The sequence below is a fragment of the Deltaproteobacteria bacterium genome (genome assembly GCA_016223005.1).
GTDB lineage: Bacteria > Desulfobacterota > GWC2-55-46 > UBA9637 > GWC2-42-11 > JACRPW01.
Genome location: JACRPW010000043.1, coordinates 1 through 46,703, shown reverse-complemented (window position 1 = coordinate 46,703; position 46,703 = coordinate 1). Strand labels below are relative to the sequence as shown.

47 protein-coding genes and 1 pseudogene are annotated in these 46,703 nt (G+C 39.7%); 27 read left to right on the top strand and 21 right to left on the bottom strand.

The genetic code is table 11. The features are described 5' to 3' along the window. The 5 genes from HZC45_05115 to HZC45_05095 form a co-directional block, all read right to left on the bottom strand. On the bottom strand, positions 1-578 hold a 578-nt coding region (locus HZC45_05115), incomplete at its 3' end, for a cytochrome C554 (protein ID MBI5682529.1). A gap of 163 nt (positions 579-741) precedes the next feature. Beyond that, entirely contained in the window at positions 742-2,022 is a 1,281-nt protein-coding gene (locus HZC45_05110) for a 4Fe-4S binding protein (GenBank protein ID MBI5682528.1), read from the bottom strand. 124 nt (positions 2,023-2,146) lie between these two features. Then, complete coding sequence (locus HZC45_05105) at positions 2,147-2,551, bottom strand: metalloregulator ArsR/SmtB family transcription factor (protein ID MBI5682527.1); 405 nt, start codon at positions 2,549-2,551, stop codon at positions 2,147-2,149. A gap of 40 nt (positions 2,552-2,591) precedes the next feature. Beyond that, complete coding sequence (locus HZC45_05100; GenBank protein ID MBI5682526.1) at positions 2,592-3,272, bottom strand: molecular chaperone TorD family protein; 681 nt, start codon at positions 3,270-3,272, stop codon at positions 2,592-2,594. Between the two features lie 48 nt (positions 3,273-3,320). Continuing rightward, positions 3,321-3,656: a winged helix-turn-helix transcriptional regulator gene (locus tag HZC45_05095; protein ID MBI5682525.1), complete on the bottom strand. Its 336-nt coding sequence runs from the start codon at positions 3,654-3,656 to the stop codon at positions 3,321-3,323. A gap of 251 nt (positions 3,657-3,907) precedes the next feature. Between HZC45_05095 and HZC45_05090 the strand changes: the two genes are divergently transcribed. The 3 genes and pseudogenes from HZC45_05090 to HZC45_05080 all read left to right on the top strand — a co-directional run bounded on the left by HZC45_05090 (position 3,908) and on the right by HZC45_05080 (position 7,472). Beyond that, positions 3,908-4,843, top strand: coding sequence for a UDP-3-O-acyl-N-acetylglucosamine deacetylase (locus tag HZC45_05090; protein ID MBI5682524.1), 936 nt, complete (start codon positions 3,908-3,910; stop codon positions 4,841-4,843). 148 nt (positions 4,844-4,991) lie between these two features. Next, positions 4,992-6,246, top strand: a pseudogene (locus HZC45_05085) (FAD-dependent oxidoreductase). 2 nt (positions 6,247-6,248) lie between these two features. Then, positions 6,249-7,472, top strand: coding sequence for an aspartate kinase (locus tag HZC45_05080; protein MBI5682523.1), 1,224 nt, complete (start codon positions 6,249-6,251; stop codon positions 7,470-7,472). Between the two features lie 63 nt (positions 7,473-7,535). Here the strand turns inward: HZC45_05080 and HZC45_05075 are convergent, their stop codons facing one another. The 4 genes from HZC45_05075 to HZC45_05060 all read right to left on the bottom strand — a co-directional run bounded on the left by HZC45_05075 (position 7,536) and on the right by HZC45_05060 (position 10,245). Further along, positions 7,536-8,048: a DUF2062 domain-containing protein gene (locus HZC45_05075; GenBank protein MBI5682522.1), complete on the bottom strand. Its 513-nt coding sequence runs from the start codon at positions 8,046-8,048 to the stop codon at positions 7,536-7,538. After that, positions 8,049-8,390 (bottom strand): phage holin family protein, encoded by a 342-nt coding sequence (locus HZC45_05070; GenBank protein ID MBI5682521.1) that lies wholly within the window; start codon positions 8,388-8,390, stop codon positions 8,049-8,051. Continuing rightward, positions 8,387-9,157, bottom strand: coding sequence for an inositol monophosphatase (locus tag HZC45_05065; protein MBI5682520.1), 771 nt, complete (start codon positions 9,155-9,157; stop codon positions 8,387-8,389). The genes HZC45_05070 and HZC45_05065 overlap by 4 nt, the downstream gene beginning before the upstream one ends. A gap of 110 nt (positions 9,158-9,267) precedes the next feature. Next, the gene (locus HZC45_05060) at positions 9,268-10,245 is read right to left on the bottom strand and encodes a sensor domain-containing diguanylate cyclase (protein MBI5682519.1); all 978 of its coding nucleotides are present in this window, start codon (positions 10,243-10,245) and stop codon (positions 9,268-9,270) included. A gap of 212 nt (positions 10,246-10,457) precedes the next feature. Between HZC45_05060 and HZC45_05055 the strand changes: the two genes are divergently transcribed. From HZC45_05055 to HZC45_05025, 7 genes are all read left to right on the top strand, one after another. After that, complete coding sequence (locus HZC45_05055) at positions 10,458-11,819, top strand: DUF1015 domain-containing protein (GenBank protein MBI5682518.1); 1,362 nt, start codon at positions 10,458-10,460, stop codon at positions 11,817-11,819. Next, positions 11,797-12,438, top strand: coding sequence for a methyltransferase domain-containing protein (locus HZC45_05050; GenBank protein MBI5682517.1), 642 nt, complete (start codon positions 11,797-11,799; stop codon positions 12,436-12,438). Before HZC45_05055 ends, HZC45_05050 begins: the two co-directional genes overlap by 23 nt. Continuing rightward, positions 12,435-13,880 carry a M48 family metalloprotease gene (locus tag HZC45_05045; GenBank protein MBI5682516.1) on the top strand — a complete coding sequence of 482 codons (1,446 nt, stop codon included), beginning with the start codon at positions 12,435-12,437 and terminating at the stop codon, positions 13,878-13,880. Before HZC45_05050 ends, HZC45_05045 begins: the two co-directional genes overlap by 4 nt. Positions 13,881-13,959: 79 nt before the next feature. Continuing rightward, on the top strand, positions 13,960-14,340 hold the full coding sequence (gene modA / locus HZC45_05040; GenBank protein ID MBI5682515.1) for a molybdate ABC transporter substrate-binding protein: 381 nt from the start codon (positions 13,960-13,962) through the stop codon (positions 14,338-14,340). Continuing rightward, positions 14,330-14,626, top strand: a complete 297-nt coding sequence (gene modA, locus HZC45_05035) for a molybdate ABC transporter substrate-binding protein (GenBank protein MBI5682514.1) — start codon at positions 14,330-14,332, stop codon at positions 14,624-14,626. The genes modA (HZC45_05040) and modA (HZC45_05035) overlap by 11 nt, the downstream gene beginning before the upstream one ends. A gap of 2 nt (positions 14,627-14,628) precedes the next feature. After that, entirely contained in the window at positions 14,629-15,285 is a 657-nt protein-coding gene (gene modB / locus HZC45_05030; GenBank protein ID MBI5682513.1) for a molybdate ABC transporter permease subunit, read from the top strand. Between the two features lie 60 nt (positions 15,286-15,345). Then, positions 15,346-16,497 (top strand): ABC transporter ATP-binding protein, encoded by a 1,152-nt coding sequence (locus HZC45_05025; GenBank protein MBI5682512.1) that lies wholly within the window; start codon positions 15,346-15,348, stop codon positions 16,495-16,497. Between the two features lie 125 nt (positions 16,498-16,622). On the opposite strand, the gene HZC45_05020 is transcribed toward HZC45_05025, so the two are convergent. After that, the gene (locus HZC45_05020; GenBank protein ID MBI5682511.1) at positions 16,623-18,314 is read right to left on the bottom strand and encodes a beta-propeller fold lactonase family protein; all 1,692 of its coding nucleotides are present in this window, start codon (positions 18,312-18,314) and stop codon (positions 16,623-16,625) included. A gap of 27 nt (positions 18,315-18,341) precedes the next feature. Next, positions 18,342-19,277, bottom strand: coding sequence for a cytochrome c (locus HZC45_05015; GenBank protein MBI5682510.1), 936 nt, complete (start codon positions 19,275-19,277; stop codon positions 18,342-18,344). A gap of 348 nt (positions 19,278-19,625) precedes the next feature. Here HZC45_05015 and HZC45_05010 point away from each other — a divergent pair, with 348 nt between their 5' ends. From HZC45_05010 to HZC45_05000, 3 genes are read left to right on the top strand one after another with little or no spacing between them, the layout of a single operon-like run. Further along, positions 19,626-20,780: a branched-chain amino acid ABC transporter substrate-binding protein gene (locus HZC45_05010; protein ID MBI5682509.1), complete on the top strand. Its 1,155-nt coding sequence runs from the start codon at positions 19,626-19,628 to the stop codon at positions 20,778-20,780. Beyond that, the gene (locus HZC45_05005; GenBank protein MBI5682508.1) at positions 20,781-22,262 is read left to right on the top strand and encodes a DUF3391 domain-containing protein; all 1,482 of its coding nucleotides are present in this window, start codon (positions 20,781-20,783) and stop codon (positions 22,260-22,262) included. Between the two features lie 45 nt (positions 22,263-22,307). Beyond that, on the top strand, positions 22,308-22,979 hold the full coding sequence (locus tag HZC45_05000) for a metal-dependent hydrolase (protein MBI5682507.1): 672 nt from the start codon (positions 22,308-22,310) through the stop codon (positions 22,977-22,979). On the opposite strand, the gene HZC45_04995 is transcribed toward HZC45_05000, so the two are convergent. From HZC45_04995 to HZC45_04965, 7 genes are all read right to left on the bottom strand, one after another. Next, positions 22,944-23,525, bottom strand: coding sequence for a YdcF family protein (locus HZC45_04995; GenBank protein MBI5682506.1), 582 nt, complete (start codon positions 23,523-23,525; stop codon positions 22,944-22,946). The two genes, HZC45_05000 and HZC45_04995, sit on opposite strands and share 36 nt — an antisense overlap. Continuing rightward, complete coding sequence (locus tag HZC45_04990; GenBank protein MBI5682505.1) at positions 23,525-24,043, bottom strand: CDP-alcohol phosphatidyltransferase family protein; 519 nt, start codon at positions 24,041-24,043, stop codon at positions 23,525-23,527. Before HZC45_04990 ends, HZC45_04995 begins: the two co-directional genes overlap by 1 nt. Further along, positions 24,040-24,666 carry a DUF799 family lipoprotein gene (locus HZC45_04985; GenBank protein MBI5682504.1) on the bottom strand — a complete coding sequence of 209 codons (627 nt, stop codon included), beginning with the start codon at positions 24,664-24,666 and terminating at the stop codon, positions 24,040-24,042. Before HZC45_04985 ends, HZC45_04990 begins: the two co-directional genes overlap by 4 nt. Positions 24,667-24,679: 13 nt before the next feature. Beyond that, on the bottom strand, positions 24,680-25,390 hold the full coding sequence (locus HZC45_04980; protein ID MBI5682503.1) for a hypothetical protein: 711 nt from the start codon (positions 25,388-25,390) through the stop codon (positions 24,680-24,682). A gap of 1 nt (position 25,391) precedes the next feature. Next, entirely contained in the window at positions 25,392-26,336 is a 945-nt protein-coding gene (gene miaA / locus HZC45_04975) for a tRNA (adenosine(37)-N6)-dimethylallyltransferase MiaA (protein ID MBI5682502.1), read from the bottom strand. Between the two features lie 157 nt (positions 26,337-26,493). After that, positions 26,494-28,269, bottom strand: coding sequence for a DNA mismatch repair endonuclease MutL (gene mutL / locus HZC45_04970; GenBank protein MBI5682501.1), 1,776 nt, complete (start codon positions 28,267-28,269; stop codon positions 26,494-26,496). A gap of 193 nt (positions 28,270-28,462) precedes the next feature. Continuing rightward, the gene (locus tag HZC45_04965) at positions 28,463-28,681 is read right to left on the bottom strand and encodes a hypothetical protein (GenBank protein ID MBI5682500.1); all 219 of its coding nucleotides are present in this window, start codon (positions 28,679-28,681) and stop codon (positions 28,463-28,465) included. 108 nt (positions 28,682-28,789) lie between these two features. Here HZC45_04965 and queF point away from each other — a divergent pair, with 108 nt between their 5' ends. The 3 genes from queF (at position 28,790) to HZC45_04950 (ending at position 32,772) form a co-directional block, all read left to right on the top strand. Beyond that, positions 28,790-29,149: an NADPH-dependent 7-cyano-7-deazaguanine reductase QueF gene (gene queF, locus HZC45_04960; protein ID MBI5682499.1), complete on the top strand. Its 360-nt coding sequence runs from the start codon at positions 28,790-28,792 to the stop codon at positions 29,147-29,149. Between the two features lie 279 nt (positions 29,150-29,428). Next, on the top strand, positions 29,429-30,007 hold the full coding sequence (locus HZC45_04955; protein ID MBI5682498.1) for a hypothetical protein: 579 nt from the start codon (positions 29,429-29,431) through the stop codon (positions 30,005-30,007). A 266-nt stretch (positions 30,008-30,273) separates the two neighbouring features. Then, positions 30,274-32,772, top strand: a complete 2,499-nt coding sequence (locus HZC45_04950; protein MBI5682497.1) for a mannose-1-phosphate guanyltransferase — start codon at positions 30,274-30,276, stop codon at positions 32,770-32,772. A gap of 32 nt (positions 32,773-32,804) precedes the next feature. On the opposite strand, the gene HZC45_04945 is transcribed toward HZC45_04950, so the two are convergent. After that, a complete protein-coding gene (locus HZC45_04945) occupies positions 32,805-33,482 on the bottom strand; it encodes a TIGR04282 family arsenosugar biosynthesis glycosyltransferase (GenBank protein ID MBI5682496.1) in 678 nt (225 codons plus the stop codon). Positions 33,483-33,558: 76 nt separating this feature from the next. On the opposite strand from HZC45_04945, the gene HZC45_04940 reads away from it, so the two are divergent. From HZC45_04940 to HZC45_04925, 4 genes are read left to right on the top strand one after another with little or no spacing between them, the layout of a single operon-like run. After that, on the top strand, positions 33,559-36,825 hold the full coding sequence (locus HZC45_04940) for an AsmA-like C-terminal domain-containing protein (GenBank protein MBI5682495.1): 3,267 nt from the start codon (positions 33,559-33,561) through the stop codon (positions 36,823-36,825). 2 nt (positions 36,826-36,827) lie between these two features. Continuing rightward, positions 36,828-38,102 carry a DNA helicase UvrD gene (locus HZC45_04935; protein ID MBI5682494.1) on the top strand — a complete coding sequence of 425 codons (1,275 nt, stop codon included), beginning with the start codon at positions 36,828-36,830 and terminating at the stop codon, positions 38,100-38,102. Next, complete coding sequence (cobM, locus tag HZC45_04930) at positions 38,099-38,911, top strand: precorrin-4 C(11)-methyltransferase (GenBank protein ID MBI5682493.1); 813 nt, start codon at positions 38,099-38,101, stop codon at positions 38,909-38,911. The genes HZC45_04935 and cobM overlap by 4 nt, the downstream gene beginning before the upstream one ends. Next, the gene (locus HZC45_04925) at positions 38,880-39,272 is read left to right on the top strand and encodes a VanZ family protein (protein ID MBI5682492.1); all 393 of its coding nucleotides are present in this window, start codon (positions 38,880-38,882) and stop codon (positions 39,270-39,272) included. The genes cobM and HZC45_04925 overlap by 32 nt, the downstream gene beginning before the upstream one ends. Before the next feature lie 143 nt (positions 39,273-39,415). On the opposite strand, the gene HZC45_04920 is transcribed toward HZC45_04925, so the two are convergent. Beyond that, entirely contained in the window at positions 39,416-39,565 is a 150-nt protein-coding gene (locus HZC45_04920) for a hypothetical protein (protein MBI5682491.1), read from the bottom strand. A 261-nt stretch (positions 39,566-39,826) separates the two neighbouring features. Between HZC45_04920 and HZC45_04915 the strand changes: the two genes are divergently transcribed. Genes HZC45_04915 through HZC45_04885 form a run of 7 tightly spaced genes read left to right on the top strand, consistent with a single transcriptional unit; the run spans position 39,827 to position 46,087 of the window. Further along, on the top strand, positions 39,827-40,540 hold the full coding sequence (locus HZC45_04915) for a creatininase family protein (GenBank protein MBI5682490.1): 714 nt from the start codon (positions 39,827-39,829) through the stop codon (positions 40,538-40,540). Further along, a complete protein-coding gene (locus HZC45_04910) occupies positions 40,537-41,580 on the top strand; it encodes a DUF2914 domain-containing protein (protein ID MBI5682489.1) in 1,044 nt (347 codons plus the stop codon). The genes HZC45_04915 and HZC45_04910 overlap by 4 nt, the downstream gene beginning before the upstream one ends. A 27-nt stretch (positions 41,581-41,607) precedes the next feature. Next, positions 41,608-42,261 carry an HAD-IA family hydrolase gene (locus HZC45_04905; protein ID MBI5682488.1) on the top strand — a complete coding sequence of 218 codons (654 nt, stop codon included), beginning with the start codon at positions 41,608-41,610 and terminating at the stop codon, positions 42,259-42,261. A 19-nt stretch (positions 42,262-42,280) separates the two neighbouring features. Further along, positions 42,281-43,591, top strand: coding sequence for a tRNA (N(6)-L-threonylcarbamoyladenosine(37)-C(2))-methylthiotransferase MtaB (mtaB, locus tag HZC45_04900; GenBank protein MBI5682487.1), 1,311 nt, complete (start codon positions 42,281-42,283; stop codon positions 43,589-43,591). Beyond that, entirely contained in the window at positions 43,569-44,282 is a 714-nt protein-coding gene (rnc, locus tag HZC45_04895; protein ID MBI5682486.1) for a ribonuclease III, read from the top strand. Before mtaB ends, rnc begins: the two co-directional genes overlap by 23 nt. 7 nt (positions 44,283-44,289) lie before the next feature. Continuing rightward, entirely contained in the window at positions 44,290-45,114 is an 825-nt protein-coding gene (locus tag HZC45_04890) for a radical SAM protein (GenBank protein ID MBI5682485.1), read from the top strand. Next, on the top strand, positions 45,101-46,087 hold the full coding sequence (locus tag HZC45_04885) for an ABC transporter ATP-binding protein (GenBank protein ID MBI5682484.1): 987 nt from the start codon (positions 45,101-45,103) through the stop codon (positions 46,085-46,087). Before HZC45_04890 ends, HZC45_04885 begins: the two co-directional genes overlap by 14 nt. 243 nt (positions 46,088-46,330) lie before the next feature. Here HZC45_04885 and HZC45_04880 read toward each other — a convergent pair. Next, on the bottom strand, positions 46,331-46,703 hold a 373-nt coding region (locus tag HZC45_04880), incomplete at its 5' end, for a DUF4143 domain-containing protein (protein MBI5682483.1).

Below are 46,703 nucleotides of genomic sequence, written 5' to 3'. Positions count from 1 at the left end.
TTTTCAAAGTCAAATTTATATTTTGCATCCACTTTTGGCGTGAATGGGGTAAACGGCTCCTTTGCGCCCGGCTGACCTTCAAAATTCATATGACATTTTTTACAGGCTGCTTCATAGTCAAAATTCTGCCCATTATCAACCAGTTTTTGCCTTGGGCTGGGTTTTTGGGATGCCTTAAATGCCTTCCCTGCATCGCTGTGGTCTTTTCTATAAACACTGCCTGCCCCATGACATGATTCACAGCCTATATTTCCAAAATACTCTGCATCTTTTCCAGACATACTTGCCTTATAACCACCCCTTTCGCCAAACCCTGTTGTATGACAGGTAAGACAATCTTTCTCCTGAGTATAGTCCTTTTCAGGGTCCAGTTTTGCTTTCTTCTTTTCTTCCTTGCGCTCCCCTGGTTTCAGTGAGTGCATTGCCTTGGCATGTTTTGTCTCTAACCATGCGTCTTTCTGGCTCTTATGACATCCTCCGCATTTCTTGTAGCCCTCATAAGCCCCTGCTGCTGCAAGAACCTCTTTTGCTGCAAAAAGTGTAATTACTGCAAAAATTGAAATCAAAAATCTCTTCATCTAATATAATCCTCCTTTTTTTAATTTACTGCATAGAAACCTTTGAAAAATACTGTTTCTCTGTCATTCCCGCGAAGGCGGGAATCCAGAAGTCTTTGATTTTAAAGAACACTGGATTCCCCGGATAAACCGGGGAATGACGAACTTGCTGGTTTTTAAAAAATCACTGCATATCTTGCTGACTGAAAATTGCGTTAAAAAACATATCATCACTATCTTTTCTTTTCTTGCAGATGAGGCATCCTTCCATACCGTCTTCTGGATAAAACACCCTGTTGCAGGAAGGACATTTTTTGCTGACTTTGCTAAACAGGGTTTGGACACTGCCTGACGCAAAATCAGATAGATTTATATCCTTTACAAGGCTCATTGCATCTTCAGGGCAGAGTTCTGCGCACTGTTCACAGCCCATGCAAAGCGACATATTAAAATCGAGCCTTACCTCTCCTGTTTCATCATCTGTTTCCGCTTTTTGCTCAACTTTTGCTAATGCCCCTGTTGGACAGAAAAGATTGCAGTCATTGCACAATGTGCAGTCATCATCTATCCTTATACTATGAACAGGAAAACTGCCATCTTTAATCTGATTAGATTGAACAATGTTTTTTTCTTTACCTAATATCTCAAGAAGGATTTCCCTTCTCTCTGGAACATCACCTGCTTTCTTCCCACCCCCTTTCTTTCTATTAGTCTTACCCACAACCCTCTCTACCGCCTTTTCTACAGCCTTTTCCCTGAAAAAGTGCAGGAGTTCCCTCCTTGAATATTCAGGTTCAGGGGTTATGGTTTTTATGTTATTTTTTTTGTTTTTTCTGAATGATAGGATTGACTTCTTGTTTTGATTTTGGTCTGGTGTCTGAAGTCTGAAGTCTGAAGTCTGAAGTCTATCTTCATACCCCATCGCCCCCAAAAGACTTGAGGCATAAGACATGGTCTTTTCAATAGTCTTTCTGCCGTGTTTGAATGAACAGTCACCACATCGGGTTAAGTCAAGGTAAATATTCCGCGTGCCTGAAAGGACTAAAGATATGAGATGTGATTCTTTTAATATAGCAAGACAGGGAAGATTGATGAAGATTGCAGATTGCAGATTGCAGATTGCAGATTTAGAATCCTTTGAACCAAGGGAACAGCCAATAGTTAAGAAAATTTCGGATTGCGGATTTCGGATTGCGGGTTGAGGGGTAATACTGGTAGTGTTTTCAGGCAGTGCTGCCATAAGCCTGCTTAAGAGTTCTCTGTCAGTTAACCCTTCCATTTCCAGGGCGCTTGTGGGACAGACAGTTGTGCATACGCCGCAACCGACACATTCTTCTGCCTTAACAATCAGTTGAGAGTCTTTAAAACTTATGCAACCCTCAACAGGACAGGCTTCAACACACAAACGGCAGTCAGCCTTTTTGTAAAGCCATGATTGGCATCTATCAGGTGTAAAATTTATCATTGACGGTTTTGTAAAAAGTCTTTAAAAATTACATTTGTTAAAAAGGTATAATAATTAAAAATGCAAACTGCTTTTTTGACTCTTTACAAACCTATCAATCAGGAAAATATTCCTGTTTAGTAAACTAACATTTACACTCTGTTCTGCTATTCTTTTCTGTTTTGGAAGTATTACAACATTTCGTATCTATAGTCATACCTAATAAAGAAGCCTCGTCCTTTTTCTTGAGCATCCTTTCACTATCGTTTTTTAACTGCCTTACACTCACCCTCAATTCTTTCAGACATTTTAAGAGAGGTATATAAGATTTATCCTTTGATAATGAATAGTAAACCCAAAGCCCGTTTCTTCTATTATGAACAAGCCCCGCATTTTTAAGATATGTAAGATGTCTTGATATTTTTGATTGACCTGTTTCCAAAACATCCATAATATGGCATACGCATAGTTCGCCTTCGTGCAGCAGGTTTAATATCCTTAGTCTTGTCTCGTCTGAAAGCGCCTGATATATTTTAGTAATCTTTTTCATATATCTGTTTATGCGGATATGGATATATAAATATTTTTTATCATGTTGTCAAGGATATTTTGTCCGCAGACTCTATCCTATTTTGCTTGCTGTCAATCAGGTCTTCCTTTTCCAGTTCCAGAAAACATCTTGTAAGTTTAGCCGCCTCTTTATAAAACGGATGAAAGGCGCATAGAGCCATATCCTTTAAAAAGGCAAATGCCCATTTATCCAGATGTTCTGTAAAAAATTCTTTTTGCAAGCCGCTCCACTCCCCGGCGGTCTTTTCATCATTGTTTTTCCATGCCTCTGCCTCTTTATCCGCAAGATAACCCATAAACTCCAATTCCATACCAAGATGGTCAGAAAATATTTTGTTTTCATCTTTTACAGTTAGACCGCATCTTTTATAAAACGCCCTTACCTGCGCCTCAGGCTCCTGACATAACATCCCTTTCAAACGCGCTGATTCATAAGGCGGAATGCCGCCTCCGACAATAAAGAGAGCCGCATATTCTGTTGCAAGTTCATCCAGAAATTTTGTCTCGTCAGAGAAATTAGAAAGAACCTTGCCAAAATCAACGTCAAGACCATTTAATAATTCCAGCATCTCTTTTTTCTTGAGGACAGCCAAAAATTCAGGAGAAACCTCTTTCAAATAAAACTTTGAAATAAGATGATAAACACCTGCTCTGCTTTTTGCGATAGTTGACGGGTCAGATTTCTCAATAACTTCAGGCATGAATTCTCCTATGATTTATGTCCCTCAAGGCTTTAGCCTTGAAAAATTTTAACAGCACGACTCTTCGCGCGACTTCTCTTTGTTTAGTCTTTTTATATCCTCATCCAGTTCTATGACATCTTTTCTTAATTCTTTAAGACATTTTATTACTGGTTGGCATAATCCATCATCTGGCAGTGTATAGTAAACCCGAAGCCCGTCTTTTTCACTATTAACCAAACCCACATTTTTAAGATAAAATAGATGGCGGGATATTTTAGCCTGCTGAATCCCAAGGACCTCTGCTATACGGTTAACACACAGCCTTTTACCCTGAAGGATATTTACTATCCTTATTCTTGTTCCATCAGACAGGGCTTTATATATCTGTATGACCTTTTCCATAGATTTGTATATACGCATGTGCGTATATAGTATATTACAATAATGATGTCAAGAGATTTTTAAAAAATTTTTACAAGCGTATCAAAAAAGAGAATGAATATCTAATGGGTTGTATTTTAAATACACCCCCTATCCCTTTTTAACCCGGACGAAAGCTTGCATCTAATTGTATTTGCTTGATAATTTTAAATTTATGCACATGGCATATTATTTGCTTACCCTTTATCTTGTAAACCAATTTTAATGATAATATGGCAAAACAAAAGACATTAAAAAACAGCGTAAGTTTTAACGGCATTGGACTTCACAGCGGCAAAAAAGTCAATGTCAGGATATTACCTGCTGATGAAAATAGCGGCATAACATTTATAAGAACGGATGTCAGCGGTGGTGTTGTTATTAAGGCATGCTCAAAAAATGTTGTTGACACCCGGCTTGCAACAACACTTGGATTAGAGGGCATCACATTAGGAACTGTAGAACATCTTCTCGCTGCATTTTATGGTCTTGAAATAGACAATGCAGTTGTTGAGGTTGATTCCTGTGAAATACCTATAATGGATGGAAGTGCATTGCCTTTTGTGGAGTTAATACAGACAGCAGGCATTGAAACCCAGAAAAAGATAAAAAAGATTATCGTTATAAAGAGACCTATAAAGGTCAGGGATGGCAGAAAGGTGGCGTTGATGCTGCCTGCAAGGGATTTTAAAATAACATACTCTATAAGTTTTGACCATCCATTCTTGAAAAATCAATCTCTTTCAACCGTTTACTCTGAAACATCTTTTAAAGATGAACTATGCGGGGCAAGAACATTTGGATTTTTAAAAGAGGTTGAATGGCTTAGATCTCAGGGGCTGGTGGCAGGCGGCTCTCTTGAAAATGCAATTGTCATAGATGACACAAAGATTATTAACAGAGATTGCATGCGGTTTCCGGACGAATTCGTAAGACATAAGATCCTTGACTGTATGGGTGACATCTCTCTTCTTGGAGCAACAATAAGAGGACACATTATTGCAGAAAGATCAGGACATTGTTTAAATCAGAAACTTGTAAGAAAGGTTATTGAAAGCCCTTCAAGTTGGACATTTGCTGAAGAAATACCTGCCGCAACATCCTATAAAGACACTATTCGGGAAATGGTATTGGACCCTGCCTTTTCTTATTGCTATGTTGCCTCATAAATAAATCCTTTACCACTTCACCTGCTTTTCTCCACTTGATTTCAAAGAAAATCTCTGTTACCTTTCATAAGGCAAAATTGATGCATTAGTCTTAAGATGCATATCAAAACAGATATGGCGCAAATCTGTACAATCTACGGAGGATTAAATGCAAGAGTTTGATGTTGTTGTTATAGGCGGAGGACCTGCAGGGTATGTTGCGGCAATAAAGGGGGCGCAAGAAGGGGCGAAGGTCGCGGTCATTGAAAAAAAGAGAATTGGCGGGACATGCCTCAACAGGGGGTGCATCCCTACAAAGGCTTCAACTCCTGAAAGGAAATGGTGTTGCATCTTTTGATGGAGATGGTTCTTTTGAGAATCCAAACCAGATTAAGGTTACAAAAAGGGACGGTCAGGTTGAAATTATATTTGCCAAAAAAACGATTATTGCAACAGGTTCAGAGCCTGCAATGATACCTGCATTTAACATTGACAGAAAGAATATCATCACATCCACAGAACTTTTGAATTTGACTAAAGTCCCGAAGAGCCTCCTAATAATAGGCGGCGGTGTAATGGGATGTGAATTCGCCAGTATGTTCGCAGAATTTGGAAGTAAGATTACAATCATTGAACTCCTGCCCATAATACTCTATATGGAGGATAAGCAGGTCTCAAGGGTTATACTAAAGAATTTTAAAGATAGAGGCATTGATGTAATTACTGAGGCAATGGTTGAAAGTGTTGAGGATACAGGCAGCGGTGTAAGAACAACACTCAAAGACAGCAGAGAGTTTGTAACTGAAAAGGTCATGGTATCAATCGGCAGGAGTTTTAATTCGCAGGGATTAGGGCTGGAAAAAATCGGCATGAACACGGAAAAAGGCAGGGTTGTTGGAAACGAAAAAATGGAGACAAATGTCCATGATGTTTATGCGGCAGGGGATGTTATAGGAGGGATGCTTTTGGCTCATATTGCATCCAGTGAAGGCATAGTTGCTGTTAAAAATGCGCTTGGGAAAAATGAGACTATGGATTATTCATGCGTGCCAGCAGGCATATTTACTGACCCTGAAATAGCAAGCGTTGGCTTGCGTGAAAAGGAGGCAAAGGAAAAAGGGCTTGATGTGAAAATCGGAAGATTTCCTTATGCGGCATCAGGCAAGGCTTTGTGCATGGGCGAGGAAGAAGGCTTTGTCCAAATCCTTGCAGACCCCTCTACAGATAAGGTTCTTGGCTGCTCAATCATAGGCGCCCATGCAACGGATTTGATTGGCGAGGTTGCCCTTGCAATAAAGACAGGTGTAAAAACAAAGGACATTGCTGAGACAATACATGCCCATCCAACACTGCCTGAAATTGTCATGGAGGCAGCAGAAGATGTGCATGGGATGGCGGTACATAAAATAGGAAGGAAGAGGTAGACATGGCATTAATCGTTCAAAAATACGGCGGAACATCTGTCGGCAATATTGAAAGAATTAGAAATGTTGCCATAAGGGTTGCACAGACAAAGAGGAAGGGAAATAAGGTTGTTGTGGTTGTCTCTGCAATGTCAGGAGAGACAAATAAACTCGTTGACTTGGCGCATCAATCAAAGGAATTCCCAATTGGCAGGGAATATGATGCTGTTGTATCAACAGGGGAGCAGGTTACAACCGGGCTACTTGCCCTTGCTCTTCAGGAACTGGGCTTTAAGGCAAAATCCTTTCTCGGGCATCAGGTGCCGATAATAACAGACAGTTCTTTTGGCAAGGCAAGGATAGAGAGGATTGATACAGAGAAACTTTTCTCTGAACTTAAAAATGGAAATATCGTTGTGGTTGCAGGGTTTCAGGGTGTTGACGAAGATGGGAATATTACAACACTTGGCAGAGGCGGCTCTGACACAACTGCTGTTGCGCTTGCAGCAGCAATTAAGTCGGATGTCTGCGAAATCTATACGGATGTTGAAGGTGTGTATACAACAGATCCGAATATCTGTCCTGATGCAAAAAAACTTAAAAAGATCTCATACGATGAAATGCTGGAAATGGCAAGTCTTGGTGCAAAGGTATTACAAACAAGAAGTGTTGAATTTGCAAAAAAATACAGTGTCCCTGTTATGGTAAAGTCATCATTTACAGACGCAGAAGGAACACTAGTCACAAAGGAGGACAAAGATATGGAACGGGTAGTTGTTTCAGGTATTACATACAATAAAGACGAGGCGAAGATATCACTTATAAGAGTGCCTGATATGCCGGGTATAGCAGCAAAACTCTTTGCACCTCTTACAAGGACAAATATAAATGTTGATATGATCGTCCAAAATATAAGCCACGATGGTTTCACAGACTTAACATTCACCGTATCAAAGGCTGATTTTAAAAAGGCTCTGCAGTTGGTTCAAAAGACAGCAAAGAATATAAAGGCAAAAGGGGTATTATCAGATACAAATATTGCAAAGGTTTCTATTGTAGGAGCCGGCATGAGAAGTCATGCAGGCATTGCATCAAAGATGTTTGAGACCCTTGCAGAAGAAGGGATAAATATCCAGATGATTTCTACATCCGAAATAAAAATCTCCTGTGTTATTGATGTAAAATATACTGAACTTGCCGTAAGGGTGCTTCACAAGGCATTTGGACTAGGGAAAGAGGATGTGTGAGATAGGAAATCGGGGTGGGTTTTATGTTACTTGAAAAATGCATTTGGTTTTTATTTTTCGGGGTTACTTGAAATATTTCAACTTGCTGGCCGCAGCCATTTTCATTGCCTTATGACTTTTGTGCCCTATAACCCATTTTTTTGTAAGGAAATATGATAATGCAGAAAAGGCACTTGATACTATTATATTACCAACGATGAATGCAATATATGCCCACCCCATGCCATTAAAGAAACTGTGGTTCCGTATATTTGCCATAACGAGTTCTCTATCCTGCCAGAATATAATAGCGCCAACAAAAGATGAAAGCGTCCAGAATACCGGCGTTGTAATCGGGTTCATGATAAAACTTCCAATGACAGCAGCAGCCCTGTTTGCCTTTAATATATAGGCAGATATAATGGCGGCAATTATACCAAGCCCAAAGGTTGGGAATATCCCCATAAATACACCGATAGCAACACCACGGGCAATCTTTTCAGGCGGGTCATCAAGACGAACAACCTTATAGTAGTGCAGTTTAATCCATCTCTTGATTCTTGTAAGATACGGATGATTTTTTTTGTTTTTGCTCATTTAATCCTTTATAAACAGGCTGACAAGCAGACTGACCGCACTTATAAACAATGCGCCTGACACCGCAGGTATAAAACCTGTAACCTCAAAACCTTTGATAACAGAGCCTACAAGCCACAGCATAAACCCATTTATTACAAGTGTAAATAGTCCGAGTGTCAGAATATTTACCGGCAGTGTGAGTATAATTAAAATGGGTCTTATTACCGCATTAAATATGCCTAATAATGCCCCTGCAGTAAATGCGGACATAAAATTATCAAGTATTATGCCTTTCAGGACAAGGGATGCAAGGATGATTGAAAATCCATTTATAATCCATCGCAATAAAAGATTCTTCAAAGGTTTAAGACCCCCAGCATTTCTTTATGTATTATACCATTACTTGCTAGTGTTTCTTGAGAAAAAATAGAAAAGGGACTACCTTTAAAATCAGATAACTCCCCCCCTGCCTCCTGTATTATAAGTCCCCCTGCTGCCACATCCCATGGTTTCAATTTTAATTCCCAGAAGCCGTCAAACCTGCCGCATGCAATATAGCATAAATCAAGGGCAGCAGAGCCTGCCCTTCTTATTGCCTGGGCACGGACAGCAAAATTTGCAAAGTGGTTTATATTGTTATTTTGAGATGTGCGCACATCGTAAGGGAAGCCTGTTGCAAGGAGGGATGAATTTAAATCGTTCACCCTTGAGACATAAATCCTCTTATCGTTCAGATATGCACCATTACCCCTTTCAGCAGTAAAGAGTTCGTTCAACATTGGGCTATATACAACACCAAAGATTACATCCCCATCTTTTTCCAGTGCAATGGATACACAAAATACAGGATACCCGTGTGCATAGTTTGTTGTGCCGTCAAGGGGGTCAATAATCCAGCGGTATGATGACAAAGATCTATGCTCTATACTCTCTTCTGTAAGAATGCCGCAATCAGAGAAGGCACTCTTTAATTCATTTATTATGAGGTCTTCAGCAAGTCTATCCATTTCTGTAACAATATCAACTGCACCCTTCATCTCTATAGCATGGATTTTGCCCAGATTCTCTTTCAATAGACTGCCAGCCTTTTTTGCAGCATCTACTGCTGTATCTTTAAAACTTTGCATATATTTTCTAAATTACACAAATATAAGATTATAAGCAAGCAGGAAAAAGGGACCCAAAAATAGACATTGATTTTTACGGAAGGGATTATGACAGGGTTAGTTCAGGATATCTATGATACTGTTATGCTATTGCCGCCTTTTCTTGTTGATTCATAGACATTCTTTTCCGCAATGTTCAACAGGGAGGTTTCATTTTCAGCATCAGCAGGAAATGAGGCAATGCCAATCCTTAATGTAAGTTCAGGTTTTTTATCCTTAAATAAACCAGATGAAGAGAAATCACAGAGTATCTTTTCAGCAAATTTTTGAACAACAGAAGAAGTAACTTCAGGGAAAATCAGTGCAAATCTGGCAGCATAACGGCTTACGGTATTTATATCATGCAGATTAGCCCTTACTATATCGGCAATGGATTCTATTGCCTCATTTCCTGCTATATATCCATATACAGAATTATACTCATTCATATGCCCTATGGATGCAATCATTACCGTCAGCGGATGTTTAAACTTGATCGCCCTTTTGATTTCTTTATGGAGTTCTTCATTAAAGTATTTGTATGTATAAATGCCCGTGAGATTATCTATGTTTAAGGTTTTCATGTATTCATCTGCCTTTATTTCGTGGTCAATTATAATTGAACATATATTTACTATGTCAATAAATGCCTTTTGTTCTTCTTGAGAGGGAACTTTATCATCAGTAAAATCCATATACATTATACCCAGCGGTTTGTCGTGCATAAAAACAGGCGCTGCAAAAAGACTCTTATAGTCATGTTCAAATCTATAGCCATGTTTATTAAAGTCAGGATATCCCTTTGTTATTAAAATCGCTTTTCTGGTTCTGATAACATTACTAATAACCTCTTTTCCAGATTCTGCATAAAACGATTTTATATAATCGTTACTCAGTCCCTTTGCTGTCTTTATTATCGGATAGTTCTTTTCATAAGTGGTAATGATTGCGCAACTATTGCAGTTAAATCCCTCTACAACTTTTTGAAGGGCAAGACTCAATGCCTCTTCATGAGACAGACGGCTTACAAAACTATTTATAATTTCTTTTACAACATCTGCTTTGACCAAGACAAACCTCCTAAAAAGATCTTTATCTCCTGCCCATGTAAGATTGGTTGGGATAAACAATAACAAATAATAAAAATTTTTCAAGTCTTTTTTGGTTGTAAAATCATATCTTGCCTGTTTAAGATTTTCTGTTTAAGATTTTCTTGACCTTTCAAAAGGCAGTTGATAGCATTACGCACCAAAATGATTCTATTGTGTAAGGAGAAAGATTTATGGCAGATATATTGCCATTCAGAGGGCATCTGTATAATCAGGAAAAGATTGGGGATGTATCAAAGGTGATGGCACCGCCTTATGATGTCATATCTCCGCAGTTTCAGGAAGAACTTTACCAAAGGCATCCATATAACATCGTAAGGCTTATACTTGGCAAAACCTATCCTGATGACAATACTGAAAATAATAGATACATAAGGGCAAGTATTGATTTTAAAAAATGGCAAAAAGATGGTGTGCTTGAACAAGATAAAAAACCAGCAATATATTACTACACACAAACCTATAGATTAAAAAATGGTGAGACAAAAGACAGGAGAGGATTCATAGCACTGGCAAGATTGGAGGAGTTTGGTTCAGGTAAAATCCATCCGCATGAAAAGACCCTTGCCGGACCAAAGGCAGACAGACTGAATCTCATTAGGGCATGTAAGGCAAACTTCTGCTGTATATTTTCACTCTACTCTGAACCAGAAAAGATGATAAATTCAATCCTTGAGGCACATATAACAGAAAACCTGCTTACAGAGGTAGCAGATGATGACGGCGTAATAAACAGGATGTGGAGGGTTGACAACCATAAAGCAATAAAAGAGATTATAGAAAGGCTCAAGGATACCCCCCTTTTCATTGCAGATGGTCACCATCGGTATGAAACAGCCCTTAACTACCGCAGGGAGATGATGGATAGTAAAAAGGGATGGACAGGCAAAGAGGGTTTTAATTATGTGATGATGTATTTTTCCAACATGGACGATGAGGGTATGACAATACTGCCTACCCATCGTATAATTCACAGCATACTAAATTTTATTCCAAACACATTCCTTGTGAACTGCTCTAATTTCTTTGATGTCCATGAGGTGCGGTTTGACAAGACAGTAGAACCAGAGGTAAGAAAGGCATTCTATAAAAGATTTGAAGAGATGTATAATGACCCCCTTCCGTCATTCGGACTTGCCATAAAAGGAATGGATTCATACTTTATACTGCAACTTAAATCAAATGATATAATGGAACAGATATTTAAGGACACGATACCAGATGTCTTTAATGCACTTGATGTAACAGTGCTGCACTCATTGATATTTACTAAGATACTCGGGCTGTCATCAAAATCGCAGGAAAATCAGGAAAACCTTGTTTATGTAAAAGGGTTAGATGAAACACTTGAGTCGCTTAAAGGCGGAAGCCATCAGATGGCGTTTTTACTTCACCCTACAAAGATAGAGCAGGTTAAGGATGTTGCAAACGCAGGTTATGTGATGCCACAAAAATCAACATATTTCTACCCTAAACTCCTTTCAGGGCTTGTTATAAATTCTGTTGATGAAAATGAGCAAGTCGCAACTCTTTAGCGGCGAGACAATTGATAACATAGGTCCATTCAAGATTATCCAGAAAAAAAATGGGTATAGATTTTCCGAAGACCCTATTCTTTTAGCAGAGTTTGCAACACCGCTGTCTATAAATGATACTGTTCTGGATATAGGCACTGGTTCAGGCATCATCCCGCTGCTCCTTGCATATAAGACAAGTGTAAAAAAGATAGTCGGCGTTGAGATACAAGATAATCTTGCAAAACTCGCCATCCGCAATATAAGCCTCAATGGTCTTGCAAAAAGGGTTAAGATATTAAGGTGTGATTTCAGAGAACTAAAAAGGGTTTTTAAAGGGGGCTCATTTTCTGTTGTCTTAAGCAATCCTCCGTATGCAAGGGCAGGTTCAGGCAGGATATGTCCGGACCCAGAAAAATCTATTGCAAGACATGAGATGTTTGGGACACTACAAGAACTTGTCCAGATTTCAAGGTATTTGTTAAAACCCAAAGGAATGGTCTTTTACATATATCCAACAGCAAGGTTACAAGAGGTTGTTTCTGCATTAACCACTGAAGGGTTAGAGGTTACAAGGTTAAAATTTGCAGGAACAGGGAAGGCAGTAAAATGCTTTTTAATAGAGGCGGGGAAAAAATGATAGGGAGATTTTCTATGGCAAGGTCTTTGTTATTCAGTTTATTTCTTATACTGATTTGTTCAACCCTAATCTCATGCGCGGTTAATCCTGTTACAGGCGAAAAAGAGTTCATGCTCGTAAGTGAGGAAGAGGAAATCACTATAGGCAAGAATGCTGCACCATCTCTCAACTGGGATTTTGGCGGGGAATACAAGGATGCTGAACTCAAGTCCTATCTTGAAGGGGTTGTAAAGGATATATGGCAGGTATCAGAAAGGTCTCACCTGCCAATGAGGTTTGTCATACAAAACACATCTATCCCAAATGCCTTTGCCCTTCCCGGATATGTGGCTATTACAAGGGGGCTCCTCTCCGAACTTGAAAACGAGGCACAGTTTACAGCAGTAATGGGGCATGAGGCTGGTCATGTAATGGCAAGGCATACAGCCAAGAGAATATCTGTGGGCACACTGCAGCAGATTGGTATTGCATTAGGCGGGGTTGCCCTTGAAGGCGGAAAAGGCACTGATGAGATACTGACACTTGCCAGCATCGGAAGCAATTTACTATTATTAAAATATGACAGAAATCAGGAGATTCAGGCAGACAGACTTGGAATAAAATATATGGCAAAACTGGGATATGAACCCAGTGAGGCATTAAATGCACATGAGAGGCTGGAGGCTGCAGTTAGTCGCTATCTCAAAAGGGAGGATGCAAAAAGAAAAGGGGATACATTTTTAGATGAACTATTTTCAACGCACCCAAGGACAGGGGTTAGAAGGCATGAGATAGAGGCAATGATTCGTGAACTTTCTCCATTTATCTTCAAAGGGGACGGCAGATTTAAGGAGCATTTTCAGTCAATGACAGCAAGGATCAGAGAGGCAAATCAATCCTATTTTATTTATGATGAGGCAGTGAGCCTGTATGAAAAGGGTAAGTTTCAGGATGCAGAGGAGAGATTACAAAAATCCATATCAGTAAATAGCGAGCAGGCACCTTTTTATAATCTAATGGGGATGATAAGAATTAAGCAAAAGGATTTTTATGAATCAGAAAGAAATTTTAAAAAGGCGCTTTCTATAGATGCTGATTACCAGCCTTCATACTATGGGTTAGGAATTACTTATTATCTGAAAGGTAATTATAGCAGCGCAGCAGATAAGTTCAAAAGAAGCCTTGAACTCTATCCATCGCATCCACCCTCTCTTTTTGGCATTGGCAGGAGTTACTTTCAGTTAAAGGAGTGGAAGAAGGCAATTCTGTATTTAATGGATTTTGCACAGACATCACCAAAACACCCTGAAGTTCATGGTATGCTGGGTATATCCCATGAAAATGTAAGTGATATAGGGGCAGCAATACATGAATATGAATTACAGGTTAGGATTGCCCCAAATACCAAACTTGGCAGATACGCTGGGGGAAGACTGGCTGTTCTTAAATCACCTATTAGATAATTTGGGAGACAATTTCTATTTGCATTCTATTCTGTTTTACAGTATGTTTTTTTAAGTTTTGAGGACATCTTTAGGTAAGATGAGAACACTTACTGCAATCCTACTTTTTTTAGCACTAACGGTCGTCCCCAAAAATGTCCATTCAGCCGAAAGGACATTGACTATTGCTGCTGCCAGCGACTTAACCTTTGCATTAAATGAAATAGTTAGAGGATTTGAAAAAGATACAGGCATAAAAACCGTGCTTTCCTTTGGCTCTACAGGCATCTTTGCTATGCAGATTGAAAATGGTGCGCCGTTTGACATATTTTTTGCTGCTAATGAAGGATATATGAACAGGTTAAGAGAAAACGGATTGATACTCCCTGACTCTCAGCAGATTTATGCACAGGGGAGGATTGTCCTTGCTGTGAATAAAAAATCGGGGGTAAGTTTTTGTAAAACTAGGATTGTGGAATAAAATTAAACCCAAACTTGTTTATGGTGAAAATATCCGCCAGACATTACAGTTTATCCAGACAGGAAACGCGCAGGCAGGCATAGTTGCTTTGTCTGTTGCCAACGTCCCTGAAATAGAATACTTGTTGATTGACAGCAACCTCCATAACCCAATAGATCAATCTGTTGGAATACTTAAGGCCGCAAAGAATGAAAAAGAGGCAAAGAGATTTATAGAATATATGAATAGTCCTAATAGCAGGCAGATAATGAAAAGATACGGGTTTTTACTGCCGGGAGAGTTTTAATAATGGATTTATTCCCTTTATATCTGACATTAAAGGTATCCTTTTTTGCGACACTTTTCACTGTAATATCAGGGCTCGGGATTGCACTTATAATGGCAAAAAAGGATTTCTGGGGCAAGGGCATTTTAGATGCCGTAATAATGCAGCCTTTGGTAATCCCTCCGACTGTCCTTGGTTATTATCTCCTTGTGCTTTTTGGAAGGTACAGTCCCCTTGGCAGACTATTGGAAGATACACTTGGCATAACACTTGTCTTTACATGGAAGGGGGCTGTGGCTGCTGCATTTATCTCATCCCTTCCTCTCTTTATAAAACCTGCACGGTCATCACTTGAAGGTGTAGATAAAAATCTAGAAAATACAGCGAGGCTCCTTGGGAAATCAGAATGGCAGGTATTAAAGACTATCACAATCCCGCTTGCATGGCGCGGCATTGCTGCAGGCTCAGTCATGGCATTTGCAAGGGCAACCGGTGAGTTTGGCGCTACACTTATGGTTGCAGGTAATATTCCTGGGCTAACACAGACAATGCCGATTGCCATATATGATGCAGTCCAGACAGGAAACACATCTCTGGCAAATATCCTTGTAGTGATGGTAACAGTATTTTCAATCTCTGTAATATATTTTGTAAACTGGTTTTCTAAAAACAGGTTTTAGGTTCTAGCAGCTAGGTTTCAGGTTCTAGGTTTTTCTGACACCTGATACCTGATACCTAAAATGAGGGCAAATAGATTGGCGCTGAAGTTTTCTCTAAAAAAACACCTGCACGACTTTCATCTGGATATAGGACTTGAACTTAATAATGAAATCGCGGTTCTCTTTGGACCGTCCGGTTCAGGCAAGAGTATAACCCTTAATATGCTTTCTGGTATTGTTAAGCCCGATGCCGGCTGTATAAATATAAACGAAAGAAATATCTTTGATTCAACAAGAGGCATAGATATCCCAATAAGGAAAAGGCGGATTGGGTATCTATTTCAAGATTATGCATTATTCCCCCACATGACAGTATTTGAAAATATTGCCTATGGAATTTCACATATGCCCCACCATGAAATAAAAGACAAGGTTTACGAACTCCTTGAACTCATGCGTTTGACAGGTATTGAGAACAGGCACCCATCCCAGATTTCAGGAGGACAAAAACAGAGGACAGCCCTTGCAAGGACACTTGCCACAGAACCGGAGATACTGCTTCTGGACGAGCCCTTTTCAGCACTTGACAATCAGGTTAGGGAAAAATTACGGCATGAACTTATAGTAATACATAAGAGATTCCCAATAACAACACTTCTGGTAACCCATGATATGGAAGAGGCATTTATGCTTGGGGAGAGGATTGCTGTTATAAATAATGGTAGGATTGAGCAGTTTGGGACAAGGGAAGATGTGTTTTACAGACCAATGACAAAAAATGTTGCAAGGTTTATCGGTGCAAGGAATATATTTCACGGTGTAATAAAATCACTTGATAACAGCAATATTATAATAGATTCAATAGAGACAGGCAGTATTATGATTGCCAGACAATTGATTCCTCCGTATAAGCAAATCTCCCTGATTAAAAATACTGATTTTAATATCGGTGACAAGGTATGTTTTGGCATAAGACCCGAAGAGATTATGATAATAAAAACCGATAGACCACTTGACAGAAGTGTGCAGGATAATCTTATAGAGGGAACAGTATCAGGCATAATGGCAAAGGGAACAGGTTATATATTGTATTTCACAGCAAAGGGCAGTCCTAATGTTAACCTTAAGATAGACATACCAAGTATAGTATTCAGAAGGCTCAACATAGAATTAAATAAAGAGATAACTGTCTGCTTGAAAAAGGAGTGTATCTGGATGATAAAAGAGGGCTGAAGACTTAAATGAGCAGAATTTATAGTGAAAGTGATAGAATAAAAAACTATGGCAAAAAAAATATCCCGGTCCCCTGTTATTGCACAGGAGATGCCGGGATATTTTAGGTTTACCTTTAACTACCCTTACAGAATCTCTGGTTTTGGTGCTGACAGATGTTCTTCAGGGACATTCAATTGTTTCTGCTTCTGAGCCTCATCATAATCTCCAACACCAAGATTTGAAGGACCCTTCTTTGGGTCATCAACAAAGAATGCCGCCCTCATCTCAAGGTGCAGAGGTCCACAGAATGTCTCGCAGTAGATTTCATATTCGCCTGCGTAATCTGCAACAAATTCCGACATCAATGAAACGCCCCTTGGAATATGCAGCATTGTCCTTGTTGCATAAGGACCATATATGGTAAAGCCCATGATAACATCAGGGTTCTTAGTGATACCGGATGCCTTGTCTATATTTGTCACGATGATTCTGACCTTGTCGCCCTTGTTCACCCTCATTTGTCTTGGGACATAACCGTAACTAAATGCCTTTACACGAATCTCTTTTACGCCGTCCTTTGCAACAGTAATGCCAGGCTTGCCTGTGTCAACAGGAAGATAACTAATCTTTCCGCTGACATGCGTTGGCCTTACCTCTGTTAACGGCTTGTCAAGAAGTCCGCCTTTTTCTGCCTGACCCATTGTCCAATCCTTAATCATGTTTGCAGAGATAATCTTTGCATTATGCGGCTCGCCGTCAACAGGGATAATCTTTAATGACTTGCCGTATGTCGGGCTTTTCTCATCCGCATCAATCATCTCGTGGTTTACAGGCCAACGGATGCCTGTTGGACTGAAAAGACCTGTAGAAAACTTATTGAGCGCAAACACATACTTGGCATCATCAGTTACTGCAATATGCCCTATCCTGTAATGGACCGGAAATTCATCAACAACCTCAAGTTTATCAAGGTTTGTCTTAACAATAGAGTCTGCAACAAAGCAGGATGTATATGCATTGCCTTTTGCGTCAAACACATTGTGGAGAGGACCAGCGCCTGCTGGTATAACCTTTTTTACAGAGAGGGTGTCCACATCAATAATTGTAAGTGTTGCAGAGAGTTTATCTGCAACCTGTATATACCTGCCTTTTGGCTCTGCATCTGTCCCATGGGGGTTCTTTCCAACTGGTATCTCTTTTATGAGTTTGAATGGATTTGGCTGGAATACACCGACTGTTGAATGATAGTAGTTGCCTGAGAATATCATTTCTTTTTTCGGCGGCTTGCTTACATCAAGATAGTCAGGTGCGCTTGGAGCAGGACCCCAGTCTATTACCTGTGCCTTGCCTGTTGCAATGTCAACCTTTGCCATCTTGCCTGTAAGTTCACCTGTTGCATAAAGGCTTTTGCCGTCCCTGCTTAATGATATGTGATGGACACCGAATGGGAATGGCAATGCTATAAGCCTCTCCAGAGCGCCCAACTGCAGGTTGATTACACCTATTGTATTTGCAGCCTTGTCATTTACATATAGAAATTTTCCGTCAGGGTTTAGGTTCTTTGTGCCTGAATTGTCCTTTGCGCTGAATACCGGCTCATGCAGGTCAACACCAACAAGTATATGCCTGTATGTCCTCATGCTCGGGACACCAAAGACAGCAACAGAACCGTCTGTTCCGCCTGCATTATACATTAACATTGTATCCTGAAGCGGGGCGTCGTTTGGGCTGGTTTCTGTTATGTGCCAGTCTCTTTCAGCAGCATTTACTGCCAAAGGAACCGCAGCCAGCATTATACATGCTGCTATTAGAAAACCAATCTTCCTAAATTGCATTTTTCTTCATCCCCTCTTTCTCTAGATTTATTCTATTGTAACCTTTTCAGGCGCCTTTCTTAAACCACCTTCAACAAAACCAGCGCCCTTCTGCTTCCCGCCTCTGCCTGCCAACGATGCCTCAACTGTTTCCTGTGCATCCTTAAACTCAGGGCTTTTTGCAGCATTCAATGGAGTAACTGCGTTTTCCTTTGACTTTGGGTCAAATGAAGATTTTGGGTTTAGATAGTCTTCCAGGCTTGTTATTGGCTTTACATCCGCGTTTGCCCTTATCCATGCAATAACATTCCAGATATCCTGATCCTGTAAAAGATTGCCCCATGCAGGCATAATCTCTGAAAGGTCAACTGAACCGCCGCCGCCCTTGATTGTTGCAAAGAGTTCTACATTTGTCTTTTTGTTCATATACGAACCCTTTGTAAGTATCCTCGGCTTTGGGTCAAGATACACTGCATTAGGACCATCACCGTGCAGAAGCCAGCCGTGGCACCCTACGCAATAAACATAATACCACTGCTTGCCTTCATTCGGGTCTGCGCCAGCAACCAGAGTGCTCTTAAACGAAGGCGACCAGTTGTTTGTCCACTGGTTGTAGATAGCCTCGCCTGAGGCAGGTTTCTTAATTCTGTCCCATGCCTCTGTCCTGCCAGTGCCCTTTGCGTAACCGCTTTCAACCTTGAAGGTCTTTGTGTCAGCCTTGGTAGTCCTCTTACCGACGCCGGTGAGGTAGTCAAAGGGTGCTATGCCGTATGTGCTTCCGCCAATGCCCTTCATCATGTCTGTAGCCTCTTTATCAAAGTTGGCAACTGCTGTTTGCAGTTCAGCATCTGTCCTCGTAGGGCACTCAACTTTTTCATTGCCTATGCGGCATCTCTTCTCAGCAGCATCTGCAAATGGTGCTGCAATAAACAGTGCAAATATGAGCGCACTTGTTAATGCTACTAACTGCGACCTTGTTTTCATTTCTTTCACCTCCTTATTTTGACTAACAAACACTGCTCTTAAATCTTTATGGTAGTTGATTTTTCACCTCCTTTCGGTTTGGTTTTTATTCGTTGTAACAGAAATCGGGTATATAGAAGTCATTATTTGAACTTGCATGCCTTTACATGAATGTGCCAAAAATAGAATACTAACCAGTAAAAGTCAAGAAAAAAAAGTGTTAAATTTTGCCCTATATCTTGATTTTTGGTTGTCTTTTCTTTTTCATCTGTAGTATATTTTTTACATTTAATAAAGATAACCCCCCCCATAAGTCATATTGACCTGTAACTTGTTGGGGAATTTACCTTTTTGCAAAAAGGAGGATATATGGCAAACAAACCCAAATCTCAAGAATCTAAATTTAAAACTTTATTACTGTTCACTGCTTACCTCTTACTGTTCACTGTCTTCATTGGCTGCACAAGAAAGGAAGATACCATTAAGATAGGGGTGGCTGGACCATTGACAGGAGACCAAGCAAAGATGGGAATGGATTTGAAGAATGGTGTGGAACTTGCTGTATCAGAGTGGAATGAAAGGGGCGGGCTGCTTGGAAAGAAGATTGAACTTCTTGCAGAGGATGACCAGCATGACCCAAAAAGTGCTGTAACTGTTGCCAATAAACTCACCAATTCGGAGGTTGTCGGTGTTATAGGCCACTGGAACAGTTCTGCGTCAATCCCTGCATCTGAAGTGTATAGAGACAGGGGAAATATCCCAATGCTCACCCCTGCCTCAACAAACCCGCAATTAACAGAGAGGGGATTTGAAAATGTCTTCAGGGTTTGCGGCAGAGATGACCAGCAGGGTAGTATTGCAGCAGAATTTGTTTCAAGGAAATTAAAGATAAAAAAAGTTGCAATCATACACGATAAAACAACTTACGGACAGGGGCTTGCAGATGAGTTTAAAAAGGCGCTGGGAGGTGTGGAAGTAGTTTATTATGGTGTTATTATTCAGGGTGATAAGGATTTTAGGGCTGTCTTAACAAGTATAAAGGATACGATGCCTGAACTTATATATTTTGGCGGTATATACCCTGAGGCAGGGCTACTTATAAAACAGGCAAAGGAACTCGGTATAAAATCGCCTTTTATGAGCGGTGATGGGACCATTGACAAAGAATTTATTAAGATTGCAGGTAGAGATAATGCAGAAGGGACATATCTTACATTCAGCCCTGACCCAATAAACATACCAAGTTCAAAGGCATTTCTTGACAAGTATCATGCAAAATACGGAGAGCATGGTCCATACTCAATATATGCCTATGATGCTGCAAACATACTGCTGACAGGCATTAGAAATGCAGGCAGCCTTGAAGGTAAAAAGATACTGGATGCAATACGAAACCTTAAATACGAGGGCGCCCTTGGTTTAATTCAGTTTGACAAAAAGGGAGATGTGTTAAAGGCGCCTTATGTTGTCTGGCTCACAAAGGATGGTGATTTCAAGGAATACTGGTCACCTGCAAAAGAATAGATGATTAAAAGGGTATCTGTAAAAAAACTTAAGATTGGTAATTATGTAGAAAAGATTGACCAAAGTTGGTTTTCAACACCATTTCTGTTTCACCAGTTCAAGATTAAGTCTTCTGAAGATATTCAGAAACTTATAGACAGCAGGATTGAAGATGTCTATATAAATACAGAAAAGGGGCTTGATGTTGATGAAAAAGAGGTAGTTGAGATTTCTACCAGCAGTTCCATTAACTATATAGAGGTGCCTGTAGGTTCCCTTATAGCAGGTGAAGTAATTCCATTCAGTTTGTATACTAAAGATGGGGATGGGTTCACCATTTATTTAAAAAACAACCTCCCCCTCCACTCTGAAATCCTATATGATATAAGGGAGCATAATATACAAACCCTTTACATAGATGAAAGAGAGAGGCATTTACTTGATGAATATCTAAAAAGTGTTGAGGGGGAAAAGGAACTATCCAGAAAAGGTCTTGCAAAAGGCTTTGAGACACAGGAAAGAACCCATAGATACAATGATTATCTCAACAACTATATCCCCATTAACCCTTCCATACTTATATCAGGACTTGCAATCCCGTTTCCATTATCCATTGAGCAGGATATAAGGGTCTCTTTATTCCATGAGGCAGACAGGATATTTGACGAAGATTTAATACCTTCTTTTTTCCCTGATTACAAAAAGGCAAACATCCTGATAAGGATAGAAGATAAGGACAAGTACCAATTTTATCTAAAGGGATTATTGGCAAAGATACAGACATCCGAGATTAAAGAGGATGTCAGGATTGCGATAATAAAGGAAAATACAAAGATTGTTACAAAGGAATTGCTTGAAAATCCACGAAGCGGCATTCATCTGAAAGAGGCAAAAAACTCTGTTAATGAATTGATTCAAACAGTGCTTGAAAATCCGTCATCGTTTTATAGCCTTATGCGGATAAATACCCACGACTACTATACCTATGTCCATTCTGTTAATGTATGTACCATTTCCATAGGTATTGGAATGTTGATGGGGCTGGCAGGGAACCATGAACTTTTTAATCTTGGTTTTGGCGCCTTGCTTCATGACATCGGCAAGAGTATGATAGATTCTAGTCTTATAAATAAGCCCGGGAATTTAACTGATACGGAATTCAATATAATGAAAAATCATGTTTTGTTTGGGGAGAAAATCATAGAGGGTCATAAGGACATCCCTGAAATAGCGCTCTATCCATTAAAGCATCACCACGAGAAGATAAGCGGTGTTGGTTATCCCCGTGGACTTTCAGGAGATGCGATACACCTCTTTGGCAGGATTTCAGCCATTTCAGATATATATGATGCCTTGACCACTGAACGGGCATATAAGAAGGCGCTCTCTCCGTTTGATGCATCAAACTATCTTGCAAGACATACCCTGGATTATGACCAGAAGGTGTTCAAGTATTTTGTTGCCATGCTTGGCAAACAGGAGAGGATGAGGGTTATGGATTGACAATCTAAACTATTTTTTAAAAACCATTTAAAGGAGGCTAGTTATATGAAACTAACATATCACGGTCATTCATGTTTTATTCTGGAGGGAAGTAAACACAGCATAATATTTGACCCGTTCTTAAATGGCAATCCTGCGGCAAAGATAAAGCCGGATGATGTCCATGTTGATGCAATCCTTGTAAGCCACGGTCATGCAGACCATCTTGGTGATGCTGTTTTTATAAGCAAGAGATGCCTTACCCCTGTAATCGCACCGTATGAACTTGTAGGCTACTGCGAGGCAAAGGGTGCAAAAGGACATCCCATGCACATTGGCGGCAGTCATGAGTTTCCATTTGGCAGGGTTAAACTTACTATTGCCCATCACGGCTCAACGACTGACACAGGTGCAACAGGAAATCCCTGCGGGTTTATTGTAACAATGGAAGGCAAAACAATATACCATGCAGGGGATACAGGGCTTTTCTATGACATGAAACTCATAGGAGAAACCAATAATATAGATGTGGCGCTCCTCCCCATTGGAGATAATTTTACAATGGGCATAGAAGATGCCATAAGGGCAGTGGAGTTCTTAAAACCAAAAACAGTGATACCAATGCACTACAATACATGGGATGTAATAAAACAGGACCCACAGAAATTTGTGGATGGTTTGAAGGGTTCTGATACAAGGTGTTTAATTGTTAATGTAGGGGATTGTGTAGAAATATAATTGCACTTTATACCAGTAAAATTTTATAAACTCCATAACGACTATTCCTATACTGGTCGCATGCTGCCACCACCTGTTTTCGTCAAAATTAGGCGTAGACACAGGATGGGTTTGTATCTTCACATCAGGCGGCAAGACCTTTCTAAATATGTAAAATGCCCTCTTCGTGTGATAGTTAGATGTAACAAGGACAATATCCTTAAACCCCTTTTCCTTCAGAATTGCCTTTACCTCCACAGCGTTTTCATAAGTGCTTTTTGAGCTGGTTTCAAGGATTACCCTTTTGGAATCAATATCTATATTTGTCTTGAAGAATATTGACTTCAGGTCAGATTCTCTGTTTACACCTGACAGGATGAGAAATGGCGCCCGTCCTTTTGATAAAAGGGAGGCTCCGGTTTCTATCCTGCCTGTCCCTCCGGTTAGGACAACTATAACATCCGAAGACATCCCCGCATCTTTATAACCGCTCATGTTATGGATAAAGGAAATAAATAGATAAGCTGCTAAAATCAAGACAGAGATTACTATTATATATGTTTTCATCAGTTAAGCCTCCCTACCCCTCTGTAAATATAATAGATGCCAGATGCTATTGTAAAGATTGCTGTCAATGGGATAAGGGAGGATGTTATGATTGAAGGTATACTAAACCAAACAATGGTAAAGACAACCGTTAATATCTGCAATGCTGTTGTAGTCTTGCTAATCATTGACGGTTTTATTTCCACAGGTTTACCCATAACAACAAGGACTACAATGCCGATGAGTATTATCACATCCCTGCTTACAACTATTACAGTCAGCCAGTTTGGGAGGATATTTTGTGCAGCAAGGGTTATATATGCAGACGCCAGAAGTAATTTATCTGCAACAGGGTCCAGATATGCACCCAATTTTGTCTTCTGATTGAAAACCCTGGCAATGAGCCCATCCAGACCATCTGTTACCGCGGCAAGTATAAAAACCAAAAGGGCAGTTTTTAATTCATAATTTATTATGAGGATAATAAAAACCGGGACAAGAAGTATACGGAATATAGTTAAAAGATTAGGGATATTTATTTTAACCATTCAAAATATCTCTTTTTGTCTTCTCCCTGTTTAATTATTTCCCTTTTTTCAGGGTTTGCAGGAAGGGTTGAAAATGCAGCATCAACGATCCTTTGAATAATCGGCTCGTAGATTTTTGTAATCTGGATTTTCAGCATATTTTTATCTATGCCGAAATCTGATTCCTTGTGCTTATATTTGGCAGTCCATATCTTCTCGCCGGCAGCACCCAGATACATATCAAATCTTGCCTCTATGCCCAGGGATGCGTATGTTATCAGAAAATCCCTGTCATAGTCAGTTATGGTAATATAGATAACAGCATCAACACCGAGAAGCCCTGCCATTTCAGCAGGCGGTTTGGAGAGGAATTCCTTTTTGCCGATATTTGCTGATGTGAGTTTTTCATCAACAACCCCAATCGGCAAAGGGTTATAGTTCATCTGATGCAGTCTCTCCTGTGTCATAATGCGAAACAGATACCTGACATCGCTATCAGCCTTTTCACCTATTACAGGCAGGACTGCGATAGTCCCAGTAATCTTATTTTTGTAATCTTTTGCTATCTTATGCGGAACCGCATGTCCACAGCCAGATACGCCAAGCAGTATAAGGATTACCATTAGTCTTTTCATAGGTCTTTAATAACTATCTCCTTTTTATTATTTTTAAATCCAGCAGGGTATCAGATGCAGATATTATTTCTACCTTAAAATCCACGAAGTCTTTTGAAACTAAACCATCTGTAATCGTTGTCGGGAGAGCAGTGGACTTTATCGCCATTGTTATTTTCCCTCTGGAAAATTGCCTGTAAAAAATCCCTCTGACACCTTTCACATCCTTTAAGGCATCTTTTAATCTTATAAAATCTTTATATTCATATATATCGTTAATACTCAAATTTATAATCCGCGGGGTATCGCTAAAATCTTTGATTATACTTAAGTTAATAAGGTCATTATTTAAAATGTCCCTTGAGATGCCGGCCTCAAGATATATTCTGTAAAACGGCAAAGCCATTGGTTCGCCTTCCTGCATCTCTTCCATTTGTTCTTCTAATACTATACGGAAATTTGCAATATAGACACTTGCCTTTGAGAAGACCTTATCTATTAAAACCACCTTGTTCTTCTCTATATCAACTAAAAATGGTTCATTTTTAACAGCCTCTTCTATGGCATTCTTAAGGGCGGCGCTAAGCGCCATATCCTTTGCCTGCGCAAGATTACCATCCATGATTTGAGCCTTGCCATAAGTTTCTATTCTTATATATTCAGATGCAGCCAGGGGAAAGGGCTTGCAAAACAAAAATATAAAAAAGAAAAACCCTGCCATGATATAATTAATATAATCTTGCATTTCACCCTTCCAAAAACCTTTTTACTTGATAGGTAATTTGAGGCCCATCTTCTGCACCAAGCCAGATTATATCAGGTTCTTTTTTAAACCATGTTAGTTGTCTCTTGGCATACCTTTTTGTATTCTTTTTGATTTCTCTATCCATATCATCAAAACCTATTTTCCCGTGAAGGTAAAGCACTGCCTCTTTATATCCTAAAGCCTGCATTGGTTTCAGTTCAGGGGCAAAACCCATATCCAGAAGCCTTTTCACCTCATCTATGAACCCTGCCTCAATCATCCCCTCAACCCTTGTATCTATATCCTGATACAGCATGAGCCTGTCTTTTGCAAGCCCTATATACAAGGTCTTGTAAGGCGTTTCCATAAAACCATGCTCCATCTGAAATGATGATATAGATTTACCTGCAGAAAGATATACCTCCAATGCCCTTACAATCCTCGCCTCATTATTAGGGTGTATCTTTGAAGCAGATACAGGGTCAACCCTTTTTAATATCCTATAGAGGTATCCATTCCCTTTTTTTTCAGACAACCTCTCAAGTTTCATCCGCAGCATCTCATTTCTACCAGGACCTTTAAAGAGCCCTCTTGTGAGCGCCCTGATATAAAGCCCTGTGCCGCCCACTACAAAGATATTTTTACCCCGCTTCCGTATATCATCTATTGCCCTTGCAGCGTCAAATTTATACTGTGCAGCGGTATAGTCTTCATCAGGATTTACAATATCTGTAACATGGTGTCTTATCCGTAATCTGTCAGGGGCAGAGGGTTTTGCTGTCCCTATATCCATGAATCTATATACCTGCATGGAGTCTGCATTGACAATTTCAGCATTAAACCTCTCTGCCAGTCTTACCGCAATCTCTGACTTTCCTGATGCCGTCGGACCTGCTATTACAACAATCTTTATTTTTAACCCAAAAAATGCAGTTGAAATCGTCATGAGACGCAGAAGAAGCCCTGCAGGCAAGGCGCAGAAAAGATTTTGGCAGAAGGAATATTGGAATATTTCGATGTCAAAATCTCTTTCTGCAACACAGCCTGTAGGGCTGATTTCAAGTCGTAATAGATATTCAAATGCATTTTTCGGGTTAAGTCTATCATCTCCTTTTGAACATTGTTTCTATCTCTATCCTTGACAGTTTTTTTACCGCAGGCCTTCCATGCGGACAGTTTGATGCAAAATCAGTCTCTGACATCTGCTTAAGCAGGGCATTTACCTCTTCCCTTGCAAGCACCCTTTTGCCTCTTATTACGGTATGGCATGCAATCCTTACCATTATTGCCTCAATCACATCATCTACTGCTGTTGTCTTATCCATAGATACAATCTCTTCTGCCATATCCTTAATTAAACTGCCGCACCCCTTTCCTGAAAGGATTTGGGGGATGGATTTGATTGCAACTGTATTGCTGCCAAAAGGCTCTATCTCAAAACCTGCCTTTTCTATTATAGAAAAAGCCGATTCTATCGCAGATATTTCTGCGACAGAAAGTTCAATCATCTCAGGGACAAGGAGCATCTGGCTTTTTATGCCTGATGTATTATACATCAGTTTTAGTTTTTCATAAGTTACCCTTTCTGCTGCAGCATGTTGGTCAATTATGTAAAACTGGTCCCGGTCCTCGCACAGGATATACTCTTCCCACAACTGACCGATAAAGGACAGTTCATCAAACCTGATTTTGCTGTTGTAACTAAAATCACCTTTAAAAAAGAGATTGATATTATCTGCTGCAATATCTGTGGAATAGTTTGCCCGATATTCTTTAACCTCTCCATTCCAGTGCGGCATAGAAAGGTATTCAGTCTTGCCAGAATCCCTGTCTCCTGACCACTGCCTTTGCATATCACGGGTATATGTTTCACCCTTGGATCCAAGATGCCGGTAAAGTCCGTGTTTAATTGCATCTGACACGGTATCGTAAATAAACTTTGGATTTTTGAATCTAACCTCAACCTTTGCAGGATGGATATTTACATCAACATCCTGCGGCGGGATTTCAATAAACAGGGCAGCAAATGGACAGCGGTCTTTCATCAAAAGATTTTTATATGCCCGCAGCAGGGCATAATTAACACCCTTATTCCTTATCCACCTTCTGTTTACAAAGATAAATATCCCCTTTGTTGTTGGATAAGAAAGGTTTGTGTTGGATACAAAACCCTTTATGGAAATGCCATGTTCCCTATAGTCAACAGGGATAATTTCTTTAATAACATCCTTGCCAAACACATCGCGGATTCGTTCTCTTAAATCACAATCTTGACGGCTGTCCAACAGAACTGTCTTACCACTGGTCAGTTTAAATCTAATATCAGGGTTTGCAAGACTTAAACGAATGACCCAATCATGGATATTGCCAACCTCTGTTGCATGAGACCTTAAAAATTTTAGTCTTGCAGGCACATTGAAAAATATATCCTTAACCTCTACAGTAGTTCCATCAGGAGAGCCGCACTCTATTATATCTTCAACATGCCCCCCCTTTATTCTGATTTGTGTGCCTTCAATCTTACCCCTTGTCCTTGTCGTAAGCACCGTATCGCTGACAGAGGCAATACTTGGCAAGGCCTCACCCCTAAACCCCATTGTGGTAATTGAATATAAATCATCTTCTTTAACAATCTTACTCGTTGCATGCCTTTCAAACGCAAGCAGCGCACCCTCTTTATCCATGCCTTCACCATTATCGCTGACCCTGATTAAACCTTTGCCTCCATCTGTGATATATACCGAGATATTACCTGCACCGGCATCAATAGAGTTTTCTATAAGTTCCTTTACAACTGATGCAGGACTCTCTACAACCTCGCCTGCGGCAATTTTTATGGCGATGTTAGGCGGCATTATCTTTATTTTACCTTTGCCCATCTTCCCTTTATCCCAAATAATGCGTGAACAATAAAATATGACCATATGTTCCTAAAGCGACTGTTAAATTTTCCATTTTCCACGGATGGTAAAAATGGGAAATTTCCAGAGTAAAGACAGACATGGACGGCTGTCTTTATGGCAAGCGGAAGGAATATATGTCATATTCATGCATAGTCTGGGTTTATATATCTTAAGAACCAGTTTCCTGTTTGACTTCAGGTTTTTTCTCAGTCTTTGCCTTTGGTGATTTAACAACCTTGACTGTGGGTTTTACAGGTTTTTTCTCTAAAGGTTCTTTTGCCTTTTTGGGATTTTTCTTTGCCTCCAAAATCAATGCATTAGTTCTTGCCTTTCTTGCCTTTTCCTTTCTATGCTGTCTCCTCCTGATTTCTCTATCTCTTTCTCTCATAAATGATATACCTCCTACAGATTGGTAAATATAAGGATAACACAAATATATTTTAATGGGCAAAGTTTTTTCTTTGATATGGATTCCCATACTGATATAATGGGCAATATGAAATACGGTGAAGAGATGATAGAAAAAGCAGAACTAGAGGTATGGGAAAACCCATATCCTGACAGGGATTATACAATTGAGATTTCCTACCCTGAATTTACCTGTTTGTGTCCCCGTTCCGGATACCCTGACTTTGCAACAATATTTGTAAACTATATTCCTGACAGACACATAGTTGAACTTAAGTCCCTGAAACTCTATCTTAATAAATACAGAAATCAACACATATCGCACGAATCCGCAGCAAATAAGATATTTGACGATTTAAAAAACACCCTCAAACCCCGCAAACTTGATGTTGCCGGAGATTTCAATGTCAGGGGGAATGTTAAGACAGTAATCCGTGTAAGCCTTTAGTGCACATTTCGCTGAAAAATAAAAACATATATAATTTTACCAGCCAACCACTATAGATGGCAACCAACTCGCAGGTTTCCCCAAAAATCAATGTCTATTTTTGCTCTTTAATTATTTTATTTAATTATTTTATTGACAATGACATTGAATTTAAGTATTTATGGGTCGTTATTTTATAGTGAAAGGGGGGATGGAAGCGAGTCGTCCTTTATGTTTTTGGTTAGAATAATTAAGAATAGATATATACACAGCGTCAAAAATAAAAGGAGGGGGGAGATTATGAAAAAGATATTTCTAGGCATTGTGATGTTTGTTATAGCATTAGCAGTTGCAAGCAGTACATTTGCTGCAGAAAAGGCGGCACCAGCGGCAAAGACGCCTGCTGCAGCAAAGGCAGCGCCAGCGGCAAAGGCTGAAGATAAGTCCAAACCAACACCAGGAATGTACTGGGCAAAGTGGGAAAATGGAAAGGCAAAGGGTCTTGTTCCTCCATGCGGTGTTAATGTCCTCCCACTTGGTGGAGACGACATATTACAGGCAACAGTAGATACATACTGTGCGGTAAAACCAGGACAATACTATTCCTTTATAAATCCTGCTGTAATGAAGATATATAAGGAAAGAGGGGACAAATACCCTGATGGAAAGACCGCTATCCTTGAATTCAAGGAAATCGGTGTTGCATTTACGACAGACCACAAGGGCGGAAAGCCTGTTTATGATGTCGTATCGCTTAAAGATGGCAAGTCCGTTGCATCAAAAGACAAGGGACATCCCTTGAACCCTGAGACCTGCGCCAACTGTCATGCAGGCTTTAAGCAGGTATGCGTCGGTTATGTCTGCGGAAACAGGAACTGAATTTTAAGATTTATGTGGGGGCAGATTTCAAATCTGTCCCCATTTGTCCACTCTATCTACATCCCCATCAATTTAACTTACCCTATAAAAATCCTAACAAACTTGAAATCAGCCCTACAGGCTGTGTTGCAGAAAGAGATTTTGACATCGAAATATTCCAATATTCCTTCTGCCAAAATCTTTTCTGCGCCTTGCCTGTAGGGCTTCTTCTGCGTCTCATGACGATTTCAACTGCATTTTTTGGGTTAATCCAAACAGGAGTTAATATGAAGGGTGTAATTATGGCAGGGGGATTTGGGACAAGACTGCGTCCCTTGACAAACAACCTCCCAAAACCAATGGTAAGTATTGTCAACAGACCCATGATGGAGCATATCCTCGGCCGGCTGACAGGTTCCGATATACGGGATATTGTAACACTGCTTTATTTTCATCCTGAAATGATAGAGAGCCACTTCGGTATAGGAGATAAATTTGGTGTTAAGATTACCTATACAGCGCCTCCTGAAGACCTTGGCACTGCAGGCAGTGTTAAATATGCCCAGTCATTTCTTGATAAATCATTTCTTGTGATAAGCGGTGATGTGCTTACAGACTTTGATCTGAAAAAGGCAATAGCATTCCATAAAGAGAAAAAGGCAATCGCAACAATGGTATTGACAAGGGTTGAAAATCCCCTTCCATTTGGCATTGTTATTACAGATGACGATGGCAGGATAGTCCGTTTTCTTGAAAAGCCTTCATGGGGTGAGGTCTTCAGCGATACAATAAACACAGGTATATATATACTTGAACCAGAGGTGTTGAATTATATACCCGATAGAAAGGAATTTGATTTCAGCAAAGACCTGTTTCCCCTCCTCCTTAAAAATAATAAACCGCTTTATGGTTATATAGCAGACGGCTACTGGAAGGATGTAGGAAGCATTGAAGAGTACAGAAGGGCAAATATAGATGTGCTTACCAATAGGGTAAAGGTCAACATCCCAGGCATTGAAGTCGGTAACAGGGGTGTATGGATTGAAAATGATGTAAAGATAGATTTTACGGCAAGGCTTGATGGTTCGGTTGTTATAGGTGCAAACTCCTGCATAAATGGGGGCGTAAGGATTGTAAACTCTGTGATAGGTAAAAACTGCATAATTGAAGATGGTGCCGTAATCATAGATTCTGTAGTCTGGGACAATGTATCCATCGGCAGGCATGCAGTACTGCAGGAGAATGTTGTTGGCAATAGTGCAGAGATTAAAGACAGTGCATTCATTGGCGAGGGTGCGATAGTAAGCGACAACTGCTATATAGGACGAAAAAGTATTGTAAAGGCAAATGTAAGGGTTTGGCCTTACAAGATTGTTGAAGATGGGGCAACACTATCATCCAGTCTTATCTGGGGTGAAAAGTGGTCTAAAAATATATTTGGTGCCTACGGCATTACAGGACTTGCAAATATTGAAATATCCCCTGAATTTGCATCAAAGGTCGGCGCTGCGTATGGTGCAACCCTTAAAAAGGGGTCAGTAGTATCAACAAGCAGAGACAGTCATAAAGCCTCCCGCATGATTAACAGGGCAATCATGACAGGCATACTTTCAACAGGTGTGCATGTGCATGATTACGGTGTTGTGCCAATGCCTGTTGTGAGGTACCTTGCACGGGGCGGAAAGGAGTCTGGAGGTATATATACTCGTCGTTCACCTTTTGATGCAGAGATTTTGGACTTGAAGTTCTTTGATGAAAGCGGACTTGACCTTCATCCAAATCAGGAAAAGACTATAGAAAGGCTCTTTTATCGTGAGGACTTTAGAAGGGCGCAGATGAAAGATACAGGTGAAATCAGTTTTCCGGCACATGCCTTTGAACACTACCATAACGGTTTCATGTCTATGGTAGATAAGGAGGCAATAAGAGGGGCAGACTTTAAACTTGTAATTGACTATTCTTATGGAAGTTCAAGCAGCATATTCCCTGCCATCCTTGGCAAACTGAACTGCGATGTAATTGCACTTAATGCAAATCTTGACGGCACCAGAATAACAAGGACCCAAGAAGAATTTACAAAATCCCTTGAGCAACTTTCCACCATAGTTCGTTCATTAAAGGCTGATATTGGCATCTTCCTTGATGCAGGCGGAGAAAAGATATTTCTTGTGGATGAAAACGGGGAGATTATAGACGGCAACATGGGACTTATTCTTATGGCACTCCTTGTAATGAAGTCTCATGTTAATTCCAAACCTTCAATTGCAGTTCCTGTTACGGCGTCAAGGATTATTGATAATCTTGCAGAGGTCTACGGCTTTACTGTAAAAAGGACAAAGATATCTGCAAGAAACATGATGGAAACAGCAATGGGAAAAGATGTCATCTTTGCAGGGGAGCAGACAGGCGGATTTATCTTCCCGCAGTTCCAGCCTGCATTTGACGGCATGTTTGTAATAGTAAAGTTGCTGGAGATGATGGCTAAAAAAGAGGTAAGGCTCCATTCATTGGCAAGGGAGATACCGCCGAGTTTTATGGCAAATAAGAGGGTTTCATGTTCATGGGAAAAAAAGGGGATGATAATGAGGCACCTGATGGACGATTCAAAGGCAATGGATGTCCAGTTGATAGATGGGGTTAAGATATTTTTTGACAATGACTGGGTAATTGCATACCCCAGTTATGATCATGCATATTTTCATATAACGGCGGAGGCATCTACCAAAGAGAGGGCAGAGGAGATTGCAAAGGTCTATGCAGATAAGATAGAGCAGTGGCAGATATAGCCCCACCAAAAAGCCTCTTTTATTGTTCACGATTATTTGGATAGTGACCTGCATAACTTGTTGGTAATGACGAACTTATATGTATTGGGTATTTCTTCTGGATCGCTATCCTTCACAAGTCTTTTCAGGTCATTGTATGTATCAACATCATACCACTTTGGGAGAAGAAAGGTTTTAGTCCCCTCTTTGCTGCATACCTCAAGGCTTTTTTCCAAAACCTTGTTTGTGCTCCATGGAATATTTTTAAATATCTCCTTGTTAAACCTGTTCATCCCTGCAAGATAATACCCCCCATCCTCTGTTGGACCAAAGACAACCCTTATTTTATTAAGTTTAATAAAGGCAGTTTTTATATACTCAAGCGGCACATCAGGGCTGTCGCTGCCTATAACAACAACCTTTTTGTAACCTATTATAAACAGGTCTGAAAACAGGTTTGCAAGTCGTTCGCCAAGACTGTTGCCTCTTTGCAGAACAAGGCTAATATCTTCACCGATTAGTTGTTTTATGAATCTCTCTTCACCAAATGGGGTATATGCTGCAAATATATCAATACTAGTTAACCTGCCTATCCTTGCAAATATATCTCTTATAAAACATTTGTAGAGCTCTGCTGCCGCTTCTTCTGTAAGCGGAGGGGTTAGCCTTGTCTTTACCATTTTGGGTAACGGCGCTTTGACCATTATTGCAATTGCTTTTTTGATTTTCAACTTCTTTTTATCCTTAACTTTCATCCTAAAAATAGACATTGATTTTTGGGTATTGAATGACAGCAATACATATTGTATGATTGCATACAAGATGACGCGGTTTATCTTAAAATTATTCGCATTTTTATCTATTCTTATTGTAGTCCTTATCCTCTTAACCACAGCATACCTCCTTTATATACCTGTGGACTTAAGCAATTACAAGGGGTATCTGATTGACAAGATTGAATCAGAGGCAAAGGTAAGGGTATCTGTGGAAAAGATTGTGCTTAAAATCCTGCCAAATCCCCGCATCATGCTTGATGGATTTGAAGTCAAGGCAGATGCAGACACTATCTTCAGTTCAAAAACTATTAGAATGAATCTGTATCTTATGCCGCTTCTAAAGCGGGAAATAAATATAAAAAGGGTTATAATAGACTCTCCGCTGTTACGGGTTAAAAGGGATAGAAACGGCGTCATAAATATCTCAGGGCTTTTTGGTAAGAACAAAATCAAGGCAGAAATTGATGATGTGCGGGTAACAAATGGAAGGGTGTGGTTTATTGATGAGTTTACTGGAGACAAGATATTTTATACAATGGGTAATGTAAACCTGCATATAAAACCTGATTATAGCAAGGGAATTGTTTATGAAATAAAGGGGAGACTGCACGATGATACTTCAGAATCTGTGATGATTGATTCCGCAGGTGTGATTAAAGATTATGATAAGGAAGATTTTTTGATTGATGGTAAGATTACAGCAAATAATATCAACCTTTACAATTACCAGCCGTATCTGAAGTCTATCCTTTCAGAAACAGGTCTTAATGCGAATATGAATATATCAGCAGGATATTCTTTGAAAGGATGGCTTAAATCCATTGAAACAAATGGCAAGATAGATTACTCCCTGCTCAGATTGGATATGCCTAGTATCTTCTCCAAAAAGATACTGTCAACCAGAGGTTCATTTGATATTGGCATTAAATATGACAATACAGCATTTTCAGCGAACATCAAAAACGGCATATTTCAAATGCCTGAATTTACGGTTAGTGCGGCAGTTTGGGGGGTAAAGCCTCAAGGCAAAGAGTTTGATGCAGGGTTTGATGCAAAGACATCCCCAATACCACTGCCTGTTATCAAGGGGTATATCCCTTCCAATATCTTACCTGTATATGCTTATCAGAACTTGAGCAAAATAGACCCCAAAAATGGCAGTATGACAATAGACCGTCTTGTATATTCAAGCAAAAAACCTGATGACTTTTTACTTAAAATGGTTTTCAAGGATGCAGGGTTTTCATTTGCTGGTTTTAAAAAGGCATGGACAGATATTGAAGGCAGCCTTGCGATTAGAAGGGAAACTTTAGTCTTTGAAAATGTCAGGGGTAAATATGGCAAGAGTAGTATTGAACGACTGATGGGAAATATAAAAGACCTTGAAAAAAAACCTGTCTTTGACCTGAAAACTGCTATAACCCTTGATGTGAAAGATGCAATGGATGAGTTGAAACAAAGAGATTTTGGCAGAACATGGGCAAAAACCTTTGGTGAGTTAAAGGAGATAAACGGCTTTGCTGCACTAACATTAGAGGCATCTGGCAGTCTGCAGGAAAAAGGGCAGTTATCTTACAACGGAACAGCAGCGATTAAAGGGGTTAATTTCTCTCATAAAGACCTGACATTCCCTTTAAATGATGTAACAGGGGTTTTGAACTTTGATAATCAAAAAATCGCCTTAAACAATCTTGCAGGCAGGTGGGAAAAATCAAACTTTGTTTGTAATGGTATCATTTTAGAATATAAAAACAACCCTTTGCTTGACCTGAGCATAAAAGGATTTGCTGCTGAGGCATCTTTAAAAGAGGTCTTTACAGAACTTAAGGACAGCAGTGTCCATTTTGATAACGTCGTGTCATTTACATCAAAGATTAAAGGCACTGAAGATAATATGTCGGTTGCCCTTGTCCTTGACACAACAAAGTCCAATGTTCAATACTCTACATGGTTTACAAAGCCGCTGGACTATCCGCTTTTTATGGACGGCGTCTTGAATATAAAAAGACCTTCTGACAGGTCTTTGAAACGGCTGACCGTAGAGAAATTGAATATCAGATTTGGAAGTGCCTCTGCTGTCGTGAAAGGGGATGTCTATAAAGGTAAGGCATCCTTTTCTTTTAAGACAAATGATGTGGACATGGACGATGTAGATAATATAATCCCTTATTTCAAAAGGGAGTTTAAATCTACAGGCATGGTTTCAACACAATTAAGCATGGTATATGATTTAAAGGATGGTAAAAGGGATATTGATGGCGAGGTAAAGATTAAAGATGCACAGTTTGAAACAGGGGTTTTACCCAAGATGGTTTCAAAGGCAGATATCTTTGCAAAGGTATCAGGCAGTTCAGTAAATGCAGTAATAAATTCGTTTGAAACAGGCAGGACAAAACTGTCTGGAAAGATTGATATACCTGATATAGCAAGGCATGACCTGAATTTTACTATTGCCGCACAATACCTTGATGCAGACGATTTGTATCCGCTTCAGGAAAAGAGGAAATTCATTCCAACAGGCTCTGGCAGTATAACTGTTAAAAACGGGAGGCTCCTTAACTTAGATATTGAGTCTTTCAGGGCAGATGTTTTGATGGGAAAAGAGGGCATTACCTTAAAACCAATGACATTTATAAATAATCAGGGGATTGTGAGCGGAGGTCTTATATACTACAGGGACACTGCATCAGGTGATAAGCCTCTTCTTACTGCAAATTTTAAGATAGATGGATGGGATGCAGAAAAGATTTTAAAAGACATAGGGGTTACAGCAAAACGGGGCAAAGAGAATATCTTAAGCGGGCTTGATGGTTATGGGAATGCAGTATCAAAGGATGGGAAGATGTGGAGATTTGTCCTTATGTCAAAACTCTTCAGCATTGTAAATATTATTTCAATAAATGAACTTTTACTAGAGGGTCTGCCGTATAGAGAACTTAAAGGAAATTTTGTTATAAAAGACGGCGTCCTCTCAACAGAAGACTTAACCCTTGACAGTCCGTCCATGAGGATGTCAGCAGTAGGGGGTATCAATATGGAACAGCGGACTGTGGATGCAAAACTGGGGGTTCACCCATTTGTTACAGTTGATAGCATTATAAGCAAAATCCCTCTGGCAGGATGGATTATAGGCGGAAAGGAAAAAAGCACACTGAGTATGTATTATGAGGTGAAAGGACCTCTAAATAACCCTGATGTTGAGGCTGTTCCTGTAAAATCACTTGGCACAGGGATTTTAGGTATATTTCAAAGAATCCTTGAACTGCCTGCAGATATTATAAAACCGCTGGTGAAATAATTATGCATTTTATTGCCGACCTTCATATACATTCAAGATACTCAAGGGCAACAAGTCAGGATATGTCGCCTGAAGGCATCTGGAAGTGGGCGCAATTCAAAGGCATCACTGTAATATCTACAGGGGATTTTACCCATCCTGCATGGTTTAAGGAACTTGGTGAAAAGATTATACCTTTAGGGAATGGCTTGTTCAAACTCAAAAAGGAATTGCAAACAGACGACATCCCATTCTTATGCAGGGGTGAGGTCTATTTTCTTTTATCCGCTGAAATCAGCTGCATATACAGCAAAAATGGAAAGATTAGAAAGGTACACTCAATAATACTTGCCCCTGATTTTACAGGTGCAAAACGGCTCAATGATCAATTGTCAAAGATTGGGAATTTAAGCGCTGATGGAAGACCGATACTCGGGCTTGATGCAAAAGAACTCTTAAGGATTGTAATGGATGCGTCTCCTGATGCCATGTTGATACCTGCACATGCATGGACCCCCCATTTTTCTGTATTAGGTGCATCATCAGGTTTTGACTCTCTTGAAGAATGTTTTGAAGACTTGACACCTCATATCCATGCCGTTGAAACAGGACTCTCATCAGACCCTCCTATGAACTGGAGGCTGTCAGCCCTTGATAAAATCACCCTGATTTCAAATTCTGATGCCCATTCTCCAGCCAAGATAGGCAGAGAATCTAATATATTTGACACAGAACTTTCATACAGAGGCATTACCAATGCCATAAAAACCAGAACAGGATTTTCAGGGACTATTGAATTTTTTCCTGAAGAAGGCAAATACCATTATGATGGACACAGACAGTGCGGTGCCTGTCTTTCACCAGATGAAACAATAAGGCATAATTATCTCTGCCCTGTATGCAGCAAAAAGGTTACAGTCGGTGTGATGCACAGGGTTGAAAAACTAGCAGACAGACAAAATGGTTTTAAGCCAAAGAATGCACTGCCATTTTATTCTGTAATTCCCTTATCTGAAATTCTTGCAGAGGTGCTAAATGTTGGTGTAAACAGCAAGACAGTCTGCAAGCAGTATCAGAGCCTTCTTGAAAAACTTGGCAGTGAGTTTAAAATCCTGATGGATATTCCAGCAAAAGAGATTGAAGATGCAAGCACATCTCGTATAATGGAAGCCATATCAATGGTGCGGGAAGGCAATGTCAATATTATCCCCGGATATGATGGCGAATATGGAAAGGTAAAGATTTTTGAGATGGTGGAAGACAAAAAGGTTAAAGGGCAGATATTGTTATCTCTATGACTAAAATATTAAAAAACCAGCAGGCAGCAGTTGTGTCATTTATCGGCTCCGGTCCAGGCGACCCTGAACTCATCACAGTAAAGGGCAAAAGACTCCTTGAAGAGGCTGATGTCGTAGTTTATGCAGGCTCTCTTGTAAAAGAAAAGGTTTTGATGTATGCAAAAAAGGATGCCTTGATTTATAATTCTGCACCGATGACACTTGAAGAGATTATGCGGGTTATTACAGATGCTGCAAGGCGCGGCAAAAAGGTTGCAAGGCTGCATACAGGAGACCCGACATTATACAGCGCCTTACAGGAACAGATAGAGATACTTGAAAGGCAGGGCATACCATACGAGATTGTGCCGGGTGTAAGTTCTGCATTTGCCTCTGCCTCTGCATTGAAAAAAGAACTCACACTGCCTGAAGTTACACAAACTGTCATCTTTACAAGACTTGAAGGCAATACCCCTGTGCCTGAAAAAGAGAAACTACCTCTGCTCGCAAAGCATAATGCAACTATGTGCATATTTTTAAGTGTCGGCATGATTGACAGGGTAGTTGATGAATTGAAAAAAGGCTATTTAGAAGACACCCCTATCGCTGTTGTTTACAGGGCAACATGGGAAGATGAAAAGATTGTGCAAGGCACATTAAAGGATATTTGCAAAAGGGTAAAAAGGGCAGGGATTAAAAGGCAGGCAATGATAATTGTGGGGAATACAATAGGGTCAAGGGGTGAAAAGCATACTTTTCACGGTCAAGGGTCAAGATTATATGATAAAGGGTTTGAACATGGCTACAGAAAGAAGACCAATAAAACTTAAACATATTGTCATTTATTGGCTGCCTGTAATGGTTTATATGGCATTCATATATTATCTGTCATCTGTGCCGTATGTTGATTTGCCGATACCTGATATCTGGAATATTGATAAGGTAATCCATTTTTCTGAGTATGCCTTTCTTTCTCTTCTATGGGCAAGGGCTATAAACGCAACCCAAAAAGATTATAAGAGATTTGTAATAGTTGCCTTTTTAATAACATTCCTTTATGGTATTTCTGATGAAATCCATCAGTTCTTTGTGCCAAACAGGTTCTTTGACCCGTTTGACATTGCTGCTGACGGACTTGGCGCATGGGCTGGAATATGGCTCTACAAAAGGAAACTAATACAAACGCAATAAATGTCTTTATACTGCGCTTCGCTCCTCAGAAAATCCTCAACATACTTTCCTGCCGTTTTTTATGTTCCGCAAGAGCCTCATCAGCAGGTTTGTCGAGGACATCGGCCAAAATCAGCGGCGGCGTTTTTTGCCGTCCGCTGGATTTATTTGTTAGACAAAAATAAATCTGCCTCCATCTGCCTCTGTGCCTCTGCTTTAACCAATGCATCGTCTACCTTGACTCGTTGTGTTGTTGGGGCGCATCCAGATAAAATTGAAAAAATCAGGATAAAAAGAAATACTATTTTCTTCATAACCTTATCTCCTTATCTTTTTTATGTTTATTCAACATTATGATGGATTATAGAAATTAAAGGTGTGCTCATCAAGAAAAAAATTATAAAATTATAAAAACTTATAAAAACCGGGCATTCCAATCTCCAGACAACTATGATATATACTCATGTGGCAACAAAAAACATACTTGGAGTGAAAAACCCTCTTGACAACTAAAAGTTTTTGCTTCGCTTCTTTCTCTAATTTCACATACGCTTGCATCAAAAAGGAGGTTTTAAATGCTTTTGGAAAACATTACAATGACAGATTTTAAAAAGGGCCTTAAAAAGACAAAGACCCTGATTATCCCCTTTGGCACGGTAGAGGAGCACGGCAGTCATCTGCCTCTTTCTACCGATACGATTCAGGTTTATGAGGTTTGCAAAGAGGCAGCAAAGAGGGTTAATGTCTTTGTTGCACCTCCCTTGCATTTTGGTGTTTTGACATCAACAAGGCAGCATGCAGGGAGCATCGGCATCTCCCCGAATAGTTTAAGGGCAATAACAAGGGATATAATCAAATCAGCATACTCGCAGGGACTAAAGAATTTCATCTTAATTTCAGGACATGCCGGGGGCATACATATGTCAGCGCTTCGTGAGGTTGGCGAGGGACTGATAGATGAGATTTGTGATATTAAAATCGCTGTAATATCAGAATACGACAGCATAGTAAAAGAAGCAGGGAAGGTGGTTGAAACAGAAAACGACGGACATGCTGGAGAGATTGAGACATCAAGGGTTTTATACCTCGCTCCAAACCTAGTAAAAGGCAGGGCAAAAGAGGAGTATCCAGAATTTCCAGCACCGTTTATTGCAAGGGACAAGGTCAAACACTGGAAAAACGGTGTCTGGGGAAATCCGCAAAAGGCAACAAAAGAAAAAGGCAAGAAACTCATCATGGTTTCTGTTGACAAGGTTGTTGAGATTGCAAAGAAGATTGAACAGACTTGAAAGAGATAATCCTTTCTTATATTGATAGACTTGTTCATGTAACCAATAGGTATTATAAATACTTTCCATACCTTTCGCTTCTGCTTGGGATACTAACCATAGTGTTATGGGAAAGGGGATTTGAATTTATAAGATGGGCATTCATTTATCTCATATTCATAGGCATTACCACTATAATACTGCTGCGATTTGCAAGACATCTCTCTTGCGAAAACAAAATATTTCCGATCGCTGTATGGTGTATTGAATTTATAAATCAGAACATTTATCAGGATTTGATATTATTCCTCCTGCCAATCTACTATCAGAGTTCAACCCTTTATTCAAAAAATGTGGTTTTTCTCATTATCATAACAGCGCTGGCAATAATAACAACATTTGACAACCTCTACAGGACAGTGATTTTACGCAGCAAGGTTACACAGTTTTTGTTCTATACATTCAACCTGTTTGCCTTTTTAAATTTTTGCCTGCCTGTCCTTGCAGGTGTAAGAAATATCTTCAGCCTTTATATAAGCATTTCACTATCCATCTTATTGCTGTCACCTTTATTTGTTAATTATAGACAAATCGTGGTGAGTTCAAAGCATGTCCTGAAAGGTTTTAATTTGGGAATGATATTTATTATTATTCCAATGATTCTTATTTCTTTCCTGGCAGTAAATTTGTTAAAAGGCTTTATCCCGCCTGTGCCATTAAAACTTATTTCTGGCACAGCAAGCACAGATATAGACAGGGTAAAAAAAGAGCCGACATCACCGTTTTCAAGTATATCATCAAAAGGGCTTGAGACTATATACTGCTATACATCTATATTCGCGCCAATGGGCATAAAAGAGACATTGTGGCATGTATGGAAAAAGGATGATGTATTTATACAGAAGGTCCCTCAGGTGATTACAGGCGGGAGAAAAGAGGGCTACAGAACATGGTCAAAGAGGACTCTTGCCAGAAATGATGCAAAGGGGACATGGATAGTGGATATTGAGACAGGGGGAGGGCAGTTGGTTGGAAGGGTTAGATTTAAGGTTATAGATTGATGGGGGCAGGATAGTATAGGAGATCTGATGGGAAAAAAGGTAATGGTTGATTTGATAATCTTTGATTTAGACGGAACACTCATTGAGTCAAGCAGGGATATTGTATGGGCAGTGAATAAGACACTTAACCATATGGGGTTTGATGAACTCCCTTATGATGTAATAAAGTCATACATAGGGTGGGGAGTCGGTATGCTGCTTGAGCAGGCAATCCCTGTAAAGAGGCATAATCTTTTAAGTGAGGCAAGAGAGCTCTTTTTAAGATACTATGAAGGACATCTTCTTATGGATACATTTTTATACCCTGGTGCAAAAGATGTCATTGAATATTTTAAAGATAAAAAACTTGCAATAGTTACAAACAAGCCTATCGGCTTAACAAAAAAGATACTTGATGGTCTGGCAATATCAGGATATTTTAAAAGGGTCGTTGGAGGAGACAATGTCCTGAACAAAAAACCTCATCCGCAGGCGATTGATATTGTATTAGAGGAATTGGATATTAGACCAGAAAATACTGTATTCGTAGGCGACAGCAGAATTGACATAGAGGCAGGTAAAAATGCGGGTGTAATGACCTGCGGCGCTGTTTACGGTTTCAGGGGAAGTGATGAACTTATAATCGCAGGCGCAGATTTTTTGATTGAAGATATAAAGCAGTTAAAAAATATGCTAATATAAACCTAAGAGGTATTTTCAGGTGAAGGTTGCAATTACAACACTTGGGTGCAAGGCAAATCAGTATGATTCATTTGCAATAGAAGGCATGTTAATGGATAATTATAGGGTTGTCCCTTTTTCAGAGCCTGCGGATGCCTATATCATCAATACCTGCACTGTTACTAATATTGCTGATTACAAATCACGTTATCTTATAAGAAAGGCAAAGAAGTCCAATCCTGATGCAGTGGTTATTGTTACAGGGTGTTATGCCCAAGTATCTCCTGATGATGTGAAAAGGATAGGCGGCATTGACTATATATTAGGTAATGTGGACAAAGATACAATACTAAATCTAATCTACAGAGGCAAACAAGAGGTTCCGCAGATTATTGTAAATAGCCTGGAGTCTTCAGCCTTAAATCTTAAGCCTAATCTAATTGCAAAAGGTTCTTCCGATAGAACACGGGCATTTCTAAAGATTCAGGATGGCTGCAACCGAAGGTGTTCTTACTGCATAATCCCATATGCAAGGGGCAAAAGCAGAAGTTTATCGTTTGATGATATGATAAGAGAGATTGAACTCTTGATTCAAAATAACTATAAAGAGATAGTATTAACAGGCATACACCTTGGCTCATATGGAACGGCTGATAGAGAAGGAAGCCTTGCTAAACTGATTAAGGAGATAGATAAAAGAAATTACCCTTGTAGATTCCGTATATCTTCCCTTGACCCTGATGAGGTAACTGATGAACTTATTGAGATAATGGCATTGTCAAATGGTATATGTAATCATCTGCATCTGGCTGTGCAGAGTTGTGATGATAGTATCTTGCAAAGAATGAACAGGCATCATTATTCTAAAGATTTATTTTTTGAAAAGGTAAAAAAGATACATGATGCTATTGATGACATCTCAATAGGCATTGATATTATTGCAGGATTTCCCGGTGAAACAGATAGGCAGTTTATGAATACATACAAATCGCTGGAAGATTTACCATTAACATATTTCCATATATTCCCATTCTCAAAGAGAAAAGGCACACCTGCTCATGATTTTAAAGATGAGGTAGACTTTAGGCTCAAAGAAGAAAGATGCATATTATTAAAGAATCTTGGCCAAGAAAAGAGGCAGAATTTTTATAAAACCCAGATTGGGAAGGGTGCGTGTGTACTAGTTGAGTCAATAGTTGGTAAAGACAGCGAGATGGTGAAAGGTAAATCAAGAAACTATATCCCTGTGGTTTTTAAATACGGAACTGGCATCATCAACAAAGAGGTGAATGTCTTATTAAAAGAGAGCAAAGGGAAGGAGGTTTTTGGTGTATACGACGTGCGATGCTGAACTTAAGGAGTTTGAAAAAAAACTAGGTTATGAATTTAAGGATATTGGGTTATTAAAAAAGGCACTCATTCATACTTCCTATCTCAATGAAAAGATGGAGGAGGGATTGAAAGAAAGTAATGAACGGATGGAGTTTTTGGGTGATTCTATACTTTCTGCTGTTATAACCCATTTACTTACAACAAGGTATCCGGAGATGGATGAAGGGGGGTTAAGCAAATTAAGGGCAAGGATTGTTAGTGAGCCTACCCTCTCACATGCAGCAATGGGGCTTTCTGTAGGTCAATACATTTTCTTGGGCAAGGGAGAAGAATTAACAGGTGGAAGGGAAAAACCATCCATGCTTGCTGATGCATTTGAAGCAATAATAGGCGCTATGTATTTAGACAAGGGGTTTGATAAAACCTTTGATACTGTTAAAGGATATTTTGACACCCTTTTAAGCAAATTTTCCAATAACATTATATCTTTGGATTATAAAACCGACCTTCAGGAGTATGTGCAGGGGAGATTTAAGACCGTTCCGCAATATCGGCTGATAGATAAGGTTGGTCCTGAGCATGACAAGACATTTATTGTTAATGTCGTAATAAGTGGTGAGATGATGGGGACAGGGAGGGGGAAAAGTAAAAAAGAGGCTGAACAGCAGGCAGCCAGAGAGGCTTTGATAAAACTCAAGTATCAAGATTAAGTTTTTTATGGGCAGAAAAAAACATTTTATTATCCCTTTTTTTATTCCCCACTCAGGGTGTCCGCATCAGTGCGTATTCTGTAATCAGAAAAAGATTACAGGAACATCTTCCCCTCCATCACCTGCAGAGATGGAAGAGACAATTACCCAATATCTCCGCACATGGAAAGGGCAGGCAGTAAAAGAGATAGCATTTTACGGCGGGACATTTACTGCTATGGATGCAGATATTCAGGAAAAACTTCTTTTAACTGCCTATCGTTTTATACAGAACGGTCTTGTAGATGAATTAAGGGTATCAACAAGACCTGATGCTGTGGACGACAAGAAACTGGATTTGCTGAAAAGGTATGGTGTAACCACTGTTGAACTAGGTGTCCAGTCAATGGATAATGCTGTGCTGAAAAAATCAGGCAGGGGTCATGCATCAGAGGATACAAGAACTGCGGTAAGACTATTAAGGGGAAATGGATTTAAAATTGGCGTCCAGATAATGCCCGGACTTCCTGGTGATACAGATGAAACAATACTTTATACTGCCTATAAAGTTGCAGATATGGTGCCTGACTTTATAAGGATATATCCCGCTCTAGTAATAAAGGATACTCCCCTTGAAAGGCTATATCTTAAAGGCTTATATAAGCCATGGCAGTTAAAAGATATGATAATAATTTGCAGTAAGATAATGACCGTCTTTGAAAAATATAGAATACCTGTTGTCAGGGTTGGGCTGTATGTTACGGAAGATTTAAAACAGAATATTGTGGCAGGGCCAATGCATCCTTCTTTCAGGCAATTGGCAGAAAGGATACAAACAGATGTTAGAGGTTAAGGATTTACATACATCGTTTTTTCTTGATGCAGGTGAACTTAAGGCAGTAAGGGGTATTAGTTTTACCCTTGGGAAAGGCAAAACGATTGGGATTGTCGGTGAGTCAGGCTGCGGCAAGAGTGTTACTGCCCTTTCAATAATGAGACTTGTCCCTCACCCCGGAAAGATTATTAGCGGTGAGATTATCTATTCCCCGATAGAAACATTCGGGAACAAGAATAACAAAGACCTCCTCAAACTTTCTGAAGAGGAGATGCATCATGTAAGGGGTAATGAGATTTCAATGATATTTCAGGAGTCCATGACTTCCTTAAACCCCGTGTTTACAATAGGCAGTCAGATAAAAGAGGCAATAAAACTCCATCAGGATTTGGGCAAGAAGGAAGTAGAACTAAAGGTGATAGAGATGCTTAAATTAGTTGGCATTCCATCTCCTGAAAGGCGGACAAAGGATTATCCACATCAGTTAAGCGGGGGTATGAGACAGAGGGTTATGATTGCTATGGCGCTTTCATGCAACCCCAATCTTTTAATTGCAGATGAGCCTACAACTGCCCTTGATGTTACAATTCAGGCGCAAATCCTTGAACTTATAAGGGAACTCCAGCAAAAACTTGGTATGGCTGTAATGCTTATAACCCATGACCTTGGGATTGTTGCAGAGACAGCAGATGATGTTTTAGTAATGTATGCAGGAAGGGTTGTTGAATACACTGATACAAAATCTATTTTTCAGGAGCCAATGCACCCTTATACCATTGGACTTATTGAGTCCCTCCCTTGTGCAGAAAAAGTTGAGGGGAAACGAAAATCTCTTAAAACAATCAAGGGTATGGTGCCGAATCTCTTACAAATCCCTTCAGGCTGTATTTATAAAGATAGATGTCCGAATGTTGACAAAGAGTGTAATGCAGAAGAACCTGAATTAAAGGAAATCAAAAAAGGGCATTGGGTTGCATGCTTTAAAAGATAAAAATAAAGTGGTCTTTATTATCTCATACCTGTCCAAAATGACAAGACCTGCGTCTGTCCCTGTCAGTAACACATAAACTGTCCACATCTGTAGCACATGCATTGTCCTATTCCGTTAGACTAAAAAGGGGACAGATTTATTTTAAGAAAAAAATAAATTTGTCCCCTTTATTTTTCCGCTTTGCCTTGTTTATAATATTTTTTCTTATATTCGCTTTTGTCATAGAATTTCTTTTAGCCTCCCTCAAAATTCCTTTGCAATCTTTGAAATTTCTTTAACAGGCAATACCGTGATATTTCGTGCTATGGGATAAGATTCTTTACCCGGATAAACAATAAACCCCTTTTTGCATGAGAGATCTTCACATGCCATCCAAAATCCCTTTTCCGCCTTTGGGCTCAAGGAATATTTGACCTCTATTGCTATGGGTAGGTTTTTCCTGTCAAAAACCAGTAAATCAATTTCAGCGCCTGCGCCTGTTCTGTAAAAATAGAGCAGGGTGTTTTCAGGCAAGATTCCCGCTATCTGTTCAATAACAAACCCTTCCCATGAACTGCCAACAACAGGATGCGACTGCAAGTCATCAAATGTTTTTACCATTAGCAAGGCATGTAAA

Coding starts and splice junctions, on each gene's coding strand:
- HZC45_05010 (MBI5682509.1), top strand. CDS start 19,626: ATGGCAAACAAACCCAAATCTCAAGAATCTAAATTTAAAACTTTATTA.
- HZC45_05025 (MBI5682512.1), top strand. CDS start 15,346: ATGAGGGCAAATAGATTGGCGCTGAAGTTTTCTCTAAAAAAACACCTG.
- HZC45_05105 (MBI5682527.1), bottom strand. CDS start 2,551: ATGAAAAAGATTACTAAAATATATCAGGCGCTTTCAGACGAGACAAGA.
- HZC45_05000 (MBI5682507.1), top strand. CDS start 22,308: ATGAAACTAACATATCACGGTCATTCATGTTTTATTCTGGAGGGAAGT.
- HZC45_04905 (MBI5682488.1), top strand. CDS start 41,608: ATGGGAAAAAAGGTAATGGTTGATTTGATAATCTTTGATTTAGACGGA.
- HZC45_05075 (MBI5682522.1), bottom strand. CDS start 8,048: ATGAGCAAAAACAAAAAAAATCATCCGTATCTTACAAGAATCAAGAGA.
- queF (MBI5682499.1), top strand. CDS start 28,790: ATGAAATACGGTGAAGAGATGATAGAAAAAGCAGAACTAGAGGTATGG.
- HZC45_05090 (MBI5682524.1), top strand. CDS start 3,908: ATGGCAAAACAAAAGACATTAAAAAACAGCGTAAGTTTTAACGGCATT.
- mutL (MBI5682501.1), bottom strand. CDS start 28,269: ATGGGCAAAGGTAAAATAAAGATAATGCCGCCTAACATCGCCATAAAA.
- HZC45_04920 (MBI5682491.1), bottom strand. CDS start 39,565: ATGAAGAAAATAGTATTTCTTTTTATCCTGATTTTTTCAATTTTATCT.
- HZC45_04985 (MBI5682504.1), bottom strand. CDS start 24,666: ATGAAAAGACTAATGGTAATCCTTATACTGCTTGGCGTATCTGGCTGT.
- HZC45_05065 (MBI5682520.1), bottom strand. CDS start 9,157: ATGCAAAGTTTTAAAGATACAGCAGTAGATGCTGCAAAAAAGGCTGGC.
- HZC45_04995 (MBI5682506.1), bottom strand. CDS start 23,525: ATGAAAACATATATAATAGTAATCTCTGTCTTGATTTTAGCAGCTTAT.
- HZC45_04950 (MBI5682497.1), top strand. CDS start 30,274: ATGAAGGGTGTAATTATGGCAGGGGGATTTGGGACAAGACTGCGTCCC.
- HZC45_05055 (MBI5682518.1), top strand. CDS start 10,458: ATGGCAGATATATTGCCATTCAGAGGGCATCTGTATAATCAGGAAAAG.
- HZC45_04955 (MBI5682498.1), top strand. CDS start 29,429: ATGAAAAAGATATTTCTAGGCATTGTGATGTTTGTTATAGCATTAGCA.
- HZC45_04885 (MBI5682484.1), top strand. CDS start 45,101: ATGTTAGAGGTTAAGGATTTACATACATCGTTTTTTCTTGATGCAGGT.
- modA (MBI5682515.1), top strand. CDS start 13,960: ATGAGAACACTTACTGCAATCCTACTTTTTTTAGCACTAACGGTCGTC.
- HZC45_05045 (MBI5682516.1), top strand. CDS start 12,435: ATGATAGGGAGATTTTCTATGGCAAGGTCTTTGTTATTCAGTTTATTT.
- HZC45_04940 (MBI5682495.1), top strand. CDS start 33,559: ATGATTGCATACAAGATGACGCGGTTTATCTTAAAATTATTCGCATTT.
- HZC45_05095 (MBI5682525.1), bottom strand. CDS start 3,656: ATGGAAAAGGTCATACAGATATATAAAGCCCTGTCTGATGGAACAAGA.
- HZC45_05100 (MBI5682526.1), bottom strand. CDS start 3,272: ATGCCTGAAGTTATTGAGAAATCTGACCCGTCAACTATCGCAAAAAGC.
- modB (MBI5682513.1), top strand. CDS start 14,629: ATGGATTTATTCCCTTTATATCTGACATTAAAGGTATCCTTTTTTGCG.
- HZC45_04980 (MBI5682503.1), bottom strand. CDS start 25,390: ATGCAAGATTATATTAATTATATCATGGCAGGGTTTTTCTTTTTTATA.
- HZC45_04935 (MBI5682494.1), top strand. CDS start 36,828: ATGCATTTTATTGCCGACCTTCATATACATTCAAGATACTCAAGGGCA.
- HZC45_05050 (MBI5682517.1), top strand. CDS start 11,797: ATGAGCAAGTCGCAACTCTTTAGCGGCGAGACAATTGATAACATAGGT.
- miaA (MBI5682502.1), bottom strand. CDS start 26,336: ATGACGATTTCAACTGCATTTTTTGGGTTAAAAATAAAGATTGTTGTA.
- HZC45_05110 (MBI5682528.1), bottom strand. CDS start 2,022: ATGATAAATTTTACACCTGATAGATGCCAATCATGGCTTTACAAAAAG.
- HZC45_05015 (MBI5682510.1), bottom strand. CDS start 19,277: ATGAAAACAAGGTCGCAGTTAGTAGCATTAACAAGTGCGCTCATATTT.
- HZC45_04925 (MBI5682492.1), top strand. CDS start 38,880: ATGGCTACAGAAAGAAGACCAATAAAACTTAAACATATTGTCATTTAT.
- HZC45_04965 (MBI5682500.1), bottom strand. CDS start 28,681: ATGAGAGAAAGAGATAGAGAAATCAGGAGGAGACAGCATAGAAAGGAA.
- HZC45_04915 (MBI5682490.1), top strand. CDS start 39,827: ATGCTTTTGGAAAACATTACAATGACAGATTTTAAAAAGGGCCTTAAA.
- HZC45_05020 (MBI5682511.1), bottom strand. CDS start 18,314: ATGCAATTTAGGAAGATTGGTTTTCTAATAGCAGCATGTATAATGCTG.
- HZC45_05005 (MBI5682508.1), top strand. CDS start 20,781: ATGATTAAAAGGGTATCTGTAAAAAAACTTAAGATTGGTAATTATGTA.
- HZC45_04890 (MBI5682485.1), top strand. CDS start 44,290: ATGGGCAGAAAAAAACATTTTATTATCCCTTTTTTTATTCCCCACTCA.
- cobM (MBI5682493.1), top strand. CDS start 38,099: ATGACTAAAATATTAAAAAACCAGCAGGCAGCAGTTGTGTCATTTATC.
- HZC45_05080 (MBI5682523.1), top strand. CDS start 6,249: ATGGCATTAATCGTTCAAAAATACGGCGGAACATCTGTCGGCAATATT.